At 59.0% G+C, this 55,741-nt stretch carries 58 protein-coding genes and 1 tRNA gene (2 of these 59 running past the window's edge); 30 read left to right on the top strand and 29 right to left on the bottom strand.

Annotated features, from left to right (window positions below):
* From GIV26_RS05365 to GIV26_RS05340, 6 genes are all read right to left on the bottom strand, one after another.
* On the bottom strand, nt 1–278 hold the 5' portion of the coding sequence (locus tag GIV26_RS05365; RefSeq protein ID WP_236279642.1) for a fimbrial protein. Its footprint begins 757 nt before the window's first position; 278 of the gene's 1,035 nt are visible here — the first part of the coding sequence; the start codon lies at nt 276–278; the stop codon falls past the left edge of the window.
* A 64-nt stretch (nt 279–342) separates the two neighbouring features.
* A complete protein-coding gene (locus tag GIV26_RS05360; protein WP_236279641.1) occupies nt 343–2,931 on the bottom strand; it encodes a fimbria/pilus outer membrane usher protein in 2,589 nt (862 codons plus the stop codon).
* Nucleotides 2,932–3,083: 152 nt separating this feature from the next.
* Nucleotides 3,084–3,875 (bottom strand): fimbrial biogenesis chaperone, encoded by a 792-nt coding sequence (locus tag GIV26_RS05355; RefSeq protein WP_233097356.1) that lies wholly within the window; start codon nt 3,873–3,875, stop codon nt 3,084–3,086.
* Between the two features lie 93 nt (nt 3,876–3,968).
* Nucleotides 3,969–4,532, bottom strand: a complete 564-nt coding sequence (locus GIV26_RS05350) for a fimbrial protein (protein ID WP_034127482.1) — start codon at nt 4,530–4,532, stop codon at nt 3,969–3,971.
* Between the two features lie 234 nt (nt 4,533–4,766).
* Nucleotides 4,767–5,843 (bottom strand): 4-hydroxyphenylpyruvate dioxygenase, encoded by a 1,077-nt coding sequence (gene hppD, locus GIV26_RS05345; RefSeq protein WP_034127483.1) that lies wholly within the window; start codon nt 5,841–5,843, stop codon nt 4,767–4,769.
* Nucleotides 5,844–6,089: 246 nt separating this feature from the next.
* Nucleotides 6,090–7,010, bottom strand: a complete 921-nt coding sequence (locus tag GIV26_RS05340) for a DMT family transporter (protein WP_236279640.1) — start codon at nt 7,008–7,010, stop codon at nt 6,090–6,092.
* 77 nt (nt 7,011–7,087) lie between these two features.
* On the opposite strand from GIV26_RS05340, the gene GIV26_RS05335 reads away from it, so the two are divergent.
* Nucleotides 7,088–7,975, top strand: coding sequence for a LysR family transcriptional regulator (locus GIV26_RS05335; RefSeq protein WP_034127485.1), 888 nt, complete (start codon nt 7,088–7,090; stop codon nt 7,973–7,975).
* On the opposite strand, the gene GIV26_RS05330 is transcribed toward GIV26_RS05335, so the two are convergent.
* Genes GIV26_RS05330 through GIV26_RS05310 form a run of 5 tightly spaced genes read right to left on the bottom strand, consistent with a single transcriptional unit; the run spans nt 7,966 to nt 13,790 of the window.
* Entirely contained in the window at nt 7,966–8,982 is a 1,017-nt protein-coding gene (locus GIV26_RS05330; RefSeq protein WP_236279639.1) for a fimbrial protein, read from the bottom strand. The genes GIV26_RS05335 and GIV26_RS05330 overlap by 10 nt on opposite strands.
* A gap of 47 nt (nt 8,983–9,029) precedes the next feature.
* Nucleotides 9,030–9,779 carry a fimbrial biogenesis chaperone gene (locus tag GIV26_RS05325; RefSeq protein WP_236279638.1) on the bottom strand — a complete coding sequence of 250 codons (750 nt, stop codon included), beginning with the start codon at nt 9,777–9,779 and terminating at the stop codon, nt 9,030–9,032.
* Nucleotides 9,779–12,400, bottom strand: a complete 2,622-nt coding sequence (locus GIV26_RS05320; protein WP_236279637.1) for a fimbria/pilus outer membrane usher protein — start codon at nt 12,398–12,400, stop codon at nt 9,779–9,781. The genes GIV26_RS05325 and GIV26_RS05320 overlap by 1 nt, the downstream gene beginning before the upstream one ends.
* A 2-nt stretch (nt 12,401–12,402) precedes the next feature.
* Complete coding sequence (locus tag GIV26_RS05315) at nt 12,403–13,218, bottom strand: fimbrial biogenesis chaperone (protein ID WP_236279636.1); 816 nt, start codon at nt 13,216–13,218, stop codon at nt 12,403–12,405.
* Nucleotides 13,219–13,229: 11 nt separating this feature from the next.
* Nucleotides 13,230–13,790, bottom strand: coding sequence for a fimbrial protein (locus tag GIV26_RS05310; RefSeq protein ID WP_054898434.1), 561 nt, complete (start codon nt 13,788–13,790; stop codon nt 13,230–13,232).
* A 295-nt stretch (nt 13,791–14,085) separates the two neighbouring features.
* On the opposite strand from GIV26_RS05310, the gene GIV26_RS05305 reads away from it, so the two are divergent.
* Nucleotides 14,086–15,630 carry an EAL domain-containing protein gene (locus GIV26_RS05305; protein ID WP_236279635.1) on the top strand — a complete coding sequence of 515 codons (1,545 nt, stop codon included), beginning with the start codon at nt 14,086–14,088 and terminating at the stop codon, nt 15,628–15,630.
* A 194-nt stretch (nt 15,631–15,824) separates the two neighbouring features.
* A complete protein-coding gene (locus GIV26_RS05300) occupies nt 15,825–16,190 on the top strand; it encodes a histone-like nucleoid-structuring protein, MvaT/MvaU family (RefSeq protein WP_014718508.1) in 366 nt (121 codons plus the stop codon).
* Nucleotides 16,191–16,301: 111 nt separating this feature from the next.
* Here the strand turns inward: GIV26_RS05300 and GIV26_RS05295 are convergent, their stop codons facing one another.
* A complete protein-coding gene (locus tag GIV26_RS05295) occupies nt 16,302–16,838 on the bottom strand; it encodes a DUF4946 domain-containing protein (protein WP_236279651.1) in 537 nt (178 codons plus the stop codon).
* 179 nt (nt 16,839–17,017) lie between these two features.
* Between GIV26_RS05295 and gloA the strand changes: the two genes are divergently transcribed.
* Nucleotides 17,018–17,539: a lactoylglutathione lyase gene (gene gloA, locus GIV26_RS05290; protein ID WP_003191301.1), complete on the top strand. Its 522-nt coding sequence runs from the start codon at nt 17,018–17,020 to the stop codon at nt 17,537–17,539.
* Nucleotides 17,540–17,671: 132 nt separating this feature from the next.
* Here gloA and ahpF read toward each other — a convergent pair whose 3' ends face one another.
* The 3 genes from ahpF to GIV26_RS05275 form a co-directional block, all read right to left on the bottom strand.
* Nucleotides 17,672–19,237, bottom strand: coding sequence for an alkyl hydroperoxide reductase subunit F (gene ahpF, locus GIV26_RS05285; protein ID WP_057975852.1), 1,566 nt, complete (start codon nt 19,235–19,237; stop codon nt 17,672–17,674).
* A gap of 130 nt (nt 19,238–19,367) precedes the next feature.
* On the bottom strand, nt 19,368–19,931 hold the full coding sequence (gene ahpC, locus GIV26_RS05280; protein WP_003191303.1) for an alkyl hydroperoxide reductase subunit C: 564 nt from the start codon (nt 19,929–19,931) through the stop codon (nt 19,368–19,370).
* Between the two features lie 133 nt (nt 19,932–20,064).
* Complete coding sequence (locus GIV26_RS05275; RefSeq protein ID WP_236279634.1) at nt 20,065–20,997, bottom strand: site-specific integrase; 933 nt, start codon at nt 20,995–20,997, stop codon at nt 20,065–20,067.
* A 169-nt stretch (nt 20,998–21,166) separates the two neighbouring features.
* Between GIV26_RS05275 and GIV26_RS05270 the strand changes: the two genes are divergently transcribed.
* The gene (locus GIV26_RS05270; protein ID WP_236279633.1) at nt 21,167–22,174 is read left to right on the top strand and encodes a DNA-binding protein; all 1,008 of its coding nucleotides are present in this window, start codon (nt 21,167–21,169) and stop codon (nt 22,172–22,174) included.
* Here GIV26_RS05270 and gorA read toward each other — a convergent pair whose 3' ends face one another.
* Nucleotides 22,175–23,533, bottom strand: a complete 1,359-nt coding sequence (gene gorA / locus GIV26_RS05265; RefSeq protein ID WP_236279632.1) for a glutathione-disulfide reductase — start codon at nt 23,531–23,533, stop codon at nt 22,175–22,177. It lies immediately after the preceding gene.
* 105 nt (nt 23,534–23,638) lie between these two features.
* Nucleotides 23,639–24,478, bottom strand: a complete 840-nt coding sequence (galU, locus tag GIV26_RS05260) for a UTP--glucose-1-phosphate uridylyltransferase GalU (protein WP_003173830.1) — start codon at nt 24,476–24,478, stop codon at nt 23,639–23,641.
* A 311-nt stretch (nt 24,479–24,789) separates the two neighbouring features.
* Here galU and GIV26_RS05255 point away from each other — a divergent pair, with 311 nt between their 5' ends.
* Both GIV26_RS05255 and GIV26_RS05250 read left to right on the top strand, forming a co-directional pair.
* Entirely contained in the window at nt 24,790–24,975 is a 186-nt protein-coding gene (locus GIV26_RS05255; protein ID WP_034127495.1) for a hypothetical protein, read from the top strand.
* A 141-nt stretch (nt 24,976–25,116) separates the two neighbouring features.
* Complete coding sequence (locus GIV26_RS05250) at nt 25,117–25,398, top strand: hypothetical protein (protein WP_054898427.1); 282 nt, start codon at nt 25,117–25,119, stop codon at nt 25,396–25,398.
* Nucleotides 25,399–25,403: 5 nt separating this feature from the next.
* Here GIV26_RS05250 and GIV26_RS05245 read toward each other — a convergent pair whose 3' ends face one another.
* The gene (locus GIV26_RS05245) at nt 25,404–25,634 is read right to left on the bottom strand and encodes a hypothetical protein (protein WP_034127497.1); all 231 of its coding nucleotides are present in this window, start codon (nt 25,632–25,634) and stop codon (nt 25,404–25,406) included.
* Nucleotides 25,635–25,779: 145 nt separating this feature from the next.
* Complete coding sequence (locus tag GIV26_RS05240) at nt 25,780–26,130, bottom strand: hypothetical protein (protein ID WP_236279631.1); 351 nt, start codon at nt 26,128–26,130, stop codon at nt 25,780–25,782.
* A 212-nt stretch (nt 26,131–26,342) separates the two neighbouring features.
* Between GIV26_RS05240 and GIV26_RS05235 the strand changes: the two genes are divergently transcribed.
* From GIV26_RS05235 to GIV26_RS05185, 11 genes are all read left to right on the top strand, one after another.
* The gene (locus GIV26_RS05235; RefSeq protein ID WP_003191319.1) at nt 26,343–26,645 is read left to right on the top strand and encodes a DUF1883 domain-containing protein; all 303 of its coding nucleotides are present in this window, start codon (nt 26,343–26,345) and stop codon (nt 26,643–26,645) included.
* Nucleotides 26,646–26,671: 26 nt separating this feature from the next.
* A complete protein-coding gene (locus tag GIV26_RS05230) occupies nt 26,672–26,839 on the top strand; it encodes a hypothetical protein (RefSeq protein WP_236279630.1) in 168 nt (55 codons plus the stop codon).
* A gap of 3 nt (nt 26,840–26,842) precedes the next feature.
* Nucleotides 26,843–27,508 carry a DNA oxidative demethylase AlkB gene (alkB, locus tag GIV26_RS05225; protein WP_236279629.1) on the top strand — a complete coding sequence of 222 codons (666 nt, stop codon included), beginning with the start codon at nt 26,843–26,845 and terminating at the stop codon, nt 27,506–27,508.
* Between the two features lie 75 nt (nt 27,509–27,583).
* Complete coding sequence (ada, locus tag GIV26_RS05220) at nt 27,584–28,657, top strand: bifunctional DNA-binding transcriptional regulator/O6-methylguanine-DNA methyltransferase Ada (protein ID WP_236279628.1); 1,074 nt, start codon at nt 27,584–27,586, stop codon at nt 28,655–28,657.
* 71 nt (nt 28,658–28,728) lie between these two features.
* On the top strand, nt 28,729–29,793 hold the full coding sequence (locus GIV26_RS05215) for an NAD(P)H-dependent flavin oxidoreductase (protein WP_198791302.1): 1,065 nt from the start codon (nt 28,729–28,731) through the stop codon (nt 29,791–29,793).
* A 112-nt stretch (nt 29,794–29,905) separates the two neighbouring features.
* The gene (gene modA, locus GIV26_RS05210; protein ID WP_054898424.1) at nt 29,906–30,658 is read left to right on the top strand and encodes a molybdate ABC transporter substrate-binding protein; all 753 of its coding nucleotides are present in this window, start codon (nt 29,906–29,908) and stop codon (nt 30,656–30,658) included.
* On the top strand, nt 30,659–31,339 hold the full coding sequence (gene modB / locus GIV26_RS05205; RefSeq protein WP_054898423.1) for a molybdate ABC transporter permease subunit: 681 nt from the start codon (nt 30,659–30,661) through the stop codon (nt 31,337–31,339).
* A gap of 5 nt (nt 31,340–31,344) precedes the next feature.
* Nucleotides 31,345–32,424: a molybdenum ABC transporter ATP-binding protein gene (modC, locus tag GIV26_RS05200; protein WP_236279627.1), complete on the top strand. Its 1,080-nt coding sequence runs from the start codon at nt 31,345–31,347 to the stop codon at nt 32,422–32,424.
* A 74-nt stretch (nt 32,425–32,498) separates the two neighbouring features.
* On the top strand, nt 32,499–33,548 hold the full coding sequence (locus GIV26_RS05195; protein WP_236279626.1) for a DNA topoisomerase IB: 1,050 nt from the start codon (nt 32,499–32,501) through the stop codon (nt 33,546–33,548).
* A 124-nt stretch (nt 33,549–33,672) separates the two neighbouring features.
* Complete coding sequence (locus GIV26_RS05190; RefSeq protein ID WP_236279625.1) at nt 33,673–35,307, top strand: ABC-F family ATP-binding cassette domain-containing protein; 1,635 nt, start codon at nt 33,673–33,675, stop codon at nt 35,305–35,307.
* Nucleotides 35,308–35,376: 69 nt separating this feature from the next.
* Complete coding sequence (locus GIV26_RS05185) at nt 35,377–36,081, top strand: YoaK family protein (protein WP_057975835.1); 705 nt, start codon at nt 35,377–35,379, stop codon at nt 36,079–36,081.
* A 148-nt stretch (nt 36,082–36,229) separates the two neighbouring features.
* On the opposite strand, the gene GIV26_RS05180 is transcribed toward GIV26_RS05185, so the two are convergent.
* The 4 genes from GIV26_RS05180 to GIV26_RS05165 all read right to left on the bottom strand — a co-directional run bounded on the left by GIV26_RS05180 (nt 36,230) and on the right by GIV26_RS05165 (nt 38,047).
* Nucleotides 36,230–36,583 carry a hypothetical protein gene (locus GIV26_RS05180; RefSeq protein WP_054897292.1) on the bottom strand — a complete coding sequence of 118 codons (354 nt, stop codon included), beginning with the start codon at nt 36,581–36,583 and terminating at the stop codon, nt 36,230–36,232.
* 173 nt (nt 36,584–36,756) lie between these two features.
* Nucleotides 36,757–37,068 (bottom strand): AzlD domain-containing protein, encoded by a 312-nt coding sequence (locus tag GIV26_RS05175; RefSeq protein ID WP_014718527.1) that lies wholly within the window; start codon nt 37,066–37,068, stop codon nt 36,757–36,759.
* Nucleotides 37,065–37,760, bottom strand: coding sequence for an AzlC family ABC transporter permease (locus GIV26_RS05170; protein ID WP_054897293.1), 696 nt, complete (start codon nt 37,758–37,760; stop codon nt 37,065–37,067). The genes GIV26_RS05175 and GIV26_RS05170 overlap by 4 nt, the downstream gene beginning before the upstream one ends.
* Nucleotides 37,761–37,831: 71 nt before the next feature.
* Entirely contained in the window at nt 37,832–38,047 is a 216-nt protein-coding gene (locus GIV26_RS05165) for a hypothetical protein (RefSeq protein ID WP_003191339.1), read from the bottom strand.
* Between the two features lie 177 nt (nt 38,048–38,224).
* On the opposite strand from GIV26_RS05165, the gene GIV26_RS05160 reads away from it, so the two are divergent.
* From GIV26_RS05160 to GIV26_RS05125, 8 genes are all read left to right on the top strand, one after another.
* Complete coding sequence (locus GIV26_RS05160; protein ID WP_034127507.1) at nt 38,225–38,581, top strand: metalloregulator ArsR/SmtB family transcription factor; 357 nt, start codon at nt 38,225–38,227, stop codon at nt 38,579–38,581.
* Nucleotides 38,582–38,600: 19 nt separating this feature from the next.
* Nucleotides 38,601–39,884 carry an arsenic transporter gene (locus GIV26_RS05155; RefSeq protein WP_089041761.1) on the top strand — a complete coding sequence of 428 codons (1,284 nt, stop codon included), beginning with the start codon at nt 38,601–38,603 and terminating at the stop codon, nt 39,882–39,884.
* A gap of 11 nt (nt 39,885–39,895) precedes the next feature.
* Nucleotides 39,896–40,378 carry an arsenate reductase ArsC gene (locus tag GIV26_RS05150; RefSeq protein WP_089041762.1) on the top strand — a complete coding sequence of 161 codons (483 nt, stop codon included), beginning with the start codon at nt 39,896–39,898 and terminating at the stop codon, nt 40,376–40,378.
* Between the two features lie 276 nt (nt 40,379–40,654).
* Nucleotides 40,655–41,266, top strand: a complete 612-nt coding sequence (locus GIV26_RS05145; protein ID WP_054897296.1) for a LysE family transporter — start codon at nt 40,655–40,657, stop codon at nt 41,264–41,266.
* A 318-nt stretch (nt 41,267–41,584) separates the two neighbouring features.
* The gene (locus GIV26_RS05140) at nt 41,585–41,878 is read left to right on the top strand and encodes a hypothetical protein (protein WP_127881565.1); all 294 of its coding nucleotides are present in this window, start codon (nt 41,585–41,587) and stop codon (nt 41,876–41,878) included.
* 236 nt (nt 41,879–42,114) lie between these two features.
* Complete coding sequence (gene mgtA / locus GIV26_RS05135) at nt 42,115–44,829, top strand: magnesium-translocating P-type ATPase (RefSeq protein WP_236279624.1); 2,715 nt, start codon at nt 42,115–42,117, stop codon at nt 44,827–44,829.
* Nucleotides 44,830–44,893: 64 nt separating this feature from the next.
* The gene (locus GIV26_RS05130; RefSeq protein ID WP_003191350.1) at nt 44,894–45,241 is read left to right on the top strand and encodes a DUF2493 domain-containing protein; all 348 of its coding nucleotides are present in this window, start codon (nt 44,894–44,896) and stop codon (nt 45,239–45,241) included.
* Between the two features lie 18 nt (nt 45,242–45,259).
* Nucleotides 45,260–46,072 carry a hypothetical protein gene (locus GIV26_RS05125; protein ID WP_236279623.1) on the top strand — a complete coding sequence of 271 codons (813 nt, stop codon included), beginning with the start codon at nt 45,260–45,262 and terminating at the stop codon, nt 46,070–46,072.
* Here GIV26_RS05125 and GIV26_RS05120 read toward each other — a convergent pair.
* Nucleotides 46,069–46,767: a tellurite resistance TerB family protein gene (locus GIV26_RS05120; RefSeq protein ID WP_034127613.1), complete on the bottom strand. Its 699-nt coding sequence runs from the start codon at nt 46,765–46,767 to the stop codon at nt 46,069–46,071. The two genes, GIV26_RS05125 and GIV26_RS05120, sit on opposite strands and share 4 nt — an antisense overlap.
* A 124-nt stretch (nt 46,768–46,891) precedes the next feature.
* Between GIV26_RS05120 and GIV26_RS05115 the strand changes: the two genes are divergently transcribed.
* Nucleotides 46,892–47,419: a DinB family protein gene (locus GIV26_RS05115; RefSeq protein ID WP_236279622.1), complete on the top strand. Its 528-nt coding sequence runs from the start codon at nt 46,892–46,894 to the stop codon at nt 47,417–47,419.
* Nucleotides 47,420–47,550: 131 nt separating this feature from the next.
* On the opposite strand, the gene GIV26_RS05110 is transcribed toward GIV26_RS05115, so the two are convergent.
* Nucleotides 47,551–48,027: a hypothetical protein gene (locus GIV26_RS05110; protein WP_060764279.1), complete on the bottom strand. Its 477-nt coding sequence runs from the start codon at nt 48,025–48,027 to the stop codon at nt 47,551–47,553.
* 223 nt (nt 48,028–48,250) lie between these two features.
* Here GIV26_RS05110 and GIV26_RS05105 point away from each other — a divergent pair.
* A tRNA-Leu gene (locus GIV26_RS05105) sits at nt 48,251–48,337 on the top strand.
* A gap of 220 nt (nt 48,338–48,557) precedes the next feature.
* On the opposite strand, the gene GIV26_RS05100 is transcribed toward GIV26_RS05105, so the two are convergent.
* Together GIV26_RS05100 and GIV26_RS05095 are read right to left on the bottom strand one after the other, a co-directional pair.
* Nucleotides 48,558–48,893 carry a hypothetical protein gene (locus tag GIV26_RS05100; protein WP_236279621.1) on the bottom strand — a complete coding sequence of 112 codons (336 nt, stop codon included), beginning with the start codon at nt 48,891–48,893 and terminating at the stop codon, nt 48,558–48,560.
* A 131-nt stretch (nt 48,894–49,024) separates the two neighbouring features.
* The gene (locus GIV26_RS05095; protein WP_202691762.1) at nt 49,025–49,405 is read right to left on the bottom strand and encodes a DUF4354 family protein; all 381 of its coding nucleotides are present in this window, start codon (nt 49,403–49,405) and stop codon (nt 49,025–49,027) included.
* Between the two features lie 446 nt (nt 49,406–49,851).
* On the opposite strand from GIV26_RS05095, the gene GIV26_RS05090 reads away from it, so the two are divergent.
* Together GIV26_RS05090 and GIV26_RS05085 are read left to right on the top strand one after the other, a co-directional pair.
* Entirely contained in the window at nt 49,852–50,793 is a 942-nt protein-coding gene (locus tag GIV26_RS05090; RefSeq protein ID WP_236279620.1) for a radical SAM protein, read from the top strand.
* Between the two features lie 15 nt (nt 50,794–50,808).
* Nucleotides 50,809–52,116, top strand: a complete 1,308-nt coding sequence (locus GIV26_RS05085) for an ATP-grasp domain-containing protein (protein ID WP_236279619.1) — start codon at nt 50,809–50,811, stop codon at nt 52,114–52,116.
* 236 nt (nt 52,117–52,352) lie between these two features.
* Here the strand turns inward: GIV26_RS05085 and GIV26_RS05080 are convergent, their stop codons facing one another.
* Together GIV26_RS05080 and tssM are read right to left on the bottom strand one after the other, a co-directional pair.
* Nucleotides 52,353–53,636, bottom strand: a complete 1,284-nt coding sequence (locus GIV26_RS05080) for an OmpP1/FadL family transporter (RefSeq protein WP_236279618.1) — start codon at nt 53,634–53,636, stop codon at nt 52,353–52,355.
* 135 nt (nt 53,637–53,771) lie between these two features.
* Nucleotides 53,772–55,741, bottom strand: the 3' portion of a protein-coding gene (tssM, locus tag GIV26_RS05075) for a type VI secretion system membrane subunit TssM (RefSeq protein ID WP_236279617.1). The gene runs 1,240 nt beyond the window's last position; only the last 1,970 of its 3,210 coding nucleotides appear in the window; its start codon lies beyond the right edge, outside the window — the gene reads right to left on this strand; it ends in the stop codon at nt 53,772–53,774.

Here is a 55,741-nt window from a genome sequence, read left to right as displayed (position 1 = left end):
AAAAATGTCCGGCCCGTCGGCGTGCTATTGACCAGTGCCAGCCTGGCCTGTGCCCCTAAAGCAATTCGTGTGGTACACCGAAGCGCGGACGATGGAGGACTGTCGAAGCGATAGCCATTGGCGGACCCGACCACCTGCCCGATTTGCTGCCCGGCCGCAACCGTGATCGGGGGAATGGAAATATTCACCGCCGGGCCGGGGGCACAGGTGATCGCTTGAGCTTCCAGCGCCACCATCCATCCTCCCAGCACCACGCTGGCAAGTGAAAACCTAGTCATGAAAACAACACCTCTGTCATATCGAATAAGTCATGCGCCGCAACAGTCATCCATCGGCACTCACTCATAGCTGCCCCGCAACCTGGCGCCCTTGGCTTGCCACGCACACCCCCTGAAGGTAATCGGTAGTGGCCTGTCGTTGGCCCTCGGTGATCGGCGGCATGTGGTAGTAGATATCGCACTGCTCGGCGATTTTGCTGCCCCACTTGACGGTCAGACGACCTTCCTGCGGGATGTCTCGGACGAAGGCTTTACTAGCCTGCCCCACCACGCCTACCTCACGCCCTTGCGCATCAAATACCTGTGCTGCAAATGGCAGCGGGCTGCCATTCTCGTGGACGCCCTTGACCAGTACCGCCCGACCACTGAGCGTGTCGAACTTGACCAGCGATACTGCGCCCGAGGTCGGTACGACGTTGCGCGTCGACTCCTGGAGCTCTACATCCATCGACATGCCTTCCGGATCGATTTCCACCGTATTATTCTGGAACGCCGTCAGATTGGGCACGACAGCGAACCCGCTGCTGTTGACCCGTGCACCGCTGCTCCCCCCGAGCCTGGCCCCTTCTGCACCTGGCACATGCACCAGCGCCGAGGCTTCGCCTAGGCTTTGCGAGAACGCGATACCTGCGGCATGAACGACCACCCCACCATCGGCGCCAAACGAAAGCTGCGAGCTATCGCGGCTCTGGCTATATCCGGCACGCAGTTGGGTGGCATCCGTGCGATAGCCGGCATAGGTGTTGAACTGGCCGGAGTGCGTGCTTTCACTGGTTGCGCGGCTGGCTGAAACACCGTAGTTGAGTGCGGTGTCCTCGCCCAGGAACCCGTTGATGCCCACCTGCTGCTGGCTGCCCCGTGTATCACCGGTGTCCCGGGAGAACGAAGTATTGATCGTCGGCGCTCGCGATTCGCCCCCCAGCGGCATCGACAGTGTGAGCATGTAGCGGTTATCGATACGCCCGGGTTGGCCGATACGCCCGAAAAACACATCGTCGCTGAGCTCGCTTTGGGTCAGTTGTCGCGTGTCCTGGACCCTGGAACGCTGTGCCGACAGGTTCCAGTTGACCTTGTTCCAGGTCGAGCCATAGCTGGCGGTGAATGAAACCTGGCGCCCTTCCTGTCCTCCCCAATAGTCGACGGAGCTGCCGTACAGGCTCAAGGTGCCGATACCCAACTGCTGGCTGACTGTCATGTCGAGCCGGCTTTTTTGCCGGGCATAGCTGTTGATGTCACCTGCCCGGCTCGCGATTTCGCGCACATTCAGTGCATCCTGCAGGTTCAGGTAACCCTCGGTGGAGAACCGATACGCACCCAGCGCAAAATGCGTACCCGAGGCCGGCAGGCTTTTGTTGTAACCCAGCCCCAGGCTTTGCCCGGACTGGCGCCCATGATCGGGCACCTCGGTATGGGAGGTGGCAGTGTCCAGAGAGAACGCACCGAAGGACGTATTCAACGCGATACCGAGCTTTCCCTGTTCATAGCCTTTGGAAACACTACCGCCACCGTAGACCGTCAGATCATCGGTCAAACCGTGCTGCAAAGTGCCTTGAAAGACGTTGGCGCCCTTCGCATCAACGCCCTTTTGCTGCACCTTACCCAAGGTGGCGCTGTACTTTGTCGCGTCGGCGCGCAATAACTGCGGGGCCACCGAGTACGGCACGACGAAGGTGTTCCGACGCCCGTCGACTTCGGTCACGCTGACGATCAAATCACCACCGTAGCCGGTGGCATGCAGGTCACTGATAACAAAGGGGCCGGGCGGCACCGTGGTCTCATAAATGGTGTAGCCGTTCTGGCTGACCGTGACCGTTGCATTACTGTCGGCCGTCCCCCGAACCTGCGGTGCGTAACCTTGCTGCGTCTGCGGGCGCATCCGGTCGTCGGTGGCCAGAGTGACGCCCCGCACGCGCACCCCGTCGACAATCTGTCCGTTGCTGAAGGTGTCTCCGAGGGTCAGTTGTGACTGCCAGGGGATGATGCTGCGCTGTACATAAGTGGACGTGTTCTGATAAGTCTCAAAGCCAGTGCGGTTGCTCCAGGCCTGGGCGCCCTGATGTCGCAAGCGCCATGCACCCAGGTTGATACCGGCATTGAGGCCCAGGTAAGTACGACCGTCACCTTCACCTGCGGTGACCGTATTGGTACTGAAGTTGTAATTGAGCAGCCCGGCGGCAATGCCCTCATCCAACAACTCGGGGTCAATGTAGCCGCGCATGGAACGCTTCATGTAGGCCTGCGGCACGCTGGCCGCCAACTCGAGTGCACCCGGATCGAACGTGCTGGATGCCATCGGAATCCACTGCCCCAGGTCGCCGCAGTACTGGCCGGCGGCGGCAGGGTTCGAGAGTTCGCGCCCATGGGCATCAGTATCGACTTTATCCATCGCGATACCGATTTTTTCCAATACTTCACGACTCAAGCACGGCTGCGCCCCGGTCTTTGCATGGGCCGCAACAAACTCCACCTCCCTGCGCCCCAGGGTCTGGCCGTTGACTACGATATCTACGCGGTATATGCCAGGGCTCATCTGGTTGCTGGTATTGAACCGTGACGTGTCAACCGATGACGCCAGGCCACTGGAGAATGCGTTCAGATCAAAGCTCAACTCAGACGCAAGCGCGACATCGCTGGCGATAACGGCCGCACTCATCAGACCGCCCAGCATTATCGTGCGATGCTGGAATGGCAAAATCGGGGCGCAGCGATGCACCCGTACTTGGATGTGACTAGGCATAGTTATGACTTCAGTGGACGCTGAGAAATGTACGTTTGCTTGCCATCAGCAACGTTTCGGGGCCGCGTTCAGCGGTGCAATACAGCAGGCTGCGCGGATGAAAAGCCGCCGAAATCGTTGATATAAGTGAAATCCACCCGCGCATCGGCGGGTATTACCTTCGCGGCTTTCGGCACCGGCACCTTCAACGTGCCTCCTGGCTCCACCATGCCCTCCGTCAGGGACAGTTTTTCCGCTTCGGGACCAGAGCCCATGAGCAGGACAATGTCGTTGAAGGTGACGTGATACGCCGAGGGGTTATGCACCTGTATCACGCTGCCTTGGGCGCCCCGTTCCACGGACCAGCGCAACAGCCCAGGCGCCTCCTCGGGTGTTCCAGATAACTGCGCCGGACGAAAAAACACTTTGGTGCGGATACGAAACGCAAACTTGAAGTGATTCCGCTGGCTGTCTTCAAGCGTGGGGTCAAACTCACTGGTAGCGCCAGGCACTTCAAGTACGTTCAACCAGAACAGCGACTCTCTATCCGTCGGCAGCGGTGCCTTGGTGTAGGACAGGCGCATGGACTGACTTTTGCCGGCGTCCAGGCGAAATACCGGAGGAGACAGGACGAAAGGCACATCGCTCAGTGTCGGCGCTTCCTGCGCGTCACCCGCGTCCAGCCACGCCTGGACCAGGCGGGGCGCGTGTTTGTCATCATTGGTTACTCGCACGGTGACCTCACGTCGCGGCTCGGGGTAAATCTGTCGCGTACCGTCGATAACCACTCCCGCGTGCACCGTGTGCGATGCCATCCCCAAGGCCAGGCTCAGCGCGACCCGCACCACACGACGACTCAAGATCATCAGTAAATCCTGCATCAGGTAATCCTTGAAAACGGTTGTCCTGCGCCCGACCACTGGGTCGAGCGAGGATCTCAGGCAACAAACGCAGTGGTTATCAGCCTGGCTGCATCAAGGAAAGGTGACCGAGTACTGCACGCTGCTGGTGACATTGCCCGCGCCTGCCGCTCCGCCGTTGGCGATGTAGCGTGCGTAAAACGGCAAGGTCGCCAGACCACTGGTAACGGTGGCAACGGTCGAGTTATTACCTGTGCGCAAGTCCATTGGCGTGTTGGAAGCCCCATCGAGAATTTGTACCTCTACCCGGGAGGCGGGTGTCGCCGTTGCCGTGTTACGCAGGTTGCCGGTTGCCGGGTTGATGCCAGGGCTGGTCGGTTCATAACGTACGGCGACCTTGGTACCGTCCGGGCACCCGCCCGAGCCGCCCACATACACAAAGTAGCGCTTGGCGCCTGCCGTATCGCCTGCTGCCTTGAGAGCCGAGGTTTGTACGCGGTCAAGCACTACCGGAAAGTTAGCGCCTGAGCCTGGCGAGGCCCCGGTACCGCCGCTGATGGTGCAGGTGGTGCCACTGACCGAGCCGGTGATCGTGATGGTACCGTCTGCCGCATGCGCGGAGCTGGCAGCGAAGCCGCACAAAGCGAGCACTGCAGCCGCCAGAGTTTGTTTTGTCATAATCAGTCTTTCCTCACAATTGGGGTTCGCGAAACGCAAGGTTGCGACACAGGAGAAGATCAGCTCTTGCGTCACTCCTGAGTGGAAGCCATGACGACGCCGTTCCCCTGCCCCGAGGATTTGTCTGTTACAAGATCGGTCGGACCTGTTTGGCAGGCAAAAAAAAGGCTCCGTACCTTTCGATACGGAGCCTGTGCTTGAAGCGCCGGAACAGCCTGCCCGGCCTCACATGGATCAGTCGGCGGTCAATACGCCACGACGCACCTGATCGCGCTCGATCGACTCGAACAGTGCCTTGAAGTTGCCCTCGCCAAACCCATCGTCGCCTTTGCGCTGGATGAACTCGAAGAACACCGGGCCCATCAGGGTTTCCGAGAAGATCTGCAACAGAAGACGCTTGTCACCGGCAATCGACGAGCCGTCCAGCAGGATGCCGCGCGATTGCAACTGGTCCACTGGTTCACCGTGGTTCGGCAGGCGGCCTTCGAGCATTTCGTAATACGTGTCTGGCGGCGCCGTCATGAAGCGCATGCCGATCTTCTTCAGTGCATCCCAGGTCTTGACCAGGTCGTCAGTGAGGAACGCGACGTGCTGGATACCCTCACCGTTGAACTGCATCAGGAACTCTTCGATCTGCCCGGCCCCCTTGGACGACTCCTCGTTCAACGGGATACGGATCTTGCCGTCCGGCGCGCTCATGGCCTTGGAGGTCAGGCCGGTGTACTCGCCCTTGATATCGAAATAACGCGCTTCGCGGAAGTTGAACAGCTTCTCGTAGAAGTTGGCCCAATAGATCATGCGCCCGCGATAGACGTTGTGGGTCAGGTGGTCGATGACCTTCAGGCCAGCGCCTACAGGGTTGCGATCAACCCCTTCGAGGTAGACGAAGTCGATGTCGTAGATCGAGTTGCCTTCGCCGAACCGGTCGATCAGGTACAACGGCGAACCGCCAATGCCTTTGATCGCCGGCAGGTTCAGCTCCATCGGGCCGGTGTCGATGTGGATCGGCTGGGCGCCCAGCTCCAGGGCACGTTTGTAGGCCTGTTGCGAGTCCTTGACGCGGAACGCCATGCCGCACACCGACGGGCCATGCTCGGCCGCGAAGTAGGACGCGAGGCTGTCGGGTTCGTTGTTGAGGATCAGGTTGATCTCGCCCTGGCGATACAGGTGCACGTTCTTGGAACGGTGGGTCGCCACTTTGGTGAAACCCATGATCTCGAAGATCGGCTCCAGGGTGCCTGGGGTGGGCGATGCAAATTCGATGAATTCAAAGCCCATCAGGCCCATTGGGTTGTCGAGTTGGTCGGTCATGTTCGGTGCCTCATCATTCTTGTGGGTAGCAATTGTTTAGTTGCAAGCAAGGATGAGGCTGGAGGGTGGCGCACAAGAAAGGCCTCGCACGCTGCGGGCGAGGAAGTCACCAAAGATGAGGGGGGAGCCAAGTAGCTTCATGGTGTCATCAGTCTCTGACGGCCGAGGCTTGCGTGAGCGCAAGTCCATATTCTTGTATGCGTAAACTGATTCTACACAGCGTAACCAGGTTTGTCCGTACTCTTATCAAATCCCCATTGCCCTGCCCCGCGCAAGGGGTTTATTGCACAGGTAGATGCCCAACAGGATGACCGCGCCACCCGCCAGCATCGGCACCGTCAAGGCTTCGTCCAGCAGCAACGCGCCACATATCACCGCTGTCAGCGGGTTGAGGGCGATGAACACCCCGGAGCGGGTCGCGCCGATTCGCCGGATGCCGTCGTAGTAACCAATATAGGCCAGGGCCGAACCCAGCACACCCAGGTACAGCAGGCTGTACCACTGCGCCAGCTGCAGCGCGCTGAAACCTTGCAGCGTCAGCCGACCGGTGGCGAGGGTGGCAAGGGTCAACATCAGCGTACCCCACAGCACCGACCAAGTGACGGTTTGCACCGGCCCCAACGTCTGGTTGAGTTCCCGGGACAGCAGCGAATAGGCCCCCCAGGCCATTACGCAGCCCAGGATCAACAGGTCACCGATCCAAGCGTTGCGGGCCCCCTGCATGAGGTTGGGATTGCGGCTCACGATCACCACAGCCGCCCCCAGCAGGCACAGCCCGATACCCAGCCACTTGGCCCGGCCCAGGCGCTCCTTGAACAACAACCAGGACGCCAGGCCGATCACTGCCGGGTTCAATGCCACGATCAACGACGCCCGCGACGCATTGATGTAGTGAAGGCCATAGAAAAAACACAGGTTGTAGAAAAAGATGCCGCATAGGCCCAGCAGTGCCAGCCGCGCCATTTGCCCTGTAGTTGGGCGCGCCAGTGGGATGCGCGCGCAGGCCAGGAACAGCAGCAACGCGAGGCTGGCCAGGATAAACCGCAGGCAGGCCGCGAGCAGCGGGTCCACGTGATCGGCCAGAAAGCGCCCGGCGACGAAGGTCCCGCCCCAGATCATGGTGACAGCAGCCAGCTTCAGGTAAGTGAGGCCTTCGCGGGCATGCATAAGAATGTGCTCAACGTGAGAAAGGATGGGACTATTCTTTTACTAATGATCTGTCATCGTAAAACAAGGCTTTACTCATGACCCTGACCCAGCTGGAAATCTTCTCCCTGGTCGCCGAACTCCGAGGCTTCACCAGTGCGGCGCATCGCCTGGGCATCAGCCAATCGGCGGTGTCCCATGCGATCAAGGCCCTGGAGCAGGAACTGGGGGTAGAGTTGTTTCGCCGGCACCAGACCCTGGTGGAACTGAGCGATATCGGCGCGCAGTTACTTGGGCGCGCACGGGGCATGCTGGGCCTGGCCAACACCTTGCAGCAGGAAGCCGCCGATGCCCGCGGGATGAAACGCGGGACATTGCGTATAGGGTCGTTCGGCCCCACCGCTTCGAACCATTTGCTACCAACCATTCTCAGCCACTTTCGAAGGGACTATCCGGGTATCGAGGTACATATAGACGAAGGGCCGGACCGGCAGGTCATTCAATGGCTGGATCAGCGCCGGGTGGATGTGGGCTTCGTGGTACTGGAGCAGGAACGCTTCGACACAGTGGCCCTGCTCGAAGACCAACTGGTGGCGCTGATACCGGTCGGCCATGCCTTGGCGGCAAGCATGGCGGTACCTTTGAAAGCGTTGTGCGATGACCCGTTCATCCTGACCGAGGCAGGCTCAGCAGAGCTGGTCACGCGTTTGTTTGGTGACGCGCAGTTGCAACCGAAAGTGCGTTATCGCTGTACCCAGCTACTCACTACCCTGGAAGCTGTCAGCCGCGGCGACGGCCTGAGTATCGTGGCCCAGGGCTCACTGCCGGCCGATGCCGACCAGCGCTACGTTGCCCGCCCGTTGTCGCCGGGCGTACCGCGCCGCATAGGCCTGGCGGTGCTGGATCGCCGCCAGGCCTCTCCCGCAACCCTGGCGTTTATCGCACTGGCGCAAACGCTGTACCCTGATCCCGGGGCTCACCGGTAACTCAGGGTAAACGAGGCCAGGCCGTTGGCGGTCCCAGGCTTGATGGTCGACGCGGTTTGAACGTAACGGGCGGTCAAGGGAATCGTCAGGGCGCCGTTGCCCGTGTTTGCGACCTGCCATTGGTTCGGGTTGCCCACGCCGGAGGAATCGGGCCCATAGCTTACCAACCGATCGCCACTGAGCAATTGCAGGGCGACGCCGCGGGCGTGCGAGTTGCGGGTCAAGGACAACTGGTTACTGCGGTTGCCGGGTTCCGTCTGGTCAGTCACGGTGATCCATACATCCAGGATGCCGCCGGTGCCGCCGGCACAGTCCAGGGTTATGTCGCGACTAACGCTGCCGGCGCTGCTGCCGACTCCCTTGAAATCACGGCTGGGCACCTGCCCCAGCGGCATTGCAAGCGACGGCGTGGTCACCCGGCAAGTTGGCTTTTGCGGCGGCAATATCACCGTATCGGCGAAGTTGACCGACGCAGCGCCGGGGCTTTCGATATTGACATTGGTCAGCATATACCTGGCGACTGTGTTCCCAGGGATGGTGCCCGAGGTGATCGGGCCCGTCGCCACCAGATACACGCGCCCTTGCAGGCCCCAGCCATTGGGTTTGTTGTGCTTGGTGTCCAACAGCGTGACGCCGGTGTGGGTGATGACCTTCAAATGCTGGGACGGATCCCCGGCCATCATGACGAACCCGACGCCAGGGTAGCTGGTCGCATAGACGGGCAACGTCAGCCCATTTGCGTTGAACGTCATGCCGGTTGCCTGCGAATTGACCACGCTGAGGTTGGCCGACACCGGCTGCGACAATGGCCAGTCGGTGTAGCGGCACCGCATGACAAAGCCATTGCCGGCGAAGTCATAGCCACTTGGGTAGCCAATCGCCTCGCCCACCTGCAGGTTGTCAGGCAGGGTGATGGGCGGGACGAACAGCGTCACCGGGGCTTGGGGGGTACAGACGCCTGCATTGAAATGCGCCTGTGCGTCCATCGCGACTGCGCAAATACTCAAGCACACGCCAATCTGTAAAAACCTGAACATAAATTGCCGGACACCGTTCATATCGCCAAATCCTTCGTGTGCCCCAAAGACACTGTGTGCGTACGCGTCATGCCATGGTCATCCAGGGTGGTAAATCGCAGCGCGACCGTACCCTGCCCCCGCGACGCCGGGCCCTCCAGCACGATGCGGGCAACCGAACGCGGCAACAGCATCGGCGGGGCCTCACTGTGGTACTCGACGCCATCGACGGTCAGCAACACGCTGGAAAGCGTCACATGAAAGGCACTGGGATTGCGCACCTGCAGGACCGGGCCGTCGCCTGCCAGGCGCCACTGCAACGTATCCACCGCCTGCTGCGCTTGGCCTGGCAACGCGTCCGGGCGCAGGAAGAGCTTGATCCGTGTGCGAAAGGCAAATTGCAGCTGGTTGCCGGTGTCGACAGACGGGCGGATCCCCAGCACATTCAGCCAGTACACCAACTCCTGAGGCGCGGCCATGGCCTTGTCTTGGGTCGCGTGGTACATCACCCGCAATGCGCGGTGCTTGCCGGCATCCAGGCGCAGGATCGGCGGGGTCACCGTAAAGGGCACATCACTGGACTCGGGCGCGACCTGCGGGTCCCCCGCATCGATCCACACCTGGGCCAATCGCGGGCCGTCGGCCTCATTGTGCAGGTTGACCGTTACCCCAGCGGCGCTGGCCGGGTAAATGATGCGCGTGCGGTCAATGACGATTTCCCCATGGGCCAATACTGTCTGCACCGCCAGGGCCAGGCCAAGCAGCGCGCGGAGCAATCGATGAGTCATCAACTGCGCTCCTCGTCCGCATCACCATGGTCGGCACATTGACTGACCAACTGGTCCGCGTTTTCCTGGCGTTGCTCGGGCCTGCGCGGCGGCAAACGGTAATGGATGAAGCACTGGTCAGCCGCCCCTGCATTCCAGCGCACCGTCAAGCGCCCCTGGTCGGCAACCCCGCGCACAAAAGCCTTGCCAGCCTGGCCGATCACGCCGATTTCGACGCCGCGCTCGTCAAACACTTGCGCGGCAAATGGCAACGGCTTGCCCCCCATATGAGTGGCCTTGATCACCACGGCACGGCCACTGACGGTCTCGAACCTGACCAGTGAGACGGCTCCCAGCGTCGGCACCACGGCGTGACTCGATTCCTTGAGTTCGACATCCATGGGCATGCCCTCGGGATCGATATCTACTTCATTGCGCTGATAAGCCCTGAGGGCTGGCAGCACCGCATAACCCTGCTTATCGATACGCGCCCCGCTGCTGCCGAGCCGGGCACCTTGTGCATCCGGCGCATACACCAGTGCCGAGGCTTCACCGAGGTTTTGCGCGAAAGTCACGCCACCCTCGTGGGCTATCAGCCCGCCATCGGCACTCATGGATAGTTGCGAACTGTCGCGGGCCTGGGCATAGCCGGCCCGCAGGCTTGCAGCCCGGCTGCGATAGCCCGCGTAGGCATTGAAGCTGGAGCCTTGCTGGTGGCCCGTGCCACGGCTGCCAGTCAGCCCGTAGCTGGCTTCACCGGTGTCACCCAGCAAACCATTGATTCCCACCTGATGCTGGCTGCCGCGTGAATCGCCAGCATCGTGCGACAGGCTGCTGCTCAGGGTTGGCGCACGCGTTCCTGCGCCCAATGGCATGGACAGTGTCAGCACCAGGTGATTATCCACGCGCCCGGCTTGCGCCGACCGGCCAAAAAAGATTTCGTCGCTGCGCTCGTGATCGTTCAATTGATGGGTTTCACTGACACGCGAGCGCTGCGCCGAAAGGTTCCAGTTGAGTGACTTCCAATTAGCCGCATAACTGAGGGTGAAGGATGTCTGGCGCCCTTGGCGGCCCGCCCAGTAGTCGATGGAGCTGCCATACAGGCTCAGCGAGCCTGCGCCCAACTGCTGACTGATTGTCAGGTCGAGGCGGCTTTTCTGCCTCGCGTAACTGTTGATACTCCCGCCTTGGCGGGCCAGTTCCCGCACATTGAGCGCATCAGGCAGGTTCAGGTACCCGTCCGTGGAGAAACGATAGGCGCCCAGCGCAAAGTGCGTTCCCGAGAACGGCAGGTTCTTGTTATAGGCCAGGCCCCAGCTTTGCCCGCCGACTACGCCCAGCCCCCGAACCTGAGTGCGCGAGTAGGTGCTGTCGAGGGAGAACGCGCCAATCGGAGTGCTCATCGCCAGGCCGGCCTTGGCCTGGCCGTAGCCTTGGGAAAGCGTACTGCCACCATAGGCGCTAATACGATCGCCCAGGCCATGCTGCAGCGTACCCTGCAAGATCAGCGGGTTGGCATCGCTGACGCCGTATTGCTGCAACTGCCCCAAGGTCACGCTGTAGTGGCTGGCACCGTCACGCAGCAGGTAAGGCACCACGGAGTAAGGCACCACGAAGCTGCTGCGCCGGCCGTCGACCTCGGTGACGCTGACGTGCAGGTCGCCGCCATACCCAGTGGGGTACAGGTCATCGATGACAAACGGCCCCGGGGCCACTGTGGTTTCGTAAAGGGTGTAGCCGTTCTGGCGCACTGTCACCGTTGCATTGCTGTCGGCAATGCCTCGCACCTGAGGCGCATAGCCTTGTTGCGACTGGGCAAGCATGCGGTCATCGGTGGACAGGGTGATGCCGCGTATACGCACACCGTCGAGGATCTGGCCACTGCTGAAGCTGTCGCCGACGGTCAGTTGTGAACGCCAGGCGGCAAGGGACCGTTGCAAGTAGGTGGCGGTGTGTTGATAACGCGCCAGGCCGCTACCGGATGCCCATGCCTGCCCACCCTGATGGCGCAGCCGCCAGTCGCCCAGGTTGAGGCCGCCGTTGAGGCCCAGGTAGCCACGATCCTCACCGGCGCCCGCTGTCGCCGTCGCGGCACTGAAGTTGTAGTTGAGCAGCGCGGCGTCAATGCCATTGTCCCATTCAGACGGGTCAATGTAGCCGCGCGCGGAACGGTTGATATAGATCTGCGGGATGCTGACATCCAGGGTCAGGGTCTCGATATCGACGCGGCTGCTGGCCATGGGTATCCACTCGGCAAAATCCCGGCAGGCATGCTCGGTGTTATCCGTCGGCGCCTGCACAGAAACCCCCAGTTGGCCAAGCTCGGCAGCGTTCAGGCAAGGCTGGGCGTCGTCCTGTCCGGCAAGGGGGGCGAAGGTGATCTCGCGGCGCCCCATCGATTGCCCGTTGAGCATCACATCTACGCGGTAAACACCTGGCGCCAACACGTTGCTGGTATTGAAGCGTGAGATATCTGCCGAAGAGGACAGGCCGCTGGCGAACGCCTCGATGTCAAACACCAGTGGCGCGGCTTCTGCCGACATCAATAAGGTACTGAGCAGGCCCAGCCACAGCAGTAAGTTGGGGTTGGCAAACAGCCAGGCCGTAAAGCGGTGAACGGGTATTTGCAATAAGGCATACATGATCAGAACTTCAGGGGAGCACGCTGCGGCACGGAGAATGCGCCGTAATCATTGATGTATTTGAAATGCACCTGGGCGTCGGCGGGTATTGCTTGCGCGACATCCTTGACGGGCAGCTTCAGGCTGCCGCCGGGGGGCACCATGCCCTCTCCCGCCGGTAACAGGCGAGCACCCGGGCCCGAGCCCATGGCCAAGGCAATCTCATTGAAGGTCACGTGATAAGCCGATGGGTTGTGCACTTCCAGTAGCGGCCCCTGGGCACTCCGGTGCAGGGTCCAGCGTAAGTGGGTGGGCGCCTCGTCCGCGGAGCCCGGCAATTGGGCCGGGCGGAAAAACACTTTGGTGCGGATACGAAAAGCGAACTGCAGGTGGTTCGAAGGGGCCTCTTGCGGGCTGCCCGGTGCCACGTTGACCTTGGGCGGTATCTCCAGGGCGTTGAGCCAGAACAACGATTCGCGGTCATTCGGCAGTGGGTCCTGGGTATACACCAGTCGCACTACCTGGCTTTTGCCCGCGTCCATGCGAAACACAGGCGGCGACAGGCTGAACGGCACGTCGCTGCCGGTGGGGTCTTGCGCCGGGTCGCCCTGGTCCAGCCACACCTGGACCAGGCGCGGCGCTCGCTGATCGTCATTGGTCAGGCGCAGCGTGATTTCTCGACGCTGCTGCGGATAGATGTGCCGCGTGCCGTCGATCACTACGCCGGCGTGAGCGGCGGACAGCAACCCGACACTGGTCAGCAGTGCGCTCAGCAGGGGGTCACTAGCAATGTCCGGGCAAGCATTTCGTCTGTCCTTGCCTGGCGCACGGCCAGGCAACGGGGCCTCGATCAGGGGAACGTCACCGAATACAGCACTTGCGTACTGACCGGGCCTGGCGTAGCAGTGCCCGTGGCAATGTATTGGGCAGCAAAGGGCAGCGACACCTCGCCGCTTGCCGGGACTTTCGCGGGGCTGGAGTTCTGGCCCAGGCGCAAATCCATGGGCTGGTGGGTGACGCCATCCACAAGTTGCACCTCAACGAGGGTGGCAGGCGTCGGCTTGGCGGGTGCCTGGTTGACCAGGTTACCGGTCGCCGGATTGATCGCGGGGCTGCTGCTCTCATACATCACGGCGACGGTCGTATCCTTCGGGCAGGAACCGACATGGATGTAATAGGGTTTCGCCCCGGCAGTCTGGCCGGGCGCCTTGAGCGCGCTGGCCTGGACCTTGTTGAGTGGCACCGAAAAGTCCGGGCTGGTGCCGGGCGCAGAGCCCGTGCCACCGCTGATGCTGCAAGTGGTGCCGGTGATTTCACCGGTCAAGGTGATCTTGCCGTCTGCGGCGACAACAGGCAAAGCGGCAACGCCGGTGACCGCCAGAAATACAACGGCCAATGCGATAGTTTTCATTACAGATACTTCCTCGTGAATGTCAGTGAAAGAGTTGCAAGCCATGACTCATCAATCGAAGGGCGAGACGCGGCCCTCCCGCCAAAATTGGGCTGAGCGGCTATGAAAGAGGCTGTAGGGATTAAGGGCTACCGAGTCTCTTACGTTTTGCAATGAAGTTTATGTTGCCAAGTTGAAGTGCCCGCCACAACTGACCGAACGGCTAGGTCAGTAGGCGTTAAACAAGTGAGCAGCCCCGTGCAATGCCATCTATCATCGGCAGAGCCCACTCTCTTTTTCACGATTGACTGCTCCCATGCCCCTGACCGTCAAAGGCCCACGAAGCCGAGCCGCACGCTATTTCATCAGCACCCTGTGCGGGCTGCTGCCCATTCTGTTGGGGGTGGTAATTCTTTACTGGCAAGCCGAACGCACGCTCGAGCAAAGCACAGCGCAAACCGCTCAAGAAGCGGTGCGCCAGTTCGACCTGATGCTGGACAATACCGCCATCGCTGCCCAAGCTTTGCTGCCGCTGGCCGGTAAACCTTGTGACAGCGTCGCCAAGTTGGCGCTACGTGAACAAGTCACGCGCCGGCCGTTTGTGCGGGCCACGACGCTGTCCTGGCAGAAAAACATCTATTGCAGTTCGTTGTTTGGCGGTCGCTACCAATCGCCCGTCAACCCGGACGACTATGTCGATGGGCGCCTGTGGTTGATGAATGGCAACCCCGTTACACCCGATACCGCGCTATTGGTGTATCGCCTGGTGGAAGGCGATCAAGGCGCGTTTGCCTCGGTTGACGGTTACCACCTCACCAACGCCTTGCGCCTGATCAGCCGTTACGCGCACTTGGTATTGCACGTCGGCCCGAACTGGCTGGGTGCCGACGGCAAGGTGCATCAAGGCGCGCTGCCGGTATTTGCCGTAGCGCCACAACGCCTGGCTTCCGAGCGCTATCAATACAGTGTCGAGGCCGGGATGCCCGAGGGTGAAGTCTGGCGCTACATGCAGGCGCGGTATCCGGCGCTGTTCAGCCTGGTGGTGTTCTTCGGGATATTGGCGGGGCTGCTCGCTCACTGGCTGCAAAAACGCTCGTCCGCGCCGACCCACGAGTTACAACGCGCCTTGGGAGCCAATGAGTTCATCCCGTATTTCCAACCGGTGGTACGGGGTGACACACGCCAATGGGCCGGCTGTGAGGTCCTGATGCGCTGGAAGCATCCCAAAGAAGGCCTGGTGCGCCCGGACTTGTTTATTCCCCTGGCCGAAGACTCTGGCCTGATCGTGCCGATGACCCGTGCCCTGCTGCGCCAGACCGCCGTGCAATTGGCGCCCCATGCCGCACGCTTCAGCCCTGGCTTTCATATCGGCGTGAACATCACAGCGCGCCATTGCCAGGACATGGCGCTGGTGCAGGACTGTCGGGAATTCCTCGCCGCGTTCCCACCCGGCCAGGTCATCCTGGTGCTGGAGTTGACCGAGCGGGAACTGATCGAACCCACCGAGACCACCCGCCGCCTGTTCGAGGCGCTGCATCAAATGGGGGTCATGATCGCCATTGATGACTTCGGCACCGGCCACTCCAGCTTGGGCTATTTGCGCAATTTCAATGTCGACTACTTGAAGATCGATCAAAGCTTTGTCGCCATGATCGGTGCGGATGCGCTGTCGCGGCATATTCTAGACAGCATCATAGAGTTGTCGGTCAAGCTGGATCTAGGCATTGTTGCCGAAGGCGTGGAAACAGCCCAACAGTGTGAATACCTCGTTGCCCAGGGCGTGGATTTCCTACAGGGTTACCTGTTTGGTCGACCATTACCCTGCGATGAATTCATTAAGTCGTTGGGTATCGTTGAATAGCCGTGTACCACCTACCATGAAAGATTGGTCTTTCTTTAAAAGACATGATTTACTCGAGATGAATTAACTACTACAATTTTTTCTGCCTGTGCAGAACTCGCAGAAGGGTCTTTTTCGTTGACGTGGCTTAACGTTCTTGGCTTATAGCTTTGTCTGCAGTTGATATCAGCAACTACATTATTGGAGTATAGATTTTGTCCAGACTCGCCGAATTTCGCGCAGCAGAAAAAGCCCTTCAAGAGCAGCTTGCCCAGCTGGAATCCTTGAAGAACGACGCTGGCCTGAAGAAAGAAATCGAATTCGAAGAAAAGCTCAAGACGCTGATGGGCAAATACGACAAAAGCCTGCGCGATGTGATCGCCATCCTCGATCCAGCGCCACGCAAAGGCGGCGCACCGGCCGCCGCCGCGCCAAAACAGCGCCGCGCACGGGTGGTCAAGGTTTACCACAACCCGCACACCGGCGAGCTGATCGAGACCAAAGGTGGCAACCACCGCGGCCTCAAAGCCTGGAAAGAGCAGTACGGCGCCGCCACTGTAGACTCCTGGCTTCGTGGCTGAAACATGTACTAAAAAATAGCCCCGCATACGCGGGGCTTTTTTTGCTCTAACGGTTCGGAATCGAACTTAACTCAGGGTTCGTATTGTTCAAATTCGCTCAGCTTGAACCTGTCAAAGTTTCAGACTGTTGCGCACCAGACTGACTTCCTCCTTGCTCGCCTCGTACGCTTGCGCCTGGCCTGCGTATGAAAAAACATAGGCTTTGTCGACATCCAGCGCACCGACTAATGTTTGCGACAATACGTGTCGACCGTTCTCGGTAATCACACAGGTAGTTTCCAGCGCATCAAGACGACTCAATGTCGTGGGGTGCATTTTGCTGCACACGCTTTGATAACCGCCACGGGCAAAGTCTTTCTGGATCGACTTGCGCATCTCCAGCAACACGCCGGGAAGATTAACTTTATGGCCGGCCTCAATCGGCGTTCCGGTCAACTCCATCACCATCAACGTGGCGCCATTTTCATCATTCTTGATCGCTCGCTGCCGGGACACTGCTTGGGGTTTGGCAAGGAGCTCGCCGTCAGGCACCACTTCCTCGACCTGCCAACCGCTGGGCCAATGGACTTCCGGCTCGGCTGCCAACACAAACGAGCTGCCCAACAACACGCACACAGCACTCAACAGTGGCCTACGAAACTCGATCATTGCAAAAAACACCCAGGGTTCCAGCGGCAAAGTGTGCGGCCCGGCACGCGCTGACTGCAAGGGTTGGGCGCGCTTTTTCATTTGGCGCAGCCGGTGCGGCTTGCGTATCATGGCCCGCCTGCATGGACGCAGGCCGCAAGCCAATGGACCGCTCATCTCACATTTTTTCTGGAGGGCCCATGAGCCTGCACGAATTGAACACCTTCCCGGGCGTCACTGCCCAACCCGACAACGCCACGGCGAACTTTGTGTTCAACCACACCATGTTGCGGGTCAAGGACATCACCAAGTCGCTGGACTTCTACACGCGCATCCTGGGTTTCTCCCTGGTCGAGAAACGTGACTTCCCGGAAGCCGAATTCAGCCTGTACTTCCTGGCCCTGGTGGACAAGGCCCAGATCCCGGCCGATGCGGCCGAGCGCACCCAGTGGATGAAGTCGATTCCGGGCATCCTCGAACTGACCCACAACCACGGCACCGAAAACGATGCCGACTTTGCCTACCACAACGGCAACACCGACCCGCGTGGTTTTGGCCATATCTGCATCTCGGTGCCGGACATTGTCGCGGCGTGCGAACGTTTCGAAGCCTTGGGTTGCGACTTCCAGAAACGCCTGACGGATGGCCGTATGAAGAGCCTCGCGTTCATCAAAGACCCGGATGCTTACTGGGTGGAGATCATCCAGCCGGCGCCGATGTAATAAGCACTGCGTGACGCGGAGCGTCACCGGATGCATTCCCACGCGGAGCGTGGGAACGAGAATTCCGCGCCGGGCGTGGGAACGAGAAAAACCCCATGATCGCTCATGGGGTTTTTTATTTGCAGCTCAGGACTACGCCGGAGCAGAGGTGCGGATCAAGTGATCGAACGCGCTCAACGAAGCCTTGGCACCCTCGCCTACTGCAATCACGATCTGCTTGTACGGCACGGTGGTTACGTCACCGGCGGCGAACACGCCAGGCAGTGAAGTCTCGCCACGGGCATCGACAATGATCTCGCCACGCGGCGACAGCTCTACGCTGCCTTTGAGCCAGTCGGTGTTGGGCAGCAAGCCAATCTGCACAAAGATGCCTTCCAGGTCGATGGTCTTGAACTCACCAGTGTCGCGGTCCTTGTAGGCAAGGCCGGTGACTTTCTGACCATCGCCTTTGACCTCACTGGTCAGCGCGCTGGTGATCACATCCACGTTCGGCAGGCTGTAGAGCTTGCGTTGCAACACGGCATCGGCGCGCAGCTTGCTGTCGAATTCAAGCAAGGTGACATGGCTGACGATACCGGCCAGGTCAATGGCCGCTTCCACGCCGGAGTTACCGCCGCCGATCACCGCCACACGCTTGCCCTTGAACAGCGGGCCATCGCAATGCGGGCAGAAGCATACGCCCTTGGCCTTGTATTCCTGCTCGCCGGGCACACCCATCTCTCTCCAGCGCGCGCCTGTGGCCAGGATCACGGTCTTGGACTTGAGGGTCGCACCGCTTTCGAAGCGAATTTCGTGCAGCTCACCGGCATTTTTTGCCGGAATCAAGCTACTGGCGCGTTGCAGGTTCATGATATCCACGTCGTACTGACGCACATGGGCTTCCAGTGCGCTGGCCAGTTTCGGCCCTTCGGTTTCCTGTACCGAGATAAAGTTTTCGATGGACATGGTGTCCAGCACCTGGCCACCAAAGCGTTCAGCCGCCACACCGGTACGAATACCTTTACGTGCCGCATAGATGGCAGCCGAAGACCCGGCCGGGCCACCGCCAACTACCAGGACGTCGAAGGCATCCTTGGCGCTGATTTTCTCCGCGGCTTTCTCGATACCGCTGGTGTCGAGCTTGGCGAGGATTTCTTCCAGGCCCATACGGCCTTGGCCAAAGTTGACCCCGTTCAAGTAGACACTCGGGACCGCCATGATCTGGCGCTCATCGACTTCAGCCTGGAACAGCGCGCCATCAATCGCAACGTGGCGGATGTTCGGGTTCAGCACGGCCATCAGGTTCAGCGCCTGGACCACGTCCGGGCAGTTCTGGCACGACAGCGAGAAGTAAGTCTCGAAGCTGAACTCGCCTTTGAGGGCGCGGATCTGTTCAATCACTTCGACACTGGCCTTCGACGGGTGGCCACCGACTTGCAGCAGGGCCAGCACCAGCGAAGTAAATTCATGGCCCATGGGGATACCGGCGAAACGCAGGCTGATCTCGGCACCCGGGCGGTTGATGGAGAACGATGGCTTGCGCCCATCATTGCCATCGGTGTTCAGAGTAATCAGCGTGGATAGGCTGGTTACGTCCTGCAAAAGAGCAAGCATTTCCTGGGATTTCGCACCGTCGTCGAGGGAGGCGACGATCTCGATCGGCTGGGTGACCCGTTCCAGGTATGACTTCAACTGAGCTTTAAGATTGGCGTCCAACATACGGGCGATTTCCTGTTCATTCGGTTTATTGCAGACAAAAAAACGCCCGAGCGAATCTCGCCCGGGCGTTTTGAGGGCGGATGCAGCTTACTTAAGTGCGGATACCCGCCCTTGATACGCGTTCACAGACTTAGATCTTGCCGACCAGGTCCAGAGACGGTGCCAGAGTGGCCTCGCCTTCTTTCCACTTGGCTGGGCATACTTCACCCGGGTGGGCGGCAACGTACTGAGCAGCCTTGATCTTGCGCAGCAGCTCGGAAGCGTCACGGCCTACACCACCGTCGTTCAGTTCAACGATCTTGATCTGACCTTCTGGGTTGATCACGAAGGTGCCGCGGTCTGCCAGGCCAGCTTCTTCGATCAGTACGTCGAAGTTGCGGGAGATGGTCAGGGTTGGGTCGCCGATCATGGTGTACTGGATTTTGCCGATGGCTGGCGAAGTGTTGTGCCAGGCAGCGTGGGCGAAGTGGGTGTCGGTGGAAACGCTGTAGATTTCGACGCCCAGCTTCTGGAATTCGGCGTAGTTGTCAGCCAGGTCTTCCAGTTCGGTCGGGCAGACGAAGGTGAAATCGGCTGGGTAGAAGAAGACAACCGACCACTTGCCTTTCAGGTCAGCGTCGGTCACATCGACGAAGCTGCCGTTTTTGAAAGCGGTGGCTTTAAACGGTTTTACTTGGCTGTTGATGATAGGCATCGTTGACTCTCCGTCAGGGGTTAAGAAGTTGATGAGGTGAATCCTACCGGCTCTCTCGGTCGATGGCTCATTGGCAAACCTGATGCTGACGATTGGGTTTCTCTATCAGGTGACGCTATTAATAGAAAAAATCTCAAATCAGCGGTTGTGTTGCCAGGGTCATGCCTAGAAACGGCGTCGCTTCAACATAGCGCATCGCAGATTTCATGTCGTTCCAGCCGACGTAACTCATCAGCGACTTCAAATCCCAACCACTTCGATGCGCCCAAGTGGCGAAACCCCGACGCAGGGAGTGGCTGGTGTATTGATCGGCGGGGATGCCTGCGCGCTCAAGGGCCTGGCGCAATAACGGGATCACACTGTTGGGGTGCAAGCCCTCCGCACCCAGGTTGCCCCAGCGGTCAATGCCGCGAAACACCGGGCCGCGCACCAGCGCCGAGGCGCTGAGCCACTCGCTATAAGCCTGCACCGGGCACAGTCGCAGCAACGCTGGGGTTTGGTAGGTTTTGCCGAGGTTGTCACGGTCACTTTTACTGCGTGGCAAGTACAGGCTGATGCCTGCGCCTGGCACGGCTTGCACGTGCTCAATGCTTAATCGGCACAGCTCATCACTGCGAAAGCCGCGCCAGAAGCCCAGCAGAATCAGCGCAGCGTCGCGCTTGGCCCGCAGCAAGCGCGGCTGGTCGTGACGCTCGCTGGCCTGTTTGGCTTCAATGTCCAGGGCAGCGATTACTTGCTCCAACTGCGTGAGCTGCAAAGGCTCGGCCTGCCGCTCCCGCGCCGGGTGCACAGCGCGGATGCCCTTGAGCACCTTGCGTACCACCGGCGCCTTCGTTGGGTCGGCAAACCCTTGGCTGGTATGCCATTGCGCCAAGGCCGAGAGCCGCAATTTCAAGGTGTTGACTGCCAATACCCCGGCATGCGCCACGAGGTAGCGCGCCACACTCTCGCTGGTGGCCGGCAGGAACCCTCCCCAACTGACTTCGAAATGCTCGATGGCCGCGCGGTAGCTGCGGCGCGTGTTGTCGCGAGTGGCGGCGTTGAGATATCGGTCGAGGTCGCTCATAGGCGTGTTTTCGTACTGCTGAAGGGTGGATGGCTGATGAAAATGCTTATGACACGGGATAATACGCCAATATCCCATCTGTTAAATCATGAATTTCAACCAGTTTTCAATCATGATATAGTATGTATATACATACTATGTACCACGGTACTAAATCGACGGAGACCCCATGGCTCGCGGCGGCATAAACAAAGCAGTAGTGCAAACGGCACGCTTGGCGATCCTCGCCCGTGGCGAAAACCCCAGCATCGATGCGGTGCGTATCGAAATGGGCAATACCGGCTCGAAAACCACCATTCATCGCTATTTGAAAGAGCTGGACGAAAGCGAGACGCGCCAGACCATCACCCAAGCGCGAATTGATGATGAGCTGGGCGAGCTAGTCGCCCGCCTGTCCCAGCGCCTGAAAGAGAAGGCCCAAGAGCCGATCGACCTGGCCCTGGCGCAATTCGAGCAACAAAAAGCCGCCCTGCTCGCCCAGGTAGAAACCCTGGAAGAAGCGCACACCCAGCTCAAACAGCAATTTGATATCCAGGCCGCCGCCCTCGCTGAAGAAAGCGCGGCGCTGCAAACCGCCAGCACCAGCCTGCAGACCGAGCAAACCCGTAACGCCGGGCTGAGCCAGGCGTGCAGCGACTACGAACTGAGGCTCAACGACAAAGACGAGCAGATTCGCTCACTGGAAGAAAAACACCTGCACGCCCGCGATGCGCTTGAGCATTACCGCACTGCCATCAAGGAGCAGCGCGAGCAGGAACAGCGTCGCCATGAGGGCCAGTTGCAACAGGTACAGGCCGAATTGCGTCAGGCGCAGCAAAGCGCACTGGTGCGCCAGGACGAAATCACCCAACTGCATCGCGACAACGAGCGCCTGCTGAGTGAGCAGCGAGTGACAACCAAGGAATTGAAAGCGCTGCAGGAGCAAGCTCGCCAGGACCAGGCGCTACAGCTGAAACTCAAGGAGCAGCTCAGCCAGATCGACAGCGAGCGCACCCTGCTCCAGGAACGCCTGCGGGTTGCCGTGCTGGACAGCCAATCGCGCCAAGCATCACTGCTGGAGTATCAGCAGCACAACAAGGCGCTTGAGCTGGACCTGGTCAAGGCCCAGGCAAGCATCGAAGCCCTGCGCTTGGCGACCGTCGTTGCAACGGCGCCAGAGGCAGCAGAGCCAAGCTGATCAGGGCGCCACAGGCGTGCGCATGGTGACGAATTCTTCCGCCGCCGTAGGATGCACGCCGATAGTTTCATCGAAATGCTGCTTGGTCGCGCCCGCCTTGAGCGCGATCGCCAGCCCTTGCACGATCTCACCCGCATCCGGACCGACCATGTGGCAACCCAGTACTTTGTCGGTGTCGGCGTCGACCACCAGCTTCATCAAGGTCTTTTCCTGGCAATCGGTCAGGGTCAGCTTCATCGGCCGGAACCGGCTTTCAAAGATCTGCACGTTGTGGCCATTTTTGCGTGCATCCTCTTCTGTCAGGCCGACTGTGCCGATATTCGGCAGGCTGAATACCGCCGTCGCGATATTGGCGTAATCCACCGGGCGGTATTGCTCGGGCTTGAACAACCGCCGCGCCACGGCCATGCCTTCAGCCAGGGCCACCGGCGTCAGTTGCACACGACCAATCACATCGCCAATCGCCAGGATCGACGGCTCGGCGGTCTGATAGAGATCATCCACCGCGACGAAACCGCGTTCGTCCAGTTTGACCCCGGTATTTTCCAGGCCCAGGTTATCCAGCATTGGACGGCGGCCAGTGGCGTAGAACACGCAATCGGCTTCCAGCACGCGGCCATCCTTCAAAGTGGCCTTGAGGCTGCCGTCGGCCTGTTTGTCGATGCGCTCGATGTCGGCATTGAACTGCAAGTCCAAGCCACGCTTGGTCAGCTCTTCTTGCAGATGTTTGCGCACCGAACCGTCAAAGCCGCGCAAGAACAAGTCACCGCGATACAGCAATGAGGTTTGCGCGCCCAAGCCGTGGAAGATGCCCGCGAACTCAACGGCGATATAACCACCACCCACTACCAGCACGCGCTTGGGCAGCTCTTTAAGGAAGAACGCTTCGTTCGAGCCAATGGCGTGCACGCGCCCTGGAATCTCAGGGATCTGCGGCCAGCCGCCGGTGGCGATCAGGATGTGCCTGGCAGTGAAACGCTCACCGTTGATCTCCACCTGATGGGCATCGACCAGGCGTGCATGTCCTTCATGCAGGGTCACGCCGCTGTTTACCAACAGGTTGCGATAGATACCGTTGAGGCGGTTGATCTCACGATCCTTGTTGGCGATCAGGGTCGCCCAATCAAAGTTCGCCTCGCTCAGGGACCAGCCAAAGCCGCTGGCCTGTTCAAAATCTTCGGCAAAATGCGCGCCGTACACCAACAGCTTCTTTGGCACGCAGCCGACGTTCACACAGGTGCCGCCCAGGTAGCGGCTCTCGGCCACAGCCACCTTGGCGCCAAAGCCCGCGGCAAAGCGCGCCGCGCGAACACCGCCGGAACCGGCGCCAATTACATACAGGTCAAAATCGTAGGCCATTTCACTCTCCTCGGCAGTACACCAGCATACCGACTTACATGGGGCTGAAAAACGAAAAAGCCACCCGAAGGTGGCTTTCGCTTAAAACGTGCCGGCAAGCGTGGATCAGTAAGCCTTGCCCGTCTTGTAGAAATGCTCGTAGCAGAAGTTGGTCGCTTCGATGTAGCCCTCAGCGCCGCCGCAGTCGAAACGCTGGCCCTTGAACTTGTAGGCAATCACGCAGCCGTCTTTGGCTTGCTTGAGCAGAGCGTCGGTGATCTGGATCTCGCCACCCTTGCCTGGCTCGGTTTCTTCGATCAGCTTGAAGATGTCCGGCGTGAGGATGTAACGACCGATGATCGCCAGGTTCGATGGCGCGTCTTCCGGCGCTGGCTTCTCGACCATGTCGCGTACGCGGATCAGGCCATCGCCAATATCGTCGCCGGCGATAACACCGTACTTATTGGTTTCGGTTGGGTTGACCTCCATCACCGCAACGATGGTGCAACGGTATTTCTGGTAGAGCTTGACCATCTGGGTCAGCACACCGTCGCCTTCCAGGTTGACACACAAGTCATCCGCCAGGACCACGGCGAAGGGTTCGTCACCAATCAGCGGGCGACCGGTAAGGATGGCGTGGCCGAGACCTTTCATCTGAGTCTGACGGGTGTAGGAGAACGAGCACTCGTCGAGCAACTTGCGGATACCGACCAGGTATTTTTCCTTGTCGGTGCCCTTGATCTGGTTTTCCAGCTCATAGCTGATGTCGAAGTGGTCTTCCAGCGCGCGCTTGCCACGACCCGTGACGATGGAGATCTCGTTCAAACCGGCATCCAGAGCCTCTTCCACACCGTACTGAATCAGTGGCTTGTTCACCACTGGCAGCATTTCTTTGGGCATGGCTTTGGTCGCTGGCAAGAAGCGAGTGCCGTAACCGGCTGCTGGGAACAAGCATTTCTTGATCATATGAGTCCTTACAAAGGGCTGTGCGTACGGAATTCGGCGCAGTCTAATCAGGCCGCAGTCACCTTACAATGGGGTCCTGCTGGCGTTGCGATGTCATCATAGAGAAAAAATGTCGGCGTAAGTTCCGCTGATCCTGCAATGGGTGTCACCAACGGTTGGTCAGAACTCGCGTCGACCCCTTGTTTGAAAGGGCTGCAATGGTTTTAGCACGCTTTTGCACCCCTGGCACTGACCCGCAACAACTTGCGCCCTGCCCCGGCATTTGGCGCTATCATGGGCGCCTTGAACCAAGACCACGAGATTGCCAACAGATGTCAGAACCAAAAGGTGTAAACGGCTACCTGATCACTAAGCGAGCAGACGGCTGGCACTTGATCAATTTTCACGGTGACAGCGTTGCCGGCGTATTCGAGTCGGAAAGCATGGCGATCGCCGTCGCCGAAGTGTTTGTGGATGAGGCAGGTCATGCATCGAGCAAGCGGCCGAAAACCAAGTAAGCCTCTTTGCACTGCTCTGAAAGCCCCGTTAAACGGGGCTTTTTTGTTTGTCTGTACCTAGATGGCAGTTCGCTATAATCTTCAACAACGCCACGACAGTGTCAGCGCGCCCTTCCAATACCCTCGATGACGACCCCCTCTATGAAAAAAATCCTGGCACTGACCGCGGTACTGGCAATCGCCGGCTGCACCACCGCCTCCGACACCCTGCTGAAAAATGGCGAGCAAGGCCTGACCATCGACTGCTCGGGCGAGGCCAATTCATGGGCCAGTTGCTACGAGAAGGCGGACGCCTCCTGCGCGGGCACCGGTTACCGCATCGTCGGCACCAATGGCACGCCGGCACTCAAGGAAAGCGACAAGACCCTGGGCCAGGACGTGGGCAACTTCAAAGGCCGCAGCGTGGTGGTGGTCTGCAAGTAACGTTGCTACAGGTGCACTTCAGCGAACTTGATCCCCAGGCCCCGCAGGATTTCGATCAGGTCATCCAGGCGAGCAAATGATTCGACCTCATCCTGCTCGTCCACCAAGAAGTAGCTGCGCCCGCCGCTCTTCTTGAAAAATACGATCCACTCGCCCAGATCGGCGGGGTTCTGGATGACATGGGTGGCCGAGATCTGCCCTTCGGCATGGCGGGCTTTGACGTGTTCTCGTTTCATAACCGGCTTTCCAGAAAAACAAATGCCGCTCAAACCCCGGGTTTGAGCGGCATCTTTATAGTGAATGCCCGACAGTTTAACGGATGCATACCGTCCCTGCAGGGTAAGGACTTTTTTTATCGGGTGTGAGGGATGAGTCTGGAGCTCAACCGGAAATGCATTCTTCCCCAGCCTTCTTCACGTCGCCCGGGCGGATCGGCACATTGGACATGCTTTCATAAAGCTTGATGCTGCTACCGCTGGAGCGGTCTTCGATTTCAAAGATCGCCGACGGGTCTGCCGAGAACTTCTGCGGCACGATCACCTGAATGCCGTCTTTATGGGGTTCGATCTGCGGCGGCCGACGGGTCGCCTCCAATTTGCGTACCACACACACCGCATATTCCTGCGGTTTCTTCCCTGAGATGACCACCAATGTTGGCGGGGTCTGCTTGATATCTGCAACCGAAGCACACCCACCTATTGCCAAGGCCAGCACCAACACACTCCACTTCATACAAAAACCTCCGATAAAGACCCTACGACAGCGGGGATGGTAATTTTCTCCCACCAACGTAGGATTTATCTGTGATAACTCGGTAAATAACTGTTTTAAATTGTCGAAGTCGTCGACGACGGCCCGATAATAAACGCGCTGGGGCTGATAAACTCCATCTTAACCTACGTATCGTTCTGATTTTTCAGAAAAAGCCCTTCTGGAGACACCCCATGAAATTCATCCACCAGCGTGAGCACCTCAACGAGGGAGACATTGTCGTCATCGAATGCTCGCAGACCTGCAATATTCGCCTGATGAGCGATGCGAACTTTCGCAGCTTCAAAAATGGTGGCCGCCATACCTACCACGGCGGCGCATTTGATAAATTCCCGGCAAAGATCACCGCGCCCAGCACCGGGTTCTGGAACATCACCCTGGATGTGGTGACCCGTCGCGCCATCAGCGTGACCCGTAAACCTGCGTTGTCCCACAAGATCCGTATCGTTCGTCGTACCAGCAGCAAGCTGAGCTGACCTGAACACCTGACAGGAAAAAAGCTGTGACCACCACAACCAAATACGTCATCAAGTACAAGCTCAACGGCGAACGCCGCTTTGAATTTGCCCAATTGCACAACAACAGCATCGAAGAAGCCAGGCAAGCCTTGGCAAAAATTCATGATGCCAGCGACGAAATCACCGACATCAACGTGAGCAAGGCGCTGTAAGCCATGCCTGGCCCTACCGCCGATTTGTTTGCCGACGAGGCCCTGCAACAGCCTGCCGGGCGCGAGCAAATTGGCGAAGAGTCCTATGTACTAAGAGGCTATGCCCTGCCCTGGATCGAGCGGTTATTGCCTGAGCTGCGGCGTGTACTGGCTCAATCACCGTTTCGGCAGATGGTCACCCCCGGCGGCTTTACCATGTCGGCGGCACTGAGCAGTTGCGGCGAGCTGGGCTGGACCACCGACGCCCATGGCTATCGCTACAGCCCACTCGACCCGCGCAGCCAGCAACCTTGGCCCGTCATGCCCGACACATTGCGCCAACTGGCGGTGGCTGCGGCTACCGAGGCCGGCTTTGGCGGTTTTCAACCCGATGCCTGCTTGATCAACCGTTACGTACCGGGGGCGAAGATGTCCCTGCATCAGGATAAGAACGAGCGCAGCTACAGCGCGCCCGTGGTGTCGGTGTCCCTTGGGCTGCCGGCGATTTTCCTGTTCGGTGGCCATGCGCGCAGCGACAAAACCCAAAAGGTCTCGCTGTTTCATGGTGATGTGGTGGTGTGGGGCGGCGTTGTTCGCCTGCGCTTTCATGGCGTGATGCCGATCAAGGAAGGCGTGCATCCGGTCATGGGCCCGCAGCGCATCAACCTGACCTTTCGCACCGCCGGTTAATTTGACCGCAAGCTTCGGAGTGTCGATTGCGAGCGGCAGGCTTAATCTGCTCCTGAACCGTCAAGAGTGCAGGCCATGAACAACGAACACGATCCGCGCTGGGCTGCCATTATTGCCCGTGATGCCAAGGCCGACGCCTTGTTTGTCTACGGCGTGAAAACCACCGGCGTGTATTGCCGCCCCAGCAGCGCTTCGCGTTTGCCGCGCCCGGAGAATGTCGAGTTTTTCGACACGCCGGCGCAGGCCGAAGCCGCCGGTTATCGTCCCAGTAAACGCGCTGCCGGCGACCAGACCCAGTTGGCCGCTCACCATGGGCAATTGGTGGCCGAGGCCTGCCGGCAAATCGAACAGGCCGAAACCCCGCCTAGCCTGGACATGCTCGCCCGATGCGCCGGCCTGAGTCCCTTTCACTTCCACCGCGTATTCAAAGCCAGCACCGGCTTGACCCCCAAGGGTTACGCCAGCGCCCTGCGTTCGCGCAGAGTGCGCGACGGCCTCAAGGGCCAGCATTCGGTGACGGACACCCTGTATGACGCGGGCTTTAATTCCAATAGCCGCTTTTATGAAGCCGCCGACCAAGTGCTCGGCATGAGACCTGGAGACTACAAAGGCGGCGGCGCCAATAACACCATCCGCTTTGCCGTTGGCCAGTGCTCGCTGGGGGCGATTCTGGTGGCGCAAAGCCAACGTGGCGTGTGTGCGATTTTATTGGGTGATGATCCGGACAAACTGGTGCGCGACCTGCAAGACCAGTTTCCCAAGGCTGAGTTGATCGGCGCGGATCAGGGTTTCGAACAACTGGTGGCCCACGTCGTCGGTTTTGTCGAGGCCCCTGCCTTGGGCCTGGATTTGCCCTTGGACCTGCGCGGCACAGCCTTTCAGGAGCGGGTGTGGCAGGCGTTGCGCGAAATCCCTGCGGGCAGCACCGCCAGCTATGCGCAGATTGCCGAGCGTATCGGTGCCCCCTCCTCCTTTCGCGCCGTGGCCCAGGCTTGCGGTGCCAACCACCTGGCGGTGGCGATTCCCTGTCATCGCGTGGTGCGCAGCAATGGCGAGCTGTCGGGCTACCGCTGGGGCGTAGAGCGCAAGCGCCAGTTACTCGAGCGCGAAACCCAGCCCCACAAAACGCCGCTTCCGTCCAGTGAATAAAACAGACTGGCCGGGTGCTGATTGCCCTGCTAAAACAGCGAAAAGCCCTACTAACGCTGGAGAAGCACCCCATGAGCACCTGGCCAGACACCCGCATTCTTGACCTGTTGGGCATTGAGGTGCCGATCATCCAGGCGCCGATGGCTGGCGCGACGACCACCGCCATGGTCATCGCCGCCCAGCAAGCCGGAGCCCTGGGCTCGATGCCTGCGGCGGCGCTGAGCCTGGAGCAACTGCGCGATGCCTTGGCTCTCATTCGCCAGGCCAGTCATGCGCCGCTGAACATCAACTTCTTCTGCCATCAACCGCCCGATGCCGATGACGCGCGGGACCAGGCTTGGAAGGCCTTGCTGCAACCTTACTACCATGAGCTGGGCGCCGACTTCGATGCGCCAACCCCGGTGTCCAACCGCGCGCCGTTCAATGACGCAGCCTGCCAGGTAGTGGAAGCGTTTCGGCCAGAAGTGGTGAGCTTTCATTTTGGCCTGCCAGAGAAGTCTTTGCTGGACCGGGTAAAAGCCACCGGTGCCAAGGTGCTGTCATCGGCCACCACTGTCGAGGAAGCCGTGTGGCTGGAACAGCACGGCTGCGACGCGATTATCGCCATGGGCATCGAAGCTGGTGGGCATCGTGGCCTGTTTCTCAGCGATGACCTCAACAGCCAGATCGGCTTGATGGCGCTGCTACCGCAGATTGTCGACGCGGTCAGCGTGCCGGTGATTGCTGCGGGCGGAATCGGCGATGCGCGCGGCATCGTCGCCGCCTTTGCGCTGGGCGCTTCGGCAGTGCAGGTCGGCACGGCATACCTGTTCACACCCGAAGCTACGGTAAGCGCCTCCCATCACCATGCGCTGCGCCATGCCCAAGCCAGCGAAACCGCGCTGACCAACCTGTTTACCGGCCGCCCGGCGCGGGGCATCGTCAACCGGGTGATGCGTGAGCTCGGCGCAATCAACCCGACGGCGCCGGCGTTCCCCAAAGCCGGAGGCGCATTAATGCCGCTCAAGGCCAAGGATGAAGCCGGTTTCAGTAACCTGTGGGCAGGCCAGGCCCTGAGGCTCGGCAAAGACCTGTCCACCTATGACCTGACCCGCGAATTGGCCGAGCACGCGCTAGCCAGATTCACCCGCGACTGACCTGCGCAGCAACTTGGTGCTGTACCGGCAACAGCCTACCGCTATATATTCCCATACATAGCGGTAAGCCTCTTTACCTACAACCTGCCGTACACCTTCAAGGAGTTGCTTCATGATGACCCGCGTTTCGCGCCTGGCCCCCCTGCTTGCCGCCTTTGCCTTGGGTACGGCCCATGCCGATGAAGTGCAGGTGGCCGTGGCCGCCAACTTCACCGCCCCGATCCAGGCGATTGCCGCCGACTTCGAGAAAGACACCGGCCATAAACTGGTCGCGGCTTACGGTGCCACCGGGCAGTTCTACACTCAGATCAAGAACGGCGCGCCATTTGAGGTGTTCCTCAGCGCCGATGACACCACCCCGCAAAAACTCGAAAGCGAAGGCGCTACGGTCAAGGGTTCACGCTTCACCTACGCGGTCGGCACCCTGGCGCTGTGGTCGGCCAAAGAAGGCTATGTGGATGCCAAGGGTGATGTGCTGAAGAAAAACCAATTCAAGCACTTGTCCATCGCCAACCCCAAAACAGCGCCCTACGGCCTGGCCGCCACCCAATTGCTGGCCAGGGAAGGCTTGAGCGACCAGGTCAAGGACAAGCTCGTCGAGGGCCAGAACATCACCCAGGCTTATCAGTTTGTGTCTACCGGCAACGCCGAGCTGGGTTTTGTGGCCTTGTCGCAGATCTACAAAGACGGCAAAGTCACCGGCGGTTCGGCGTGGATTGTTCCGGCGTCCCTGCATGACCCGATCAAACAGGACGCCGTAATCCTCAACAAGGGCAAGGACAGCGCCGCCGCCAAGGCTCTGGTTGACTACCTCAAAGGCCCGAAAGCGGCTGCCGTTATCAAATCCTACGGTTACGAGCTGTAAATGCCCCTGACGAGTGCTGATTTTTCTGCGATCTGGTTGACCCTCAAACTGGCCTCACTGACCACCCTGATCCTATTGATCATCGGCACACCGATCGCCCTGTGGCTGTCGCGCACCCGTTCCAAGTGGTGCGGCCCCATCGGCGCAGTGGTCGCACTGCCGTTGGTGTTGCCGCCAACGGTCATCGGCTTTTACTTGCTGTTGGCCATGGGGCCCAACGGGTACGTCGGCCAGTTCACCCAATGGCTGGGCGTGGGCACCCTCACCTTCAGTTTCGCCGGGCTGGTGATTGGCTCGGTGATCTACTCCATGCCCTTCGTGGTGCAGCCGTTGCAGAATGCGTTTTCTAGCATCGGCACGCGCCCGCTGGAAGTGGCCGCGACCTTGCGCGCCAACCCGTGGGACACGTTTTTCACGGTGATCCTGCCGCTGGCACGCCCTGGGTTTATCACCGCCTCGATCCTGGGCTTTGCCCATACCGTCGGTGAGTTCGGCGTGGTGCTGATGATCGGCGGCAATATCCCGGACAAGACCCGTGTCGTCTCAGTGCAGATCTACGACCACGTCGAAGCCATGGAATATGCTCAGGCCCATTGGCTGGCCGGCGCCATGGTGGTGTTCGCCTTCCTCGTGTTGCTGGCGCTCTATTCCAGCCGTAAAACCAAAATGGGCTGGAGCTGATCGCGATGATGGATATACGCCTGCACCTGAAGTATTGCGCCTTCACACTGGATGTTGACCTGCAATTGCCCGGCCGTGGCGTGAGCGCGCTGTACGGGCATTCTGGCTCCGGCAAGACCACGTGCCTGCGTTGCATCGCCGGATTGGAACGCGCCGAACACGGTTTTGTACAGATCAACGACGAGGTCTGGCAAGACAGCAGCAAAGGGCTGTTTGTACCGCCGCATAAACGCGCCCTGGGCTATGTGTTCCAGGAGGCGAGCCTGTTTGCGCACCTGTCGGTGCGCGCCAATCTGGAGTTCGGCCTCAAACGTATCCCTCGTCTGCAACGGCGCGTGGACATGGCCCAGGCCACCGAACTGTTGGGCATCGGACACTTGCTTGAGCGTCACCCGCAACACTTGTCCGGCGGCGAGCGCCAGCGCATCGGCATCGCCCGCGCCTTGCTCACCAGCCCCAAGTTGTTGTTGATGGATGAACCGCTGGCGGCCCTGGACAGCCAGCGCAAAAGCGAGATATTGCCTTACCTGGAACGCCTGCACGACGAGCTGGTTATCCCGGTGCTGTACGTCAGCCATGCCCAGGACGAAGTGGCGCGACTGGCCGACCATATTGTCTTGCTCAGCGACGGCAAGGCCCTGGCCAGCGGCCCGATCGGCGAGACCCTGGCGCGCCTCGACCTGCCCTTGGCGCTGGGCGACGATGCCGGCGTGGTGATCGCCGGCAGCGTCGTTGCCTACGACGCGCACTATCAGTTGCTCACTCTGCAGCTGCCCGATTGCCCGTTGCAGATGCGCGTGGCCCATGTCCCGCTGGCGGTGGGCAACCCGCTGCGGGTCAAGGTCCAGGCACGGGATGTAAGCCTGAGCCTGCAGGCCCAGGAACACAGCAGCATCCTCAACCGCTTGCCGGTGACCGTCACCCAGACTATTGGCGCGGACAACAGCGCCCACGTGCTGGTGCGCCTCGACGCCGGCGGCACGCCCTTGCTGGCACGCATCACGCGCTTCTCACACGACCAGTTGCAACTGCATCCGGGCCAGACACTGTGGGCGCAAATCAAGGCGGTGGCGGTGCTGGCTTAACCATTTGGCACGACCGCAGGGTGCTGCGGTCAATCAGACATACCGGCCTGATTTGTTGCCAAGGAACCCGCCCCATGCCTGACTCTTCGCTACCCGCCGACCTGCCCCGCGACCTGCATTATGTGGATGACACCCAGCCCGGCATCCGCCGTAAAAAAGTGCGAGGCAAGTTCCAGTATCTGAACGCCAAGGGCGAGCGCATTACCGACGCGGACGAAATAAAACGCCTGAACGCCTTGGCGGTGCCGCCCGCCTACACCGACGTGTGGATCTGTGCCGACCCTCGCGGCCACCTGCAAGCCACCGGCCGCGACGCCCGTGGCCGCAAGCAATACCGTTACCACACACGCTGGCGCGAGGTGCGCGACAGCGACAAGTACTCGCGCTTGCAGGCTTTTGGCGCCGCGTTGCCCAAATTGCGCAAACAGCTCGAAGCTCAAATCGCCGAGCCGGGGTTTACCCGCGAAAAGGTGTTGGCCACGGTGGTGATGTTGCTGGACGCCACGCTGATCCGCGTCGGCAATACCCAATATGCCCGTGAAAACAAATCCTACGGGCTGACCACCTTGCGCAACCGCCATGTGGACATCAAGGGCAGTGAGATCCAGTTCCAGTTTCGTGGCAAGAGTGGCGTGGAGCACCAAGTCAGCGTCAAGGATCGGCGCCTGGCCCGGGTGGTCAAGCGTTGCATGGAATTGCCAGGGCAAAACCTGTTCCAGTACCTGGACGAAGACGGTGAGCGGCATACCGTCAGCTCCCAGGACGTCAACGACTACCTGCACAGCCTGACCGGCGAAGACTTTACCGCCAAGGACTACCGCACCTGGGCTGGTACAGCAATGGCGCTGGCAGTATTGCGCGAGTTGGCGTGGCAGCCCGAATCCGACGCCAAGCGGCATGTGGTGGCGATGGTCAAGGATGTCTCCCGGCAGTTGGGCAATACGCCGGCGGTGTGCCGCAAGTGCTATATCCACCCGGCGGTGCTCGAGCATTTCAGCCTCGGCGAATTGTCGAAGTTGCCCAAGCCGCGGGTGCGCAAAGGCTTGAAAGCCGAAGAAGTCGCGCTGGCGATGTTCCTGGAAAAACTGGCCGAAGACTTGCCGCACAAAGTTAAGGTGGGTTAGGCTCTGCCTCCCTTCTGACTCACGGGATGACCGCCGACGTGAACATCTAAGCCTTCCAAAATGTATCTGCAACGAGCCGCCTGGCGCGCTTGTTGGCCTGTTCGACATTTTTTTGGAGGTGCTGATGACTGACGTCAAACGGCTGCCCGCTCTTGTTTCCCTGCAACACCTGTCTTTCCAGTTCGCCAATGGCGAAACCTTGCTGGCCGACGTGAACCTGTCCATTGATCAAACGCCTACCGGTATCGTCGGGCGCAATGGACGGGGCAAAAGTATCCTGGCCAGGTTGATGGCCGGCGTGCTGCTGCCCTCCTCCGGCACGTTGAAAAAACCGGCCCACGTTGCCTATGTGCCCCAGGCCATCACGGCTCAACCAGGGCAAACCATCGCCGATATCACCGCAACTGCCGCAGCCTTGGCTGCCCTTGCACGTATGGCCCAGGGCGATGCACGCCTCGGTGACCTGGAACTGATCGACGATCGCTGGGACCTCGCCGAGCGACTGCGCCAGGCACTGGATGCAGCGGGTTTGCAGACCCTCAGTGCCAGTACCCCGGCCGATCAACTCAGCGGTGGCCAACTCGCCAGGGTCGCGCTGATCGGGGCGTTGTTGGCTGCGCCGCAGTTGCTGATTCTGGATGAGCCCAGTAACCACCTTGATGCTGCCGGGCGCGATTGGCTGTTGCGTGCGTTGCGCGATTGGCGAGGTGGCCTGGTGGTGGTCAGCCATGATCGACAGTTGCTCAACGTCATGGGTCGCATCATTGAGCTTTCGCCCCTTGGCATTCAGGTCTACGGCGGCAACTACGACGCCTATCGCCAGCAACGCGATACTCACCAGCAGGCCGCGATTGCTGCGTGGGAACAGGCGCGTCTGGCCCGCAGCCGTGAGCGTCGGAGTCTGCAAAAAGACCACGACGACCTGCAGCGCCATGCCGCACGCGCACGTAAACAGGCCGAGACCGCCAACGTCGACCGTTTTACCAAGGCGCGCTGGAAAAGCGCAGCAAAGGAGATCGTCAGCAGCGTGCGTAGCGCCCATCATGCGTGCAAAAACCAACTCGACGCCCAGGTGCGCCAGGCTTACGAGCGCGTGGCGGATGAGACGCCCACACTGCTCGCATTATCAGGCTCGACAGTCCCCAATGGCCGCCAGGTACTGGTGCTGGAGCAGGCGCAATTGCCCTGGCTTGATCCCCTGGCACCCGTCAGCTACCTGACGCTCAACCTGACGGGCCCGGCTCGCGTTGCCGTGCGTGGGCCGAACGGTTGCGGCAAATCGACCTTGCTCAAACTGCTGGCCGGCCACTGGCAGGCGGTCAGTGGCAAGTGCAGCGTAGCGGTGCCCAGTGCGTACATTGACCAGCACCTGGCGCTGCTGGACGACCGGCGCAGCCTTGTCGAGCAACTCAACCTGCTCGACACGCCGCTGGCCGAAGCCAAACTGCGCACACGCCTGGCGTTTTTGCAGCTGGACGCGCTGCGGGTTACGCAGCCGGCAGGGCAACTCAGCGGCGGCGAGCGCTTGAAAGCCGCGATGGCCCTGGCCTTGTGGCGTGATACACCGGCGCAATTACTGTTGTTGGATGAACCCACCAATCACCTGGACCTGGAGTCAGTGCTAGCGTTTGAGCAGGCTTTGAAGGGGTTTACCGGCGCGCTGCTGGCCGTATCACACGACGGGGCATTCTTGCAGGCGATCGAGCCGACTCACCATCTGACGTGGCACGCCACCGGCTGGCAACTGGAGCGTGTCTGAGGTCATTGCGCGGACAGGCAAAGCGCCCTACGGTAGTGGCCGGATAATCTCACCGAGGAAACCAGCCCCATGCTGCCTTCGTCCCGCAAGCCTTACACCAATGCCACGCTCGCCCGTCGTCAGCGCTGGCGCGGGCGCGTGGGCTTGATGCTGGTGGCCTGCCTGTCGGTGCTGGCGGGCATGACCGATGCGATCGGTTTTATGGCCAGCGGCGATTTCGTCTCGTTCATGAGTGGTAACACCACGCGCCTGGCGGTGGCCATCAGTGCGGGCGACCTGGGGCTCACCGGGCGCCTGGTATTGCTGGTCACCACCTTCGTGGTTGGCAATGCCTTGGGCGTGCTGGTCAGCCGTTTCAGCAAGCGCCATGCGTTGCCCTTATTACTGTGCATCGGCGCCTTGCTCTGCGCTGCGGCGTTGTGGCCATCGACCGACACCTTGCCCGCGTTGCTCGCGGCGATCATTGCCATGGGCATGCTCAACGCGGCCGTCGAGGAGGTGAACGGGCTGCCGGTGGGGCTGACCTACGTCACCGGGGCGCTGTCACGCTTTGGTCGCGGGCTGGGCCGTTGGTTATTGGGCGAGCGCCGCAATGGCTGGCGCGTGCAATTGATTCCGTGGGGCGGGATGTTCATTGGCGCTGTGATCGGTGCATTGCTGGAACAGCAGATGGGCCTGCGCGCATTGTGGGTCAGTGGTGCGTTGGCTGCGGCCTTGGGGGTGGCGACACTGTTGATTCCGCGACGCTGGCACTTGGGTTTCATGCCCCGGTGAGGTTGGGGTGGAGGAGCTCGTTCGACGTTTAAGCCTCGACATCCGTGTACCGGTAAAGAGCCATCACGTCGAACGAGCAAGTGAATCATAGGCCAATGCCCAGCGGCTGTCCCGCCAGGCATTTCGGAATATGGCTAAGGCAACCGACTTACAGACAAGTGGCCAGTGCTGCCAGGCGACGTTTGGCCGGCATATTGTCCTGTGCTGCATAGTAGTTGACCGTAGAACCCGCGCCGGTGCTGAGTACATCGACAAAGTAATCGCCACCGGTGGTATACACCGTAAAACCACCCGCCTCGGTCGCTTCCTTGAAGCCGCCAGCATCGACGCCGAACACGCTTTCATCCTGCCAGCCGAACTGGATGCACTGGGCAACGACCAGAGTGGCCTTGTCTGATGCCAGGGTCTTGTAGGGGCTGCCTGCGCGCGCTTCCTTCATCTTCGAACCGGCGCAACCGGTCAGTGCCGCCAGTATCAATGCGCCCATTACCACTTTGTGCATGCCATTGCTTCCTTGGAAAAACCGTGACTCTACCACTGTGCGTCTGCCAACTGACGCGCCCATGAACTTTGTTTCACTGTGAAGGGCAAACACGCCGCCTATAGTGGCCAGGCTCATTTTTTAGAAGTCTCCCTTCTGCCCGCCACCCCGCGGGCTTTTTTTTTGCCCGGGTGTCAAAACCACCAACGGAACAGATAGAACAGCGCCATGCTCAATAGCACCGTGGTCAACACGCTGCGCGTCCAGTACATCAACGCCACGGCGCAGATGCCGGCCAGCAGATAAGGGTTGCTCGGGCTCAGGTTGAGCCGATGGTCAGCCAGGAAAATAATCGGCCCGCAGATCGCGGTGAGCATGCCCGGCACGGCGAAGCCCAGAAATTCACGCGCACCGCGATTGAGCCGTACTGGCAAGCGCGGCTCGATAAACAGGTAACGGTTGAAGAACACCACCAGGCCCATGGCCACAATCATCAGGTAAATCATCGTTGCCCCACTCCCAGCCGTTTACAGGCAAACCCCGCGCTCATCCCCAACACACCCGAGACCACCACCGCCGACTCCCAGTGCAGATAACTCAACCAGACCGAGCTCAGCAGTGCCACGGCAACGCATACCACCGTGGGCACGTCGCGCACCACAGGGGTGATCAAGGCGATAAAGGTCGCGGCAATCGAGAACTCCAGCCCCAATTGATCAAGGCCGGGAATGCTTTTGCCCAGCACAATGCCGGCAAGGGTGAAGAGGTTCCAGACCAGGTAAAACGTCAGGCCGACGCCCAGGGCGTACCAGCGGTTGAAGGTCTCGCGGTCGTAGTGGTTGACCAGGGCAAAGAATTCATCGGTCAACAAGAACCCCAGGCTCATGCGCCAACGGGTGTTGAGCGAAGACAGCGTAGGACGCATGTGCATGCCATAGAGCAGATGCTGGGATGTGAGCAGCAAAGTGGTCAGCACGATGGAAATCAGGCTGGCACCGCTCTTGACCATGCCGATGGCCACTAGTTGTGCGGCACCGGCAAACACAATGGCAGACAAGCCTTGGGCTTGCAGCGGGGTAAATTGCGCGTCAATGGCCATGGAGCCGGCCAGCAACCCCCAGGGCGCACAGGCCAGGGATAAGGGAATGACGGCGATGGCGCCGCGGGTGAAGGCGTAATGAGGTAATGCAGTGGGCATGGAAGCGGCTCATCGACAGACAGTCGACAAGCATGCCAGCGCGAACGAAAGCTTGTCTTGAACGATCTTGCTCAGGCGAGCTTTACCGAAACCTGCTCCACCGAATCCCGGGCTTCGCGCAATTCATACGCATCCTGGTTCAGCCGGTGGATGGTATTGAGCAGGCGCTGGCGCAGCACTTCATCGCCGAGTTTTTCCACGGCGCGCATCAGGTCAAAGGCCGCGGTTTCGTTATTTTCCGCGACGGAATCCAGGGTCTTGCGCAGGTTGCGGGTGGCTCGGGTCACGCGGGGTCTTCCTTCATCAGCAATGGGCAGGCACGTTAGGACATTTGTGTTTCATTTTAATTTCAAACAGTTGTGGCGCTTTCAAAGGGTTTTGATCCATATCAATTGAAACAAGATTTGACCTATATATATGCAAATACGTATATTCGAATATCTCTACTTGAAAAGTCCTTGACCATGTCAGACCTCTTCTCTCCTCCCACCCTGTTCAAGTGCCTGGCCGATGCCACCCGTGCACGGGTGACCTTACTGATCCTGCGCGAGGGCGAACTTTGCGTGTGTGAGTTGATCCATGCCTTGGACGACAGCCAGCCAAAAATCTCCCGCCATCTCGCGCAATTGCGCAGTTGCGGGCTACTGGTGGACCGACGTCAAGGGCAATGGATCTACTACCGCATCAATCCGGCACTGCCCGCCTGGGTTACTCAGGTGCTGGACACCACTCTGCAAGCCAACCAGCCATGGTTGCAGGATGACGCACTGCGTCTGAATGCAATGGGCGACAGACCACAACGGGCCAGCACCTGCTGCTGAGCCATCGGAGCGTTTATTCATGCTTGTCGCAATTGCGATTTTCCTCGTCACCATCGTGCTGGTCATCTGGCAACCCAAGGGCCTGGGCGTCGGCTGGAGTGCCACACTGGGCGCGATCCTGGCGCTGGCCTGCGGGGTGATCAGCCTGGCGGACATCCCGGCGGTGTGGCAGATCATCTGGAACGCCACCGGCACCTTCGTCGCGCTGATCATCATCAGCCTGTTGCTGGACGAAGCCGGTTTCTTCGCCTGGACGGCGCTGCATGTGGCGCGCTGGGGCCGTGGCCGCGGCCGGCGGTTGTTTGCCTATATGGTGTTGCTGGGTGCGCTGGTATCGGCGCTGTTTGCCAACGACGGTGCGGCGTTGATCCTGACGCCTATCGTGATGTCGATGCTGCTGGCCTTGCGCTTTTCCCCGGCGGCGACGCTGGCCTTCGTCATGGGCGCAGGGTTTATCGCCGACACGGCGAGCCTGCCGCTGGTGGTGTCGAACCTGGTGAATATCGTCTCGGCGGACTATTTCAAGATTGGCTTCAACGAATACGCCGCGGTGATGGTGCCGGTGAACCTGGTCAGTGTCGCCGCCACGCTCGCGGTGCTGCTGTGGTTTTTCCGCCGGGATATTCCGCAGACCTACAACCCGTCCGACCTGGAAGACCCCGCCAGTGCCATCCATGACCGTGCGACCTTTCGTGCCGGCTGGTGGGTACTCGGTATTTTGCTGGTCGGCTGTTTCGCCCTGGAACCGTTGGGCATTCCCATCAGTGCGATCTCGGCGTTCTGTGCGGTACTGCTGCTGGTGATTGCTGCCAAAGGTCATCAGATTTCCACGCGCAAGGTCCTCAAGGAAGCCCCGTGGCAGATCGTGATTTTTTCCCTGGGCATGTACCTGGTGGTCTATGGCCTGCGTAACGCCGGCCTGACCGACTACCTGGCCACCTGGCTCGATACCTTCGCCACCTATGGTGTGTGGGGCGCGGCCATGGGCACCGGGGTGCTGACCGCGCTGCTCTCATCAGCCATGAATAACCTGCCGACCGTGCTGATTGGCGCGTTGTCCATCGAGTCCAGCCATGCCGTGGGCGTGGTCAAGGACGCGATGATCTACGCCAATGTGATCGGCAGCGACCTGGGCCCGAAAATCACCCCCATCGGCAGCCTGGCCACCTTGTTGTGGTTGCATATCCTGGCACGCAAAGGCATCACCATCACCTGGGGTTACTACTTCAAGGTCGGGATCGTGCTGACCCTGCCCGTCCTGCTGATCACCCTCGCCGCCCTCGCCTTGCGCCTGAGCGTCTAATGGAGACTGCAATGAAAGTGCTGTTCATGTGTACCGCCAACAGCTGCCGCAGCATCTTGTCCGAAGCGATGTTCAACCACCTGGCGCCGCCGGGCTTTGAAGCGATCAGCGCCGGCAGTTTTCCCAAGGGCCAGGTGTTGCCCCGTAGCCTGAGCACGCTGCAGGCGGCGGGCATCAGCATCGAAGGTTTGTACAGCAAGGGCAATGAGGCCTTTCAAGACAGCCCGCCTGATGTGGTCGTCACCGTGTGCGATAAAGCAGCCGGTGAAGCGTGCCCCGTATATTTCGGCCCAGCGGTGAAGACGCATTGGGGCCTGGAGGACCCTTCCGAAGTGCAGGGTGACGAGGCGCAAGTAGAGGCTGCATTCAAGGCCACCCTCGACATTATCACCGCACGCTGCGAGGCGTTTTTTGCGCTGCCCTTTGCACGTCTATCGCCGGATGAATTGAAGGCTGAACTCCACCGCATTGCCTCAACGCCGCAGACTTTGTAGGAGCAAGCTTGCTCGCGAAAAACTCATAGGCACCGCGGTCATTCAGGAAACGCGCGTTATCGTTGACGCTTTTCGCGAGCACGCTCGCTCCTACAGGGGGCGCTGATCCTGTGGGCAATACACGGCCAGTGTGGGAGCTGGCTTGCCTGCGATAGCGGTGGTTCAGTTGAAGATTCAGTCGCTGACGCGCCGCCATCGCGGGCGTTCCTACAGAGGGCGTGGTATCCCTCTCCCGGACTGACGTATGCTCTGGCACTTTCTCGAAAGGAACTGAGCATGCTGTCGATCTTTGTCTATGCGCTGGTATTCGGTTTTGTATTTTGCCTTTCCCCCGGCGCCGTGCTGGCAGAGACTCTGCGCCGCGGCTTGCTCCATGGCTTCACGCCGGCGTTGCTGGTGCAGTTCGGCTCACTGGTGGGCGACGCCGTCTGGGCCGTGATTGGCCTCACCGGTATCGCACTGCTGATCCAGCATGATGCAGTGCGGGTTCCACTTACAATCGTCTGCGCGCTGTACCTGGCCTGGCTGGGCATTCGCAGCCTGATTGATGCCTGGCAGTTACCGGCAATGGACAATGCCCCTGCCAGCTCAGGCAAAAATGCGTTGGCGGTGGGCGCGGCGATTTCCTTGGCTAATCCGAAAAACATCGTCTACTGGGGCGCCTTGGGAAGCGCACTGTCGGGGATTGTCGGCACCACCCCCAGTCACGGACAGACCCTGATGTTTTTTGCCGGCTTCATGCTGGCGTCGGTACTCTCGTGTTTTCTTACCGCCGCCTTGGTGAACCTGCTACGCAAGAACGCATCACCGACTTGGCAGCGTGTGAGTTATGCGGCCTGCGGTTTAGTATTGATCTATCTGGCACTCCTCGCCGCGCAAGGTGTATGAAGTTATTCAACTCACAACTTACGCGCGCCTCTTGTCTGAACAAACTCTGAACACGGGCTAATTTAATTAATCATGCGTTGACATTCTGTGACGCCCTGAGTAGATTGCCCGTGCCCGCAACTGGGGCCTTTTTTAAACCTCACAAAAGAAGCCAATGGACACAGTATCTAGTCGCTGTCCGAGCACCGCCTTTGCGGGCATCGGGCGCCAAACCCAGAATATGACAGGACTCGCGTTCCAGGTCCGGTAAGCTGCGCTAGAGCTTGATGCTCCACCGTAACTGCCTCACCGGTCGCCCGTCCGGTCCCGAGGTGTGTTATGACCTTCCAACTCCTTGTTTTGCCTGATACGCGCACACTGGTCGCAGCCCTGCACGCCAAGCTGTGCCGAGCGCCGGCGGGCTTTTCGCCAAGCCGCTCGACCTTTGTCACACCCTCCCCTCAAGTGCGCCCAGCCCCGCCGCTGGCGCACTGGCGTATCTGCCCTGAAAGCGGCCACCTGGTGCAGCACTGGGATCATGCCGACCCTCAAGACCCGCAGAGACCCCAGGTTTCCTGCCTGGCGCAAGCGCGCTTGATGCTCGGTTTCTACCTGAGTACTCACGCCGCCTGACCTCGCTGGAAACAGCAACTTTCTTATTGATGACCCTGGAGTTCTTTATGAACACGTCCAGTAGTAGCCTGCTGCACGCTAGTTAACTAACTTGCTGTTAGCGGGCCCTTCAGAAGTTATTTAAATACTTTATTTGAACCGATCGCGAAGTCCGCGGCTCGGCATGCTTTCGCTCGCCTGTCTGCAGGTAAGTAGAGGGTATGTTTTGTCGAGAATTGGCGACAGGAGTACAGACAATGAGCGCCGTAAAAAACACGCCTCTGCACAAGAAAAATGGCACCGCTGCCGACACCAGGCTGTCGATGCGTGCCGCCCGCGAAGCCCACAATGGCCTGGCGGCCACCCTCGCCAATGTACGCGCCACCCAGGACGGCCTGACCGAACTGGACGCCTCGGCGCGCCTGCAACGCGAAGGCTATAACGAAGTGGCCCATGACAAGCCGCCACACGCTATCGTCCAGTTCCTGCAGGCACTGAACAACCCCTTCATCTACGTGCTGTTGACCCTGGGCGGTATCAGCTTTGTCACCGACTATTGGTTGCCACTTCAGGCAGGTGAAGAAGTCGACCTGACCAAAGTCATCATCATCATGACCATGGTGTTGCTCAGCAGCCTGCTGCGTTTCTGGCAAGAACACCGCTCGGCCAAATCCGCAGAAGCCCTCAAGGCCATGGTACGCACCACCGCCACCGTGCTGCGCCGCGAGCAGGTTGGCGCCCAGCCGGTCTTGCGCGAAGTGCCGATGCGCGACCTGGTGGCCGGCGACATCGTGCAGCTGTCAGCCGGCGACATGATCCCCGCCGATATCCGCCTGATCGAGTCCCGCGACCTGTTTATCAGCCAGGCCGTGCTGACCGGCGAAGCCTTGCCGGTGGAGAAGTACGACACCCTGGGCGATGTCACGCAAAAGTCCGCCTCTACCCTGGCCGCCGACCAGGGCAACCTGCTGGACTTGCCGAACATCTGCTTCATGGGCACCAACGTGGTCAGCGGCCGCGCTAAAGCAGTGGTGGTGGCAACAGGGCCGCGCACTTACTTTGGCTCCCTGGCCAAGGCGATTGTCGGCTCGCGGGTGCAAACCGCCTTCGACCGGGGCGTGAACAGTGTCAGCTGGCTGCTGATCCGCTTCATGCTGGTGATGGTACCCATCGTGTTTTTCCTCAATGGCTTCTCCAAGGGCGATTGGGGCGATGCCTTCCTGTTTGCCCTGGCGGTAGCCGTCGGCCTTACCCCGGAAATGCTGCCGATGATCGTCAGCGCCAACCTGGCCAAGGGGGCTACGGCCATGGCCAAGCGCAAAGTGGTGGTCAAGCGCCTCAATGCGATCCAGAACTTCGGCTCGATGGATGTGCTGTGCACTGACAAGACCGGCACCCTCACCCAGGACAAGATCATCCTCGAGCATCACGTCAATGCCTTTGGCCAGCGCGATGACGCCGTGCTGTCCCTGGCGTGGCTCAACAGCTTTCACCAGAGCGGCATGAAAAACCTGATGGACCAGGCGGTGGTGCAGTTCTCGGAACAGAACCCCAAGTTCCAGGTGCCGTTTGCCTACAGCAAGGTCGATGAATTGCCGTTCGACTTTGTCCGTCGTCGCCTGTCGATCGTGGTCAAGGATGCCGCCGGTGATCAGTTGTTGGTATGCAAGGGCGCGGTGGAAGAGATGCTGAGCATTTCTACCCATGTCATGGAGGCCGGCGAAGCCTTGCCCCTGGATGACCGCCGTCGTGAGGCGCTACTGGCGCTCGCCAATGATTACAACGAAGACGGTTTCCGCGTGCTGGTGGTAGCGACCCGCAATATTCCTAAAGCGCTGGCACGCCAGCAGTACACTACCAGCGACGAACGCAACCTGGTGATCCAGGGTTTCCTGACCTTCCTGGACCCACCGAAGGAAACCGCAGGCCCGGCCATTGCGGCGCTGCAGCAGATTGGCGTGGCGATCAAGGTGTTGACCGGCGACAACGCCGTGGTCACCAGCAAGATCTGCCGCCAGGTTGGCCTGGAACCCGGCCAGCCGCTGCTGGGCGTGGAAATCGAAGCCATGGACGACGCCACCCTGCTGCGCCGCGTAGAAGAGCGCACCGTATTCGCCAAGCTCACGCCGATGCAAAAATCCCGCGTGCTCAAGGCGCTGCAAACCAACGGGCACACCGTCGGCTTCCTCGGTGACGGTATCAACGATGCACCGGCGCTGCGGGATGCCGATGTGGGTATTTCGGTGGACAGCGGCACCGACATCGCCAAGGAATCGGCCGACATCATCCTGCTGGAAAAGAGCCTGATGGTGCTGGAAGAAGGCGTGCTCAAGGGCCGCGAAACCTTCGGCAATATCATGAAGTACCTGAACATGACTGCCAGCTCCAACTTCGGCAACGTGTTCTCGGTGCTGGTGGCCAGTGCGTTCATCCCGTTCATGCCGATGCTGGCGATCCATCTGCTGCTGCAGAACCTGATGTACGACATCTCCCAACTGGCCCTGCCGTGGGACAAGATGGACAAGGAATACCTGGCCAAGCCACGCAAGTGGGATGCGAAAAACATCGGCCGCTTCATGATCTGGATCGGGCCGACCTCGTCGATCTTCGACATCACCACCTTTGCATTGATGTGGTACGTGTTCTCGGCCAACAGTGTGGAAATGCAAACGCTGTTCCAGTCCGGCTGGTTTATCGAGGGGCTGCTTTCGCAAACTCTGGTGGTGCATATGCTGCGCACCCGCAAGATCCCGTTCTTCCAGAGCACGGCCGCCTGGCCGGTGTTTATGATGACCTGCATCGTGATCGCCCTGGGCATCTACGTGCCGTTCTCACCGCTGGGCACCCTGGTGGGCCTGCAACCGCTGCCGCTGGCGTACTTCCCATGGCTGGTGGGCACCTTGCTGGCTTACTGCTGCGTCGCCCAACTGATGAAGACGATCTACATCCGCCGCTTCAAACAGTGGTACTGACCCTCCCCGCCGTTCAAACGCAGGCGGCCGCCCGGTCGCCTGCGTGCAATACAAGGATTTGCTCATGCGCGTGTTGATCTGTGCAGGTCGTCATTACGCCGACACTAAAAAGTCCCGCCATGTGCTGGACGCTTACCACCGCCTGCGCCCGGTGCAGGTACTGATCCACGGCGGCAACCAGTTCCTGGGCAGTGAGATCGAGGAATGGGCCCGGGAAATCGGTATCGATGTAGTGCGTTATCCACCCAATTGGCAGCGCCATGGCAAACAGGCGGAACGCCAGCGCAATCACTTCATGCTGGCCGACAGCCGCCCCGATCTGATCATCGCCCTGCCGGGCGGTGACGATACCTCGGAGCTGGTTTGCCAGGCCAAAGCCAGCGGCATTTCGGTGCTGACCGTAGAAAGCTGAACTCAAGCGAGGTGCATCATGCACAAAAAACACACGCCGGCACGCCGCGACGGGTTTGCCAAATATCGCGCACGCCACTCTCGCCACACCCTGCTGTTACTGCCGCCAGCAAAGCGCCGTGCATTGCAGCGCAACCTGATCTTTATCGGCGTGACCCTGGGCCTTGTCCTGGTGGCCGCGTTGATTTCAAAAGCGCAAGCCGCAGGCGGCGCTTATGTGGTTGACGACGGCGCGATCAACACGCCGGGTGAATGCAATGTCGACGCCTGGTACAGCGCCCAGCGGCACGCGGGCAGTACCCATAACGGCACCTTGTCGCCCGCCTGCACGTTCAGCGCCATGCCTGCCGTGCAATGGGGCGCCGCGTTGTCACGGGCCGTGGATGCAGGCAAAGGCGAGACGCAGATCAGCCCGCAAGCCAAGGTGCAGGTGCTGTCACGGCAAGACTTGGGCTTGGAACTGGCGATTGCTGTCGGGGCGCATGTCGCGCTGGATCGCCATCACGGGCTTGACGGCGCAGACCTGAACATCCCCCTGACATGGCAACCCCTGGATGCCTTGCGCCTGAACCTGAACGCCGGCTGGAGCCACGCCTACAACGACGGTGATCAACGACATCGCCTGACCTGGGGCACGGGGTTCGAATATCAGTTGGCAGAGAAGCTCACGCTGATTGGCGAGCGGTATGGCCAGGAAGGCGGCGAACAGGCCTGGCAGGCTGGGCCGCGTTTGCACATTGGTGAATGTGTTGACGTGGACCTGCTGGTCGGGCGCAGCCTGATTGGCGATCGCGCCCAGTGGCTGACCACTGGGGCGACGCTGAGATTCTAGGCTTTGGCCTGCTGCTCCAGATGCAGCTGCAATTGCGGATCGATTTGCAACTGACCGGCCAGGTCGTCGAGGTAATTGCGCTCGGCGTCCTGCTGATCATTGACCAGCATCACGCTCGCCAGGTAAATCTCCGCAGCGAGTGCGGGGTCATTGGCATACTCGGCAAAATCGGCGGCATCCAGGGGCTTGGCGACTTCGGCGTCGAGCCACTGCTGCAGTTGTGGGTCGTCGGTATGACGGCCGATCTCGGCAGAAATCATCTGCTGCTCTTGCGCATCGATTTTGCCATCGGCCTTGGCCGCCGCGATCAACGCACGCAGTACGCCGTGGCTATGGGCTTCGGCTTCAGGCCCTTCAAGCTGGTCAACGGTCTGGATAGCTTGCTGCGGTGCCGAAGCCTGTTGGCGTTGCCAGGCTTGATACGCCTGGAAGGCCGCCATCCCCAGGGACGCCAGCGCCGCGTAGTTCATCCCACCGCCGCTGCGCGTCTGGGTAGTACCACCTGCCGGAGCGCCGCCCAACAAGCCGCCCAGGCCACCTAATAAACCACCCAAACCGCCACCCGCCGCAGACGCATTGCCGGTGCCGGCGCCCTTCAACAACCCTCCAAGCAACCCGCCCAGGCCGCCGCCCGAAGCCCCGCCGCCTTGCTGCCCTGCACGCAACAGTTGTTCCAGTAGATCGCTGGTATTCATGGTGTCGCCCTCCGGGGCGCAATAGTGGCATTGATCAAACATAGTCCTCCCCTGATGGAACACCATGACCGTCGGGCGGGCAAGCTTTATGATGGCGCCATCACGCCAAGAAGGGAGAACCGCGGTGAACCGCATCGAGCACATTGCGCTGATGGCCACCTATAACCAATGGATGAACCGCAAGGTCTACGACGCCGCCGCCGCCCTGACGCACGCGCAGTTGACCCTGGACCGCCAAGCGTTTTTCGGTTCGATCCTCGGCACCTTGAACCACCTGATGCTGGGCGACACCGTCTGGCTCAAACGCTTTGCCGAACACCCGGCCAACTTTGCGGCCTTGGCGCCGCTGAACGGGGTTGCCACGCCCGGCGACCTCAAGCAACTGGCCTTCGCCAGCCTTGCAGAACTAGCGGCCCATCGCGCCTGGCTGGATCAACTCATCATCGATTGGGCCCACAGCGTGCAAGAGCCCCACCTCGACCACCGCCTGCGCTATCACAACATGCGCGGCGTGGCCGCCGAGAAACCCTTCTTCGGTTTGCTGGTGCACTTTTTCAACCACCAGACTCACCACCGCGGCCAGGTGACGACACTGCTGAGCCAGGCGGGTGTGGACGTGGGGGTCACCGACTTGCTGGCACTGATTGACTGAAGGCCGACGGTCAATGTGGGGGCTTGCCTGCGATGGCGGTGTAACAGGTTCAATACCTGTGACTGACACATCGCTATCGCAGGCAAGCCAGCTCCCACAGTTGCCCCATATTGCCCAAAGCATCAGTGCTGTCACTTCACCTTGCTGCTCAAGGTCTCCACGCTGCGCTTCAAATCATCCAGGCTGCGCTTGAGACCGTCGAGCTCGCTTTTCTGCCGCTCTATCGTGCTCTTCTGCTCATCCACCGTACGCTTGAGACTCGACAGCTGACTGTCACTGCTACTGGCACTCGAACCGTCCTTGCGCTTGAACTCATCAAACGCACGCTCCTGCCCCTCTACTTTGCTTTTCAAGCTTTGCAGTTCGCTTTGACTCTGTTTTTGCCCAGCTTGCAGCGCCTCGACATCCCCCACGGAAACACCCGACGGCTTCAACACATAGGCACCGCCCACGTCCATCGAGCCGGCCGTCAACTTGTCTGAAGACGACGCACTAAATTCGCCCCACTGCACCGCACTCCCCGCCTGCGCCGAGCTAAACGCGCCAGTGCCCAACAACCCCGCTACACCTGCGGCCATGATCCAAGCCTGCTTACGGATACTGAGCATCAAACGACTCCCTGCGAAATGCCGAAATGGCATATCGCTATGACTGTCATTTATGGGGCTTGTTCCTGGGTTGCGAGCGTTCATCAGGACTTGGCACAAAGGCCATGTAGATCACTGATCTGCCACGTTTTTTTCTGCGCATCTTTATGCGGGAAAACCGGCTGGGAGGTTGCGCTGAAGCGGCTGGATCTATATATTCCCAACCCTGTTACACCGCGCTACCGCCCGAATGGCGAAACTGGTAGACGCATGGGACTTAAAATCCCCCGCTCGTAAGGGCGTCCCGGTTCGATTCCGGGTTCGGGCACCATCTCTAGTTTCACTGACAGCCAGTAAAGTCTGTGCAACCCTTTAAAACCCGCCGTTTGGCGGGTTTTTTCGTTTATGGTGTTTCGTCGGTATGCGAGGCGAGCTGCAGCATTGACTCGTTGCCGGGCGAGCTAGCAGCCTTTGGAACCAGCGCCTGCGCTGCAGGACGCAAATGACTCATTCATGCGACGTGCGCAATAACAACCGTCGAGACACAGCTGTTATCCGCTACATGGTCTAACCGAAATGACCTCGACAAAGCGATATTTTTTCCTCGCTGCCTTGGCAGCCTCTTGCTCAGCAACGAGGGAACTGAGCGTATCAGCGTCATGCACTATTTCGTACATTTTCCCTTCAAACTCATTACCCACTCTGAGCTTCACCCGAAGCTTAGAGGTGAATGCCTTTGAGGTTATTTGTTTTTTTGATTTCACGCTCGGTATCGTCGAAACTTGCGGCGCAGAATGTGTTCTATGTTTATTCCCCGCCGATACAACGGACTCAGACACACCAAACAATGCCCAGCGCATCTCTTTTTCAGTTATCTCATTCTTCATTGCATTACTCAGCAAACATTCAAAAATAATAGCCTTGGGCTGTAAATGAGAGGTGCAGTCAATGACACAGTTTACTCAGAGCACCGAGAAAGCGCAGAGCGATACTCCGCGGGTTGATATCCGAGAATGGCTTATTTGCAGTTTTCCGAGAGTTTGATCATCAGCGGCTGATATACGCTGGGATCGACCGATGAAAACACTGCCATACCTTGGACCGGGGCGCCTACTTTTAATTTTCCGACGGTAAGCACCTCATCCACAGTATCCAATTTGTATTCTTTGCCTTCAGCTCCGTAAGCTTTCAAACAGTAGCCAGCCAAATCAAGTCCGCGTCCCTTGAGATTCCCCAAGAAAATTTCAAAACTCTGTGTATAGGCACTTTTCTCGCCCACAGACATAGTGCCGGAAGTTTTTTGTGTTGAGACTACTATTACGTGATCCAGACCTTTTGCATGTGCGCTGAGAGTAATGCAGCTCAGAGTGATTGAGGCAATGACACTTGAAATTTTCATAGTATGTCCGCTGACTGTGTTAAACCTCAATCCTAAACAATTGAGCTCAAAGCCATGCGTGAATTACACGCAATCCGCGTACTTTTCAGATCGCTAAGCTGCCTTTCCTTAAAAGGATGTCCGACTGATAAATCAGCCGAGCCATTTCGATAGCGGCACCTTTCGAAGGCAAGAAGGAAAAATTCGCATCACCCTACTTAATCACACTGAATAATTTTTAAACCATCCTGCGAGGCGTAGCAACCGCCTTCAGCCAAATGAAGGCGGCCTTGTAAGCGCTATAAAATTATTAGCGAAGCGCGCCATGGCGGACTCACTATGAATAACTCTGAATTGCGCTGAATAGCTGTATCAGAACCATTCGGTTGGATGGCACTTTAATGGTTCTCTGATAACAACATCAGCGTCTGTCCCCCCTCACCGTCCTCGACATGGAAGCGACAAGCATGCGCCTTCACCAGCAAAAAAACTGCACTTGCGGCTTATCGCGCGTTGATGAAGACCGGGTTGAGCTGACACCTTATTTCGGTTGTCCCTGCCGCTACTGCATCAAGAAAGCCAGCACTGCGCGCTGCGAGCCCCAATCGATGAGTGAAGAAAACCTCATCAACGCCATAGAGTACATACGCAACGATGCACGCATCACCCAAGCCTCAATCGTTGGCGGCGACCCGCTGGTAAAACCAAAACAGCTGTTCGCGTTGCTGGAAAACCTGGCGAGCATCCCCCATCTCAATAACATTCGTATCGCAACCCGGCACGCCCTGCTTCAACCAGAGTGCATTAATGAAGCCTTTATCGAACGTATTGCCAGCTATAACTACGTCGATTATGCCTATCCTCTGCGCTCCACAAGCGTGTCTCTGGACGTTGCAATCAACCACGCCAGCGAGCTGCGACCGGACGTCATCAGAGCACTCAATGGCTTCAGCCGTCGGGGCATTCACGCACGTGGCCACGCAGTACTGCTCAAAGGGGTCAACGACGATTTCCACAGCCTTAAGAATCTTATCGATCATTTCATCGCGGTTGGAATCACGCCTTATCACTTAATGCACTGCGCAGACGCTCCAGGTGGCGCACCGCTGCGCACCACCGTGAAAAAAGGCCATACCCTAATTACCCAATTGATGGCGTTTTCAGGTACGTATGCATTGCCTTATGGGTACGTCACCGCCGTGGGCACGCACTACATCACACCAGGCCAACTCCTGCGCTACGAAAATATTGGAGGACAGCGCTTTATTCGCGCCCGCTCACCCTATCCAGCCGAGCGCTACAAAACACTTTCCGGTAACTCAAGCCTGCCGCCACTGCACGAGATTGATGATCAAGGCTACATCGTCTCGCACTACCCGGATGGCAACGACGCCCTTCTCGTCTATTGACCCACTAAGCGCCCTATGAAACCCCTCACTATTATCGTTATAGAAAACTTGATCATCCGCCTGCCAAACTTACGTGCCATTGCCGTCGCGGCCACTCAGGCCGGGTTGACTATGATTGCCATCGTACCTGATGCCCTGACTCCTGATGACATAGATGCCTTGCCATTTCGCGCCATCTCCATTTCGGACTGGAGCAGCGACGGCCTGGAAACAATGGTGTGCCGTCTGGAGCGACACGCAACCGTGGTCGGCATCGGCACCTGTATCGGCTTCTTCACACCCGAAGGGTTATTGGGGGCCCAGGTCGCAGAACTTTGCGCACGGCGCGGTTTGCCCCATCCTCCTGTCGACGCGTTGTACCTCGCCAACAACAAGTTCGCCATGCGCCAGCGCCTGCGTGAACGCAATGTCTATACCGCACGTTACGCACGCGTTATCGGTGATGCCAGCCTTGTAGTCGCCGCCGAGCATGTGGGCTTCCCACTGATACTGAAACCCGTGGTGGGTTTGGGCTCAAGCTTTATTTCACGTTGTGAGAATATTGCCGACATGCGCCGCGTATTCCGCCATTATCAGGAGCATGCTCGCCATGGTTATTACACTGAATATTTTTGCGCCCACGACATTGGCGACGAACATTTCGAACCCATGCGCGAGATGCTTGCCGAAGAGGCGATTGACGGTTATGAAATCAGTGTCGAGTGTTTATGCACCGGGCACCAAATCCTGCCGTTGGTGATGCACGATAAGTTAGACGTAGAGCAGAGCTCATACTCATCCTATGAAAACCTTTTGGTCAGCCCCCCCGTTCGCCTTACGCTCAACGAACAGCAACAAATATTGATCTACACGCGCGTGGTATTGAACACGCTGGGTTTGAGGAATAGTTTCTGTCACGTTGAATTACGATACGACTCCAAAGGCCGTGCCAGCATCATCGAAGTTAACCCACGCGTTGGTGGAATGCGTGTGCGGGAAAGCCTGCTGGCTTTGCGTGGTGTTGACTTTGCAGCTGTATACGTTCAACAACTGCTGGGCAAACCATTTAGTTTCCCCGAGCCCCCCATCGCGTCTGGGTATCATGGGATGTCTGCGGTTTACCCACGGGTAAGTGGAATTTTAAGAGGGATCCACGGCGTCGAAGCGGCACGCCAACTGCCCGGTGTGCTGAGTGTGAATACCCATATAGCACCCGGCACGTCCATCGGCGGCGACTTTGAGGAGGTGTTTGCAGTGGATGCGTGGTTACAAGCAGATACACCGGCGGCTATGAAGGCGCTGGACCGGAAAGTCAGAGAACTGATCAAGATCGATATCGAATAGTGATACGACATTAAAAACGTGAACGCAAACCAGCCCGGCAATCGCCGGGCTATTTCTCCTTGAGATTTCCAGCGTCACTTGTTACGCGCCCGTTCTCTGGCAATCAGTTCCTGCGCCAGTGCCAAATGCACAGCGGGCTTGACGCGTTGAAGCCAGCGGCCTCTGCACCGCCCACTCTCATCTACGAAAACGCCCCGCTCTCTTGTGAGAAAGCAGGGCTTTAAGACGATGGCGAATCAGAAGCGGTAAGTGACCCCTAAGCCGAAACCATTGGCGCTGTTTTCGTACTTGGCCTTGTAGTACTGGCCAAGCGCGTTGGTGCGGTCAACCTTGACCGGCGCTTCCTTGAGATAGGCATAAGCCACATCGACGGTCATGTTCGGCGCAACATCGTAGCCAGCACCGAGACTGAAGATGGTCCGATCCCCGGTAGGAATACGTGGCGAGCGATCGGTGTTGTTGGTCGGCGACTGGTCAACCGTCAAACCGGTGCGCAGCACCCACTGTTTGTTCAGTCGATAGGAAGTGCCCACGGCGTAGGCCCAGGTATCGTGCCAGTTTTGCTCCTCTTTAATGGTACTGAGTAAAGCCTGGGCATACACACCATTGCTGTAAGTAACGCCCTCGTTCTTGACCGTAATGTCTTTGAGACGACTCCAGCGTGTCCAGGTTGCCCCGGCATAGAGTTTCCAATCAGCATTCACCTCTTGCGTCACAGAGAAATCCCAGGACTCTGGCGTATCAATTTTGAGAGATGCGTCGTAGCGGCCACTGCTCAATACTGCGCCAGGAACGTTGGCACCTTTAGTGACTTGAGTTTGCCCCTCCAGCTTGTACTTGACCTGCGAATGGTAAGTCAGGCCTACCCGCGTGCTGTCAGTTGCTTGAAGCAACACGCCAGCGTTAAAACCCAAGGCGGTGTCGTCACCCTTGATTTTGATATTGTTGGACGCGAGACTTGGGTTCGGAAGGTTGATATCCGACTCCAGGGTACCGGAAACCCGGTTGATGGTCGGGCCAAAACCGATAGACAGCTTATCGTTGAAGGCATAGCTGACGGTTGGCTGGAGCGTGATGACTTTCACCTCGCTCTTGCTGCCGAACGCTTTGCCCTGGAAGCCTTTTTCATAATCGGCGACCATGCCAAATGGCGCATAGAGACCAAAGCCTGCAGCCCATTGCTCGTTCAGTTTTTGGGTGTAGAAAGCAAAAGGCACGCCGGTAAGCGGCACCATGTTGCCCTTGTTACTGCCACTCGAACTGCCGCTGGCCTGGCTGATGTTGCTCGTTGCGTCGATAACGGCGAGACCACCGGTTATTTGCTGGCCATCCAGGCGAACCATACCGGCGGGGTTGCCATAGACAGTACTGGCATCTTCTGCCGATGAAGACCGTCCGGCAAAACCTGTTCCCATCCCACTGATACTTTGTTCATTCAATGCAAAGCCAGCCGCAAACGCTTGTGAAGAGGCCAGGGTAATAGCCAGGCCCAGTGTTTTTTTCAACATTACTTTCTTCATTAGTTAGAGCTCTGTGGTGATCACCACAGAGGAAAGTAACAATATTTAAATGTCAGCGTTGTAGGGCAACTTGTAGGAAATAAATCTGCACAGGTTAGTTCCACCGATGCCAACTTTGCCCCCGGCAACACTTAGTTACGTACTCAGCGAATAAGGGCAGCGAAACGCTCGCACATTGGCGTCACCGAAGGGTTGCTCAAGCCCCACACTGCGTATCTGCAATACGACGTTATAGCCATCAAATGAAAGCGTCAGCCACTGCGTATCGGCAGTAGGGCCGGCGCTCAGTAGCCCTTGGTCGATAAGCCGAAACCACGCCCACGTGCCTTCCTGCGACTGTCGTATGGTACGCCCATCCAACAGCGTCACCACCGCGTTTAGTCGCGTACCCAGCACTTGAGAGGGCCAGGTAAACAGGCTCGGCAAAATAGGGCCGTGAGAGTAACTCAACTGACGGTCATCCACGATCAGGCTGAAGGAGGCGATCTCTTCGTCCATGGTCACCGGGCTAATTTCGAAATCAATGTGCGCCTGCGCGGCGCCTGCAGGAAAAAAAACCTTGCCGATATGTTCTGCGCGGTCAAATTGCAGCAGAACCAAAGGGTCGATCTCATCACCCTCAACCGCTCTGTTGTCGGGACGAAGTAAGGTACTTTCGTCTTTGTGACGACCAGGATAAAAGCGCCCAAATGTTTGCAGTAACCCGTCAGCGGCAAACAGCTGGTTAAAAGCCTCCAGTGGCACATCGGTGCTTGCATTGCGATCAAAAGGGTAGCGTTGCTGGACCACACGCTCGCAGTAAGGCCCAAGGTCTTGTGCCCATTTTTTTGTGAGCGTCACGGACTGGTGTGCACGTACCCAGCCTTTACCGACTTTGACGATGTCGCTGAGTAGCGGCCTTATCAGCAGTGGCAAAGTGCTCGTCAGTGAGTCCAAGCGCTCAAGCGCATTGACGTCGGGTGGTGATAAACCCGAGGCTGTTGAAGCTTCTCGGGCCGACAGATAAACCCCCGCGTAAGCCAGCGCTTCGCGCAGTTGATCCAGAAGGCTGGGCCGCCCCTCGACAAACTCGGTCAGCCGATGAAACGAAGCGAAGTGTTGCGTTACAGCACTTTGCTCCGATGCGTCATTGAGAATGTCCTTGGCGTTGTCCTCGACGCCCAAATGTGTCTTCAGTGCAACAGTGCGCTCGCGAAGACGCTTGAATATGCCGTCGTTCTCAGCATTGAGGCTTAAACGGGTTTCACGGTCGATTAACTGTAACAATCGACTCAATGCACCTTCCAGCTGTGACAAACGCTCCAGACGCCCCGGCAATTGTTCAGGCTCATTGAGGCCCGCAACTTTTAAGTCAGAGACGAAGTACTCCCAATGCCTCACATAGTCACGTTGATAAAGACCCAATATTTCGGCCCGCACGTGGTGCAGAGCTTGCTGACGAGCCGCCCCCATAACCCAGCTTTCATCACGCAAAGCCTCGGCAATGAAACGCTCCAATCGTTGGTTCAAGTGCGTATAACCTTCCAGGGTAAAGAGCCAAGGCACCCCCTGCGTCATAGAGCGGCCAGAGCGTGAGGCAAATAACATCAAGCCTCCTGTCCCGATTTCGCTGGCAACGCTCAACTCCTTGTGGGGCAGGTTTCGCAACACGGTCGATAGCTGGCGGTAAACACGCTGCGCCACCGGTTCACGCGAGATGTGCTCTCTCGCCTGTTCCACGAGGGCGTCGTTGACACTGAACAATTCAGCAGCAGGTATCGACTGTACTACCCGCTGTAAATGCGCGCTCAGCCATTCACGTTGCGGTTGAGGGAGCCGCTGATCCGACAATACCTTGAGTTCGCGTGCAACAAAGTCGGTATCCAAACGACCTTGCCCGCCCAGCATCAAATACAGGCGCAGATTGTCGTAAGCGTGGGCCTTAGGACTGTTGATCCGCTCTTCCAACGCGTTGGCCAATGGTTGTGCAACGACCTCGCTCAACGCTTGCTCGTATAACGTTTGAATCAGTGTCACCAGGCGCTGTTGCTGGTTAAGCTGCAGGCTGGGCAGCCAACCCTTATCCTGCGAAACATCAACCATGTCGGTCAGGAGAGTGAGCCGCT

It is taken from the genome of Pseudomonas sp. PA-1-3F, from assembly GCF_021609665.1.
GTDB lineage: Bacteria > Pseudomonadota > Gammaproteobacteria > Pseudomonadales > Pseudomonadaceae > Aquipseudomonas > Aquipseudomonas paracarnis.
Note: the sequence above shows the minus strand (reverse complement) of the source record. Positions and strands in the feature narration are given on the sequence as shown.

Coding starts and splice junctions, on each gene's coding strand:
- GIV26_RS05360 (WP_236279641.1), bottom strand. CDS start 2,931: ATGAGTGCGGCCGTTATCGCCAGCGATGTCGCGCTTGCGTCTGAGTTG.
- GIV26_RS05355 (WP_233097356.1), bottom strand. CDS start 3,875: ATGCAGGATTTACTGATGATCTTGAGTCGTCGTGTGGTGCGGGTCGCG.
- GIV26_RS05350 (WP_034127482.1), bottom strand. CDS start 4,532: ATGACAAAACAAACTCTGGCGGCTGCAGTGCTCGCTTTGTGCGGCTTC.
- hppD (WP_034127483.1), bottom strand. CDS start 5,843: ATGACCGACCAACTCGACAACCCAATGGGCCTGATGGGCTTTGAATTC.
- GIV26_RS05340 (WP_236279640.1), bottom strand. CDS start 7,010: ATGCATGCCCGCGAAGGCCTCACTTACCTGAAGCTGGCTGCTGTCACC.
- GIV26_RS05335 (WP_034127485.1), top strand. CDS start 7,088: ATGACCCTGACCCAGCTGGAAATCTTCTCCCTGGTCGCCGAACTCCGA.
- GIV26_RS05325 (WP_236279638.1), bottom strand. CDS start 9,779: ATGACTCATCGATTGCTCCGCGCGCTGCTTGGCCTGGCCCTGGCGGTG.
- GIV26_RS05320 (WP_236279637.1), bottom strand. CDS start 12,400: ATGTATGCCTTATTGCAAATACCCGTTCACCGCTTTACGGCCTGGCTG.
- GIV26_RS05310 (WP_054898434.1), bottom strand. CDS start 13,790: ATGAAAACTATCGCATTGGCCGTTGTATTTCTGGCGGTCACCGGCGTT.
- GIV26_RS05305 (WP_236279635.1), top strand. CDS start 14,086: ATGCCCCTGACCGTCAAAGGCCCACGAAGCCGAGCCGCACGCTATTTC.
- GIV26_RS05295 (WP_236279651.1), bottom strand. CDS start 16,838: ATGATCGAGTTTCGTAGGCCACTGTTGAGTGCTGTGTGCGTGTTGTTG.
- gloA (WP_003191301.1), top strand. CDS start 17,018: ATGAGCCTGCACGAATTGAACACCTTCCCGGGCGTCACTGCCCAACCC.
- ahpF (WP_057975852.1), bottom strand. CDS start 19,237: ATGTTGGACGCCAATCTTAAAGCTCAGTTGAAGTCATACCTGGAACGG.
- ahpC (WP_003191303.1), bottom strand. CDS start 19,931: ATGCCTATCATCAACAGCCAAGTAAAACCGTTTAAAGCCACCGCTTTC.
- GIV26_RS05275 (WP_236279634.1), bottom strand. CDS start 20,997: ATGAGCGACCTCGACCGATATCTCAACGCCGCCACTCGCGACAACACG.
- GIV26_RS05270 (WP_236279633.1), top strand. CDS start 21,167: ATGGCTCGCGGCGGCATAAACAAAGCAGTAGTGCAAACGGCACGCTTG.
- gorA (WP_236279632.1), bottom strand. CDS start 23,533: ATGGCCTACGATTTTGACCTGTATGTAATTGGCGCCGGTTCCGGCGGT.
- galU (WP_003173830.1), bottom strand. CDS start 24,478: ATGATCAAGAAATGCTTGTTCCCAGCAGCCGGTTACGGCACTCGCTTC.
- GIV26_RS05255 (WP_034127495.1), top strand. CDS start 24,790: ATGTCAGAACCAAAAGGTGTAAACGGCTACCTGATCACTAAGCGAGCA.
- GIV26_RS05250 (WP_054898427.1), top strand. CDS start 25,117: ATGAAAAAAATCCTGGCACTGACCGCGGTACTGGCAATCGCCGGCTGC.
- GIV26_RS05245 (WP_034127497.1), bottom strand. CDS start 25,634: ATGAAACGAGAACACGTCAAAGCCCGCCATGCCGAAGGGCAGATCTCG.
- GIV26_RS05240 (WP_236279631.1), bottom strand. CDS start 26,130: ATGAAGTGGAGTGTGTTGGTGCTGGCCTTGGCAATAGGTGGGTGTGCT.
- GIV26_RS05235 (WP_003191319.1), top strand. CDS start 26,343: ATGAAATTCATCCACCAGCGTGAGCACCTCAACGAGGGAGACATTGTC.
- alkB (WP_236279629.1), top strand. CDS start 26,843: ATGCCTGGCCCTACCGCCGATTTGTTTGCCGACGAGGCCCTGCAACAG.
- ada (WP_236279628.1), top strand. CDS start 27,584: ATGAACAACGAACACGATCCGCGCTGGGCTGCCATTATTGCCCGTGAT.
- GIV26_RS05215 (WP_198791302.1), top strand. CDS start 28,729: ATGAGCACCTGGCCAGACACCCGCATTCTTGACCTGTTGGGCATTGAG.
- modA (WP_054898424.1), top strand. CDS start 29,906: ATGATGACCCGCGTTTCGCGCCTGGCCCCCCTGCTTGCCGCCTTTGCC.
- modB (WP_054898423.1), top strand. CDS start 30,659: ATGCCCCTGACGAGTGCTGATTTTTCTGCGATCTGGTTGACCCTCAAA.
- modC (WP_236279627.1), top strand. CDS start 31,345: ATGATGGATATACGCCTGCACCTGAAGTATTGCGCCTTCACACTGGAT.
- GIV26_RS05195 (WP_236279626.1), top strand. CDS start 32,499: ATGCCTGACTCTTCGCTACCCGCCGACCTGCCCCGCGACCTGCATTAT.
- GIV26_RS05190 (WP_236279625.1), top strand. CDS start 33,673: ATGACTGACGTCAAACGGCTGCCCGCTCTTGTTTCCCTGCAACACCTG.
- GIV26_RS05185 (WP_057975835.1), top strand. CDS start 35,377: ATGCTGCCTTCGTCCCGCAAGCCTTACACCAATGCCACGCTCGCCCGT.
- GIV26_RS05180 (WP_054897292.1), bottom strand. CDS start 36,583: ATGCACAAAGTGGTAATGGGCGCATTGATACTGGCGGCACTGACCGGT.
- GIV26_RS05175 (WP_014718527.1), bottom strand. CDS start 37,068: ATGATTTACCTGATGATTGTGGCCATGGGCCTGGTGGTGTTCTTCAAC.
- GIV26_RS05170 (WP_054897293.1), bottom strand. CDS start 37,760: ATGCCCACTGCATTACCTCATTACGCCTTCACCCGCGGCGCCATCGCC.
- GIV26_RS05160 (WP_034127507.1), top strand. CDS start 38,225: ATGTCAGACCTCTTCTCTCCTCCCACCCTGTTCAAGTGCCTGGCCGAT.
- GIV26_RS05155 (WP_089041761.1), top strand. CDS start 38,601: ATGCTTGTCGCAATTGCGATTTTCCTCGTCACCATCGTGCTGGTCATC.
- GIV26_RS05150 (WP_089041762.1), top strand. CDS start 39,896: ATGAAAGTGCTGTTCATGTGTACCGCCAACAGCTGCCGCAGCATCTTG.
- GIV26_RS05145 (WP_054897296.1), top strand. CDS start 40,655: ATGCTGTCGATCTTTGTCTATGCGCTGGTATTCGGTTTTGTATTTTGC.
- GIV26_RS05140 (WP_127881565.1), top strand. CDS start 41,585: ATGACCTTCCAACTCCTTGTTTTGCCTGATACGCGCACACTGGTCGCA.
- mgtA (WP_236279624.1), top strand. CDS start 42,115: ATGAGCGCCGTAAAAAACACGCCTCTGCACAAGAAAAATGGCACCGCT.
- GIV26_RS05130 (WP_003191350.1), top strand. CDS start 44,894: ATGCGCGTGTTGATCTGTGCAGGTCGTCATTACGCCGACACTAAAAAG.
- GIV26_RS05125 (WP_236279623.1), top strand. CDS start 45,260: ATGCACAAAAAACACACGCCGGCACGCCGCGACGGGTTTGCCAAATAT.
- GIV26_RS05120 (WP_034127613.1), bottom strand. CDS start 46,767: ATGAATACCAGCGATCTACTGGAACAACTGTTGCGTGCAGGGCAGCAA.
- GIV26_RS05110 (WP_060764279.1), bottom strand. CDS start 48,027: ATGCTCAGTATCCGTAAGCAGGCTTGGATCATGGCCGCAGGTGTAGCG.
- GIV26_RS05100 (WP_236279621.1), bottom strand. CDS start 48,893: ATGAAGAATGAGATAACTGAAAAAGAGATGCGCTGGGCATTGTTTGGT.
- GIV26_RS05095 (WP_202691762.1), bottom strand. CDS start 49,405: ATGAAAATTTCAAGTGTCATTGCCTCAATCACTCTGAGCTGCATTACT.
- GIV26_RS05090 (WP_236279620.1), top strand. CDS start 49,852: ATGCGCCTTCACCAGCAAAAAAACTGCACTTGCGGCTTATCGCGCGTT.
- GIV26_RS05085 (WP_236279619.1), top strand. CDS start 50,809: ATGAAACCCCTCACTATTATCGTTATAGAAAACTTGATCATCCGCCTG.
- GIV26_RS05080 (WP_236279618.1), bottom strand. CDS start 53,636: ATGAAGAAAGTAATGTTGAAAAAAACACTGGGCCTGGCTATTACCCTG.